The organism is Streptomyces sp. NPDC005925, assembly GCF_040638805.1.
Taxonomy (GTDB): domain Bacteria; phylum Actinomycetota; class Actinomycetes; order Streptomycetales; family Streptomycetaceae; genus Streptomyces.
The window spans coordinates 285,031-342,701 of the sequence record NZ_JBEXVL010000003.1 but is presented as its reverse complement, the minus strand read 5'-3'; the positions used below and the strand labels follow the sequence as shown (position 1 = coordinate 342,701).

Below are 57,671 nucleotides of genomic sequence, written 5' to 3'. Positions count from 1 at the left end.
TCGGCCGTACCCGCCGTCGTCGCCGCCCTGTCCAGGGCCGTCGTGAGCTCGTCGAGCCGGGCGCGCAGGGCGCGGATCTCGTCCACGTCGAAGCCGGTCGCCTCCACGATCCGGCGCGGCACCCGACCCGCCCGCTCGCGCAGCGCGGTGCCCTCGCCGGTCAGCCGTACCTCCACCGACCGCTCGTCGCGCACGCTGCGCTCCCGGGTCACCAGGCCGGCCGCCTCCAGCCGCTTGAGCAGCGGGGACAGCGTGCCCGAGTCCAGCCGCAGGTGTTCGCCGAGCTTCTTGACGGGCAGCTCGCCGCGCTCCCACAGCACCAGCATCACCAGGTACTGGGGATACGTCAGCCCGAGGTCCTTGAGGATCACGCGGTAGACGCCGTTGAAGGCGCGCGAGGCGGCGTGCAGGGAGAAGCAGATCTGCTGGTCCAGGCGGAGCCAGTCCGGGGCGAGCGCGCCGGTGCGGCCGGGACCGGAGGCGTGGGCGGACTCGGGCTCGTGTGTGGCGGGGGTGGGGGGCGGGGTCATGTCTCCAGAATAGCTCTGGCGGGCCATTTGATTGTGGGCAATTAAATTGTGTGCTCTACTCATGGTCGTGGGGCGGCCGGCAGGGCCGCCGGAACACGACCGACTCGAGAGGGATGGTTCATCCATGGACGCGCTCTACACCGCTGTCGCCACCGCCACCCACGGCCGCGAGGGCCGCGCCTACACCTCCGACGGCAAGCTCGACGTGCAGCTCGCCCCGCCGGTGGAGTTCGGCGGCAGCGGACAGGGCACCAACCCGGAGCAGCTGTTCGCCGCCGGGTACGCGGCCTGCTTCGCCAGCGCGCTCGGCATGGTCGGCCGCCAGGCCGGCGTGGACGTCACCGACGCCGCCGTCACGGGCGAGGTCGGCATCGGCAAGCAGGGCGCGGGCTTCGGCCTCGCGGTCACCCTCCGCGTCGAGCTGCCCGGGGGCGTGGACGAGGCGACCGGCCGCAAGCTGGTCGAGCAGGCCCACGAGGTCTGCCCCTACTCCCACGCGACCCGCGGCAACATTCCGGTGGACCTCGTCATCGAGTGACGGTCGGCGCGTAACCGTCATCGGCGCCTGATCGTCGTCTGCGCCTGAACGTCATCTGCGCGTGACCGTCATCCAGCGGCCCGCCCGGCAGCCGCGGGTACGGCGTGGGGCGCCGGGGCAGACCGCCGCGCGGCGCCGTCGCGGTGAGGGCGGGCCCGCCGTACGGGGAGCCCGGTGCTCATGCCGGCCGTCGGCCGGGACGCCCCGTCGGGCGCTGGGTGGGCGGTCGGCCGGGCGCGGGCCGCGAGGTACCGGGAGGCATACGTGACTCCAACGGGCGATCCAATGGTCGGTCGGCCCGGCAACGGCCGACGGGGCGACTTGGTTACGGGGCCCTACGGCATCCGGGGGACACCCGGGAGGGCCCACGTTTCCCTACCGCCCGGCCGCCCGCCCTCGCCATCACACCTCAGTCCGCCCGCCCGGCCGCCCGCCCCCCAGCAGGCACGCAAGCCCCCCTACTTGACCGCCCCCGCCATCACCCCCGACACGAACTGCCGCTGGAACGCGAAGAACACGGCCAGCGGGATCACCATCGAGATGAAGGCCCCCGGCGCCAGCACGTCGATGTTGTTGCCGAACTGCCGTACCTGCGTCTGCAGGGCGACCGTGATCGGCTGGCTCCCGGAGTCCGTGAAGATCAGCGCGACCAGCATGTCGTTCCACACCCACAGGAACTGGAAGATGCCGAGCGAGGCGATGGCCGGACCGCCCAACGGCATCACGACCCGGGTGAACAGCCGGAGTTCGCCCGCCCCGTCCAGCCGTGCCGCCTCCAGCAGTTCCCTGGGGATCTCCGCGAAGAAGTTCCGCAGCAGGAACACCGCGAACGGCAGGCCGAAGCCGACGTGGAAGAGGATCACCCCGATCAGGGAGCCGAAGATGCCGATCCTGCCGAAGAGTTCGGCGATCGGGATGAGCGCCACCTGCACCGGCACGACCAGCAGCCCCACGACCCCCAGGAACCACCAGTCCCGGCCGGGGAACTCCATCCACGCGAAGGCGTACCCGGCGAGCGAACCGATGACGACCACCAGCAGCGTCGCCGGCACCGTGATCAGCACGGTGTTCACGAGGGAGTCGGTGATGTCGCCGTTCTCCAGCAGCTTCCGGTAGCTGGTGAAGGTCAGCTCGGCCGGCTTGCTGAACACCGTCCACCAGCCGCTCGCGTTCATGGCCTGCGGGGTGCGCAGCGAGGACAGCAGCAGTCCGATCGTCGGCACCAGCCAGAACAGGCCGACGACGATCAGGAGCACCCGCAGCGCGCCCCCGCTCACGGCCCGGACGAGGCGCGTCCCCAGCCGACTGCGCCCGGCCGGGGAAGCCGGGGAACCGGGCCCGGTTCCAGTGACAGCCCGCGTACTCATCGCCGCACCTCCCGTCGCAGCCTGCGGATGTTGAACCACATCACCGGGACGACGAGCAGCAGCAGGAACACGGCGATGGCGCTCGCGATGCCCGGCTGGTCCTCGGAGAAGCCCTTGCGGTACAGCTCCAGCGCGAGGACGTTCGCGTCGTCCTGCGAGGAGCCCGGCGCGATGATGAAGACCAGGTCGAAGATCTTCAGCACGTTGATCATCAGGGTGACGGTGACGACCGCGAGGACCGGCGCCAGCAGCGGCACCGTGACCCGCCGGAACACCTGCCACTCGGTCGCCCCGTCGACCCGGGCCGCCTCCTGCAGCTCCCTCGGGATGCCCGCGAGCCCGGCCGCGATCAGCACCATCGCGAACCCGGCCCACATCCAGATGTACGCCGCGATGATCGCCGGGGTCACCAGCGACGGGCCGAGCCAGTTCAGCCCGGCGTACGCCTCCTTGAAGTTGTCCGCGGGCAGCCGCAGCAGTGCTCCGTCCGCCGACGCGGGCAGCGTGAACGTGCCGTCGTCGGCGGCCGTGGTCGACGCGACGACCCTGCCGCCCCTGACCGCCTCGATCCGCATGCCGCCGTAGCCGAGCTCGCCCGCGTCCACGCCGTTCAGCCGCCCCACACCCTTGCCGCGCGTGAAGTCCTGCCAGGCGGTGCCGGTGATGGCCCTGCCCGGCTCCGGTTTCGGGGGCGCCGCGTCCTTCGCGCCCTCGGGCATCAGATCGGGGGCGACCCCGACCAGCGGCAGGACGACGGCGTCACCGGCGTGCACCGGTTCCTTCGTGACGAACGCCCCGCCGCCCGCCGGCCGCAGCGGGGACCGGCGGCCCGGGTGCGCCTTCGGGAACGCCGACGACGCCGCGAACGTGTCGTGCACACCCACCCACATCGCGTTCGCGACGCCCTTGTCCGGGTCCTGGTCGTACACCAGGCGGAAGATGATGCCCGCCGCCAGCATCGAGATCGCCATCGGCATGAAGACGGCCAGCTTGAACGCCGTACCCCAGCGGACGCGTTCGGTCAGCACCGCGAAGACCAGACCGAGCGCGGTCGCCACCGTCGGCGCGAACACCACCCAGAGGATGTTGTTCTTCAGCGCGGTGCGGATGCCCCGGTCCGTGAACAGGGCCTGGTAGTTGTCGAGTCCGGCGAAGCCGTTGCCGGACTGGTCGGAGAAGCTGCGGACGACGGAGTACCCGATGGGGTAGAGCACGAGCGCGCCCAGCAGCAGGAGGGCGGGCAGCAGGAAGAGCGCCGCCACGCTCGGCCGGGTGCCGGTCACGCTCCTGCGCGGTCTGGGAGCGGCAGGGACCTTGCCGGACCCTGCCGTGTCCGACGCCATCGCCGGATCAGTCCCCGTACGCCTTGGCCGCTTCCGACTCCAGCTGGGCCTGCGTGCCCGCGACGTCCTTCGGGTTCTTCAGGAAGTCCTGGAGGATCTTCCACTCGCCCTTGCCGGGAGTCCCGCCGAAGGCCTGCGGGGCCTGGTCCGACATGTCGAAGCGGAAGTCGTCACCGGCCGCGATCAGCGCCTCGGCCATCTTCCGCTGCACGGCGTTCGGGTACGACGCCGCGTCGACGTTCCTGTTGGGGGAGAGGTAGCCGCCCAGCTTCGCCTGGATGCGCGCCGCGTCCGGAGACGCCAGGAACGTCGCCAGCGCCTGCGACGCCTTGGAGTCCTGCAGGATCACCGCCGCGTCGCCGCCGGACACCACGGGCGCGGTGTCGCCGACCTTCGGGAACGCGAACACCTTCGCGTCCGTGCCCACCTTCATGCCGGTCTCACCGATGTTGACCTGCACGAAGTCGCCCTCGAAGACCATGCCCGCCTTCGGCTGGTCGCCACCGGTGAACACCTGCGTCACCGACGCAGGGAACTCCGTCTGCAGCGCGCCGGCCGCCCCGCCCGCGATGTAGTTCTTCCTGCCCCAGATCTGCGCGAGTGTCGTCAGCGCGTCCTTCACGGACGGATCGGTCCATTTGATCTTGTGCTGGGCCAGCTGGTCGTACTTCTCCGGCCCCGCCTGCGACAGATACACGTTCTCGAACCAGTCCGTCAGCGTCCAGCCGTCGGCTCCGCCGACCGAGAACGGCGTGACACCCGAGTCGTAGACGGTCCGCGCGGTGGTCAGCAGCTCGTCCCACGTCTTCGGCTCGCGGGCGCCCGCGTTCTCGAAGACCTGCGCGTTGTACCAGATCAGCGACTTGTTGGCGGCCTTGTAGTACACGCCGTACGGCTTGCCGCCGACCGTGCCGACGGCCTGCCAGCCGCGCGAGTAGTTCTCGGCCAGCTGCGCCCGCGCCTCCTTGCCCAGCGGCTTGGCCCAGCCCTTGTCGACGGCCTGCCTGATCGCGCCCGGCTGCGGCAGCATCGCCACGTCCGGCGGCTGGCCCCCCGCGATCTTCGAACCGAGGAAGTTGATGATCGGGTCCTGAGCGGGTACGAACGTCACCTTCGCGCCCGTGCGCTTCTCGAACTCCGTCAGGACCTTCTTGAAGTTGGCCTGCTCGGCGCCGGTCCAGACGGCGGCGACCTCCAGGCTCTCGCCGTTCAGCCGGGGAAGCGCGACTGCGGCGCCGGTCTCCTTCCCGGCGCCGGTGCCACTGCTGCCGCTGTCCTTGCCGTCACCGCCGCCGCACGCCGTGAGCGAGAGCGCCAGCGCCCCCGCCACGACGAACGGGACCACCCGGAACGCACCCCTCGTGATCCTCGTGCAGGTCCTCGTGCTGCGCATCACTGCCTCGTTCTTCGTCCTCGTCGAACGTGTCGAAGCGCTGTCCCGTGCGCTCCGGCCCACGCCCGGAGGGTGCCGCGCAGGGACGCAGCCACGGTGATACGGGGCATCATGACCCCGTCGTGACCGGGTTGCGGGCATCGGCACACGCACTCGCCTCGCCGGGAGCGGGCGCCCCCGGACCCCCCTTATCGGCCTGAACGGCCTCGGCCTCAAATGCCACAGGGGTCCATTAGGCCCACGGTGTATCCCTGGGTCCCCCCGGGTCTCTCCCGGGCCCGGGTCAGAGAAGCGACGGCACCTCTGCCGCCGAGACCTGCCGCGCCGCCCGCTCCAGGGCGCTGGCCAGCAGGGCCAGGTCGGTGGGGCCGTTGCCGAGTTCGCGGACCGGGCGCCGGGTCGGAGGGTCGCCCATGCGGTGCCACTCCAGGGGCACCACCGTCGGCCGGAGGGTCGCCGTGCGCGGGATACGGCCCGTGACCCGGCCCCCCTGGAACGCGGTGCCCCGGCCGTCCGCCGAGGTCAGCCGTCCCCGGCCCGGTGCCGGTTCCTCGGGTCCCACGCCGGGCGCGTCGAGCTCGACGCGCAGACCGGCCCGCCGGACCGGTTCCGTCTCCGCCGTACGGCCGCCCGCCGCCGACGCCGCCACCAGGTGCACGCCGAGCCGCTCGCCGTCCCGCGCCACCGACTCCAGCGCCCGCATCACCGACCCGGCCGCCGGGCGCCCGGGGGAGCCGAGCGCGGGCGAGACCAGCGCGTCCAGGTCGTCCACGACCACCACCAGCCGCGGCAGCGGCGGCGCCACCTCCGTACGCCCGCGCGCCGCACCCGGCCGCAGCCGCAGCGTCGAACTGGGCGGGGCCTCGAGATCACCGCCGTGGTCCCCGGCACCCGCACCCGCCCCGGGTCCCGCACCGGATCCCGTGCCGGAGCCCGCACCGCCACCCGTGCCCGCCCCGCCGCCCCGCGTCGCAGCCGTGCGCTGTGCGACCATCCGGCCCGACAACGCGCGGCCCGTGTGCCACTCGGTGAAGTCGGAGCGGCCCAGCAGCTCCGCGCGCCGCTTCAGCTCCGCGCTCAGCGACTGCGCGAACTCCCGCATCCGCACCGGATCGTTGGCGGAGAGGTGGGTGGTGACATGCGGTACGTCCGTGGCGACGTGCAAACCCTCCCCCTGTCCGCCGCCCGTGCCCACGGTGCCCCGGCCGTCCACCAGCACGATGCCCAGCCGGTCCGGGCGCTCGGCCGCCGCCAGCGAGGCCACGACCGCCCGCAGCAACTCCGTACGGCCGCTGCCCGGCGGGCCCTCGACCAGCAGATGCGGACCCTCGGCGGCGAGATCCACGCCGACCGGGCCGCGCGGACCCGCGCCCAGTACGGCGCACGCGCGCCCGCCCAGCGCCTCGGGGTCGTCGGCCGCCGCGGCCCAGCGCGCCATCAGGGACGCCGGGGTCGCCCGGGCGAGCCCCAGTTCGTCGAGCAGCCGCGCGGCCTGCGGCAGCGGAGCGGACACCCGCGCGCGCTCCGCCGCACCGCAGTCCGTACGCAACGGCGCCAGCGCCCGCGCGAACCGCTCGGCCCAGGGCAGCGACACGGCGTCCACGGTGCCGACCGTGCCGTGCCCGACCGGCCCCGCGGGGTCGCCGGACGCACCCGCGCGGGCCACCCGCAGCAGCCGCAGCGCCGTCGCCACATCGCCGCTGAGCAGCGCGACCGCGCCGCACTCGCGGAACACCGGGGACACCGCGCAGGCCGCCTCGTACGTCTCCGTCACCGGCGACAGGGGCGACGCCGCCGCGGTCTCGGCGAGACACACCACGTGGATCCCGGCGCGCGGGCCCTCCAGCGCCAGCCGCGCCACGGCGTCGCGCACCTCGGAGCCGCCGGGATCACCGTCGACCACGAGCACGGTGTGCGGACCGTCACCGACGGGGTACGCGCCCCGCCGCGTGTCCGCCGAGTGGTCCAGGCGGTCCGCCATGTGGTCGTCCAGACGGCGGAGGAGTTCGTCGGCGCGGGCCGCGGCCTGCTCGTGGTCGTACGCGAGCAGCAGGCGGCAGTCCTGGCCGTGGCCCGGACGAAGATGGGGCAGCCAGCCCAGCCAGGACCACTCGGCCGTGCGGTCCGCCACGGAACGGGCACGGTCGGCCGAGATCAGCGTGATCTCCAGCGCGTCGGGGGAGTGCAGCGCGGCGAGCTGCGCCAGCACCGTACGGGCCAGTCCCGCGAGCCGCGTGCGCGGACCGGCGAGACCCAGCGCGCCGGCCTCGCGTAAACCGGCGGTGACCGGCACCGCGGGCAGCAGGCCGCCGTCGGGCGCCACCCGGTCGGCCGTGCCGAGCCGCACCGTGAGCGCCTCCGGGTGGCCGGGCCCGCGCTCCCACAGCCGGGGGCCGGGGCCCAGCGCCGTCAGCAGCAGCGCGGCCGGGTCGGGCCAGGCCTCCGGCACGCGCGGGGCGGCGGAACGCGCCCCCGCCGCCCTGCCGGCCGGACCCCCGGCGTCGTCACCGTCGTGGCCGCCCGAACGCTGCTCGGTCCGCCCCCCGGCCAGCCGCCGCGCCCACGCGGACAGCCCCCCGCGCCGCCGCACACCCTGCGGCACCTCCGTGCCGCGCACCGGGGTGCCCTTGCGGCCGGGGGTCGCGTTGACCTCGTACGCGTCCGCGCGGGCGTGGGAGGTGTGGTCGGCGGGGCCGGGCACGCCCGGGACACCCGCACCGGAGCCGGTGCCGTAGGTGGTCGGCGCTCCGGCGGCGGCGGGCCCGCAGGGAACCGAGGTGCTCGCGCTTCCGAGACCGTACGTGGTCGGTGCGCCCGTGCCGTCGGGGCCGTGACCGTCCGCCGCGCCCGGCCGCTCCGGCGCCCGTGCGCCCGCGGCCCCGGCCCGCCCGCCGTGCGTGTCGCCGCCGTCACCGCTTCCCGGCCCGGCGGCCGGGACATGCCCGCCCGCCCCGCCGTCACCCGCGGTCCTGCGGCTCTCCACACCGGGGGCCCGCCCCTGCCCGGGCACGACGTGCTGCTCGGCCCGGACACCGGGGCCGCCCGGCCCCGGCGCCCTCACCGCGTCGCCCGCCGATCCCGTCCCGTACGCATGGTGCGTAGGGCCCGCGGGCCCCGCCGTACCGTCCTCGTGGGCCGGGCCGGCGCCCCGCGCGCGGCCCGCGCCGCCGGGGGCCCCCTCCCCGGGCACGCGCACATGTCCCTCCCCGTCCGGGGTCGTCTCCACGCGGGCGCCCGGCCCGCCGGACGGAGCCAGCCGCAGGGTGGATTCACCGACCCGCAGCAGGGCGCCCGGGACGAACCGCACCGGGCGGCCCGTGACGGGCGTGCCGTCCAGCAGCGTGCCGTTGGTGGAGCCGAGGTCGGCGACCGCGACGGAGCCGTCGGCGGCGACGGTCACCACGCAGTGCAGCCGGGAGACGTCCGGGTCGTCCAGCGGGACGTCCGCGTCGACGGACCGGCCCACGCGGATCTCACCGCCGTGCAGCAGGTGGACCCCGCCCGCGTCGGGACCGGCGACCACGTGCAGCTGGGTCGGCGCGTCGTCCAGCTCGGGATGCGCCTCCGGCTCCAGGGGGGCGCCCACGGACAGCACGGCGCCGTCGATCAGCGGGGGCTCCCCGAGCGTGCAGCGCCGGCCGTCGAGCCGCTGCCCGGCGGCGTACAGCACCGCGGGGCCGTCGCCGCCGGAGACCGCCGAGGCGAGGGCCGAGGCAACGGCAGCCAGCGCCGTACCGGCGGGGGCCGTGACCAGCACGTCGCAGCTCGTGGCGCGGGCCCGCGCCACGGGGGAGGGCGGGCCCTGCGGGTCTACGACGGTCAGCCGGATCTGCATCGCCGTCAGCGGTCCCTTCTGCACGGGCACCCGCGCGGCAGGATCCGAAACCGCCCGCGGTCCCCCACCGCGGCCTTTCCCGCCCCGCCCCACGAGCACGTCGGCCAGTAACAAGAAGGCATCCTCGCACCTGCCACCGGGGACGCGCCCGTCCTCCGCCATTGAATGATCTTGAATGGTCGGCTCTGCCCGCAAAAGTGCCTGACTATTGCCGTACCGGTGACCGATTGACATCCGCTTGAGATCACTCTCGTCGGCCTCCGGCAACCAACGGATCGGGTGGAGCGTCTTTCCTTCGAACATGAACAGGCGGGTACCGGAGCACGGACACTCCGGAGCCGGACGCCTCGGCACTACAGTTGGGCCGAAGAGGTCCGAAGACCCCCTGGAGCACGCTGCGGAACAGGTGCCCGGGCCAGCCAGCAATCAGCAGGGAGCGCATGACGTGCGGCCGGTAGGCAGCAAGTACTTCCTCGAGGAGCCGCTCGGACGTGGCGCGACGGGGACCGTCTGGCGGGCCCGCCAGCGGGAGACGGCGGGCGCCGAGGCGGCCGTGCAGGGACAGCCCGGCGAGACCGTCGCGATCAAGGTCCTCAAGGAGGAGCTCGCGAACGACGCCGACGTCGTGACGCGGTTCCTGCGGGAGCGGTCCGTCCTGCTCCGCCTGACCCACCCGAACATCGTGCGGGTCCGCGACCTCGTCGTCGAAGGTGATCTGCTGGCCCTGGTGATGGACCTGGTCGACGGCCCCGACCTGCACCGCTATCTGCGCGAGAACGGCCCCTTCACGCCGGTCGGCGCGGCGCTGATCACCGCCCAGATCGCCGACGCGCTGGCCGCGAGCCACGCCGACGGCGTCGTGCACCGCGACCTGAAGCCGGCGAACGTCCTGCTCAAGCAGGACGGCGGCAGGCTGCACCCGCTGCTGACCGACTTCGGCATCGCCCGCCTCGCCGACTCCCCGGGCCTGACCCGCACCAGCGAGTTCGTCGGCACGCCCGCGTACGTGGCGCCGGAGTCCGCCGAGGGCCACCCGCAGACCTCCGCCGTCGACATCTACGGCGCCGGCATCCTGCTGTACGAGCTGGTCACCGGCCGCCCGCCGTTCGCCGGCAGCTCCGCCCTCGAAGTGCTGCACCAGCACCTCAGCGCCGAGCCGCGCCGCCCCTCCACCGTCCCCGACCCGCTGTGGACGGTCATCGAGCGCTGCCTGCGCAAGAACCCCGACCAGCGCCCCAGCGCCGAGAACCTCGCACGCGGCCTGCGCGTCGTCGCCGAGGGCATCGGCGTGCACGCCAACTCCGCGCAGATCGCCGCCGCCGACAACGTCGGCGCACTGCTCGCCCCCGACCCGGCCCCCGCCCCCGTGCCGGGCTCCCCGGGCACGGGCGGCGACGCCGACCCCACCCAGGTGCTCCCGCACGGCGCGGGCGCCTACGACCCCAACGCCGCGACCAGCGTCCTCCCGCATACCGGCGGCCCGGCCGGCGCCGCCGACCCCACCGCCGTCATGCCGCAGGGCGGGCACGGTCAGCAGGGCGGCCCCGAGGACCCGCACCCCTGGCAGAACCAGCTCCGCGCCGCCCGCGACCGCAACGAACAGACGCAGGTCCAGTACCTCGACCCGAACGAGGACCCGCTGCGCCGCCGCCCCCAGCGGCAGGTCGCCCGCCCCCAGCAGGGCCGGCCCCCGCAGCGCCAGCCCCAGCCCCAGCAGCCCCCGCAGGGCTACAGGCAGCAGCAGCCGCAGCGCTACGCGCCGCCCCCGCCCCAGCAGCCCCAGCCGCAGCGGTACGCCCCGCCGTCCCCTCCGCCGGAGCGGCAGCGGCCCGCGCGGGAGCCCCGGGGGCGCAGCTCCAGCCCGATGCGGATTCCCGGCCTCGGCTGCCTCAAGGGCTGCCTGTTCACGCTCGTCATCCTGTTCGTCGCGGGCTGGCTGATCTGGGAACTGAGCCCGCTGCAGGAGTGGATCGGCACCACCAAGGGCTACTGGGACCAGCTCACCGACTGGTTCTCCACGGTGACCGGCTGGATCGAGGACCTCGGCGGCAGCTCGGGCGGCGACACGGGCGGCACGGGCTGACACCGCCAGGCCCACGGCACGGGCCGGCACCCCCGCCCCGGCACGCGAGTCTGGAGATTTGTCGACACCCAGTGGGTGATTTCCGCCGCGACGGTGAAGGTTGGCTCCTCGGACGCGTAGTTTTTAGCGACAACACGCGTCTGTAGGAGCAGCCTTGGCACGGAAGATCGGCAGCCGGTACACCGCGAACCAGATCCTGGGCCGGGGCAGCGCCGGCACGGTGTGGCTGGGCGAAGGGCCGGAAGGCCCCGTCGCCGTCAAGCTGCTGCGCGAGGACCTCGCCTCCGACCAGGAGCTCGTCGGCCGCTTCGTGCAGGAGCGGACGGCACTGCTCGGCCTGGAGCACCCCAACATCGTCACCGTGCGCGACCTCGTCGTCGACGGCAACGACCTCGCGCTCGTCATGGACCTGGTCCGCGGCACCGACCTGCGCACCCGGGTCGAACGGGACCGGCGGCTCGCCCCCGAGGCCGCCGTGGCGATCGTCGCCGACGTCGCGGACGCGCTGGCCGCCGCGCACGCCGCGGGTGTCGTCCACCGCGACGTGAAACCCGAGAACGTCCTGCTCGACATGCAGGGCCCGCTCGGCCCCGGCGGATCGCACCGCGCGCTGCTCACCGACTTCGGTGTGGCCAAACTCATCGACACCCCGCGCCGCACCCGCGCCACGAAGATCATCGGCACGCCCGACTATCTGGCCCCCGAGATCGTCGAGGGCCTTCCGCCCCGCGCGGCCGTCGACATCTACGCCCTGGCCACGGTGCTCTACGAGCTGCTGGCCGGCTTCACCCCGTTCGGCGGCGGCCACCCGGGCGCGGTCCTGCGCCGGCACGTCACGGAGACGGTGGTGCCGCTGCCCGGCATCCCCGACGAGCTGTGGCAGCTGATGGTGCAGTGCCTCGCGAAGGCCCCGGCCTCCCGGCTGCGCGCCTCCGAGCTGGGCAGCCGGCTGCGGGAACTGCTGCCGATGCTGGCCGGCATGCCGCCGCTGGACGTGGACGAGCCGGACGTGGAGCAGGCGGAGGAGACCGCGGAGGAGCCCGCGGCGGGCGCCGCCACGGGCGGACAGCAGCAGCCGGCCGTACGGCGTCGCGGCGCGGTGCCGCTGGTGCCGGGCGCCCGGCCCGCGGACGCCAACCGCGACACCCACACCTCCATGCGGGTCCCTGCCCCCGACGAGCTGGCCGGCGGGGCCCGGGGCACGGCCCGGGCACCGCGCGCGGCGGGCACGCCCCGCCCCGGCTCGGCCCGCAACCGCGCGGTCGCCAGGCGACGCCGGATCGTGCTCGGCACGGGCGCCGCGGTCCTGACGGCGGCGATCGGGGTCGGCACCTGGCTGGCCACCTCGGGCGACGACGCGAAGACGCCCCCCGGGGACACCCGGAACTCGGCGCCGGTCATGCCGTAGGACCGAGTCCCGCGGCCACCGGCATGGCCGACGGGCGGAGCCGTTACGCTGGAGGCGTGGCAGTCGTCGACGTATCCGAAGAGCTCAAGTCCCTCTCCTCCACCATGGAGTCGATCGAGGCCGTTCTGGACCTCGACAGGATGAGGGCAGACATCGCCGTGCTCGAGGAGCAGGCGGCAGCGCCGTCCCTGTGGGACAACCCGGACGAGGCGCAGAAGATCACCAGCCGGCTCTCCCACCTCCAGGCCGAGGTCAGGAAGGCGGAGGCCCTGCGCGGCCGGATCGACGATCTCTCCGTGCTCTTCGAGATGGCCGAGGAGGAGGACGACCCGGACACCCGCGCCGAGGCCGACTCCGAGCTCGTCGCCGTCAGGAAGGCGCTGGACGAGATGGAGGTCCGCACCCTCCTCAGTGGCGAGTACGACGCCCGTGAGGCGCTCGTCAACATCCGCGCCGAGGCCGGTGGCGTCGACGCCGCCGACTTCGCCGAGAAGCTCCAGCGCATGTACCTGCGCTGGGCGGAGCAGCGCGGCTACAAGACCGAGATCTACGAGACGTCGTACGCGGAAGAGGCCGGCATCAAGTCGACCACCTTCGCCGTCCAGTCGCCGTACGCCTACGGGACGCTCTCCGTGGAGCAGGGCACTCACCGGCTGGTGCGCATCTCGCCCTTCGACAACCAGGGCCGCCGCCAGACGTCCTTCGCGGGCGTCGAGGTGCTGCCCGTCGTGGAGCAGTCCGACCACGTCGACATCGACGAGTCGGAGCTGCGCATCGACGTCTACCGCTCTTCGGGCCCCGGCGGCCAGGGCGTGAACACGACCGACTCCGCGGTGCGCATCACGCACCTCCCGACCGGCATCGTGGTCTCCTGCCAGAACGAGCGCTCCCAGATCCAGAACCGCGCCACCGCCATGAACGTGCTCCAGGCGAAGCTGCTCGAGCGGCGCCGCCAGGAGGAGCAGGCCCGGATGGACGCCCTCAAGGGCGACGGCGGCAACTCGTGGGGAAACCAGATGCGTTCCTACGTGCTGCACCCGTACCAGATGGTCAAGGACCTGCGGACGGACTTCGAGGTGGGCAACCCGGAGGCCGTGTTCAACGGCGAGATCGACGGCTTCCTCGAGGCCGGCATTCGCTGGCGCAAGCAGCAGGAGAAGTAACGCGCGGCGCCCCGGGGCGTCGTGGCCGGTCAGGCAACTGACGCCTTCGGGGCGGCAGTTGCCTTATGCGTACCGTGATGTCTGGGTTTTACGTCACAGTCACGCTTTTCATGGCCCGCAAAGTACCCACACCTGGACATCGTGTGCGCAACGGCCTTGACGTTGCTTTAAAAAGTGGGAAGGGTGAAGCGTGGCATGCGTATCTCTGGGGCGCATGTGAACCGGGGGCTTCACTTCAGCTACCTCCGTCGATCACGGCCCCCGAGCGCCGCCTCATTGACGATCAGCTACTGGGGGTAGCAATCACATGACGAAGAAGACGCGGATCCGCGTCGCGCGGATCGCGGCCGGCGCCGTGATCGCCGCCGGTGCCTCGCTGACCGCCGCGGGTGCCGCCTCGGCCCTCGACATCGGTGTCGGCCTCGGCGTGAGCGTCAACGACGACCCGCCGTCGTGCGACGTCGTCGTCGACCCTGAGTGCGACGACACCACCGGCGGCACGACCGGCGGTGACGAGAACGGCGGTGGCGACAACGGCGGTGGCACCGGCGGCGACGAGAACGGCGGCGGTGACAACGGCGGCGCCATCGGCGGCGTGATCGGCGGCGTCATCGGCGGTGACGACAACGGCGGCGGCGACAACGGCGGCGGCACCGGCGGCGACGAGAACGGCGGCGGTGACAACGGCGGCAACGGCGACAACGGCGGTTCCGGCGACAACGGCGGCGGGAACGGCGGCGGCACCGGCGGCGACGAGAACGGCGGCGGTGACAACGGCGGCTCCGGCGACAACGGCGGAGGCAACGGCGGCAACGGCGGCGGGAACGGCGGCAACGGCGGCGGCAACGGCGGTACGGACACCACCGGTGGCAGCACCGGCGGCGACCAGACCGACCCCGACGGGGGCCCGGAGCCGCAGGAAGAGGGCTCCTCGTCCCTGACCGACACCGGCGAGGCCACGGGTTCCGACACGTCGGCCCAGGGCAACGGCGGCGAGCTGGCCGAGACCGGTGCGGCCCAGACCACGTTCCTGCTGGTCGGAGCCGCGACGATGATCGCCGGCGGTATCGGCTTCCGTGTCCTGCCGCGCCTCATGGCGGGCCGCGGCGGCGCCACCGCCTGACGGCTCGCGCTCCGCGGCGGAGCGTGAGACAAGCGCACGGCGCGTGAGTGGGTGACGCGTGGGAGAGGGGCCCGGAGCGCAATGCTCCGGGCCCCTTCCTCACGATGCGTTACGTCACGGCCCCGGACGAGCTCCGGGGGCGGGCCTACACGGTCTGATGGGCAAGCAGCGCCACCGCGGCGACGAGCACCGCCAGCAGTGCGACCAGGGCCATCGGGTTCAGACCCGCGAAGAAGTTCTCGTGCTGCAGCCGCTCGCGGTTCGCCCGGCACACGGGGCAGCGGCCCTCGGCCACGGGCGCCGCACAGTTCGCGCACACCAACCGGTCGTACGTCATGCGCTTCGCCCTCCTTGCACCGGTTCCCACCCTGCATAACGCCCGCGGGCACGCGAACGTTCCCCTCCACTGTGCCAGGTCCCGCCGCAATCGGCCCATGCTCCCTTCGGCCTGTGCCGGCTTTCGGCCCGGGCCCCTTCGGTCGGTGCGGACCGTGCGTGACGTACCGCTCACCGGGCCGGGGTCAACCCGAGCCGGTGCAAATGCGTACAACCTTCCCGCAACCCCGGCCGGTGCCTGCACTCGGCTCCCCGGTTCGCGTATGGTCACGCTCATCTACCCCCGGCGACCCGTGGTGCATCCGTGATCCGATTCGACAACGTGTCCAAGGTCTACCCCAAGCAGACCCGTCCAGCCCTCAGGGATGTCTCCCTGGAGGTCGAGAAGGGCGAGTTCGTGTTCCTCGTGGGGTCCTCCGGCTCGGGAAAGTCCACCTTCCTGCGGCTGGTCCTGCGCGAGGAGCGGACCAGCCACGGCCAGGTGCACGTGCTGGGCAAGGACCTCGCGCGCGTCTCCAACTGGAAGGTGCCGCACATCCGGCGCCAGCTGGGGACCGTGTTCCAGGACTTCCGGCTGCTGCCGAGCAAGACGGTCGCCGAGAACGTCGCGTTCGCGCAGGAGGTCATCGGCAAGTCCCGGGGCGAGATCCGCAAGTCCGTGCCGCAGGTGCTCGACCTCGTCGGGCTCGGCGGCAAGGAGGACCGCATGCCCGGTGAGCTGTCCGGCGGTGAGCAGCAGCGCGTCGCCATCGCGCGGGCCTTCGTCAACCGGCCCAAACTGCTCATCTGCGACGAGCCCACCGGCAACCTCGACCCGCAGACCTCCGTCGGCATCATGAAGCTGCTCGACCGCATCAACCGGACGGGCACCACCGTCGTGATGGCCACGCACGACCAGAACATCGTGGACCAGATGCGCAAGCGCGTCATCGAGCTGGAGAAGGGCCGCCTGGTCCGGGACCAGGCCCGCGGCGTCTACGGCTACCAGCACTGACCGCCGTACCGGCCGCCCGATGACCGTCCACGGAAAGGCATAACGAGTCGCCATGCGCGCCCAGTTCGTCCTGTCGGAGATCGGTGTCGGTCTCCGCCGCAATCTGACGATGACGTTCGCCGTCATCGTGTCCGTCGCCCTGTCCCTGGCCCTGTTCGGCGGTTCGCTGCTGATGAGCGACCAGGTGAGCACCATGAAGGGCTACTGGTACGACAAGGTCAACGTCTCGGTGTTCCTCTGCAACAAGAGCGACGCCGAGTCGGACCCCAACTGCGCCAAGGGTGCGGTGACCAACGACCAGAAGGCGCTGATCGAGTCCGACCTGAAGAAGATGTCGGTCGTCGACAGCGTCGTCCACGAGTCGCAGGACGAGGCCTACAAGCACTACAAGGAGCAGTTCGGCGACTCCCCGCTGGCCAGCTCGCTCACGCCGGACCAGATGCAGGAGTCGTACCGCATCAAGCTGAAGGACCCGGAGAAGTACCAGGTCATCGCGACCGCCTTCGACGGGCGTGAGGGCGTGCAGTCCGTGCAGGACCAGAAGGGCATCCTGGACAATCTTTTCGGGCTGCTGAACGGCATGAACTGGGCGGCGCGCGCGGTGATGGCGCTGATGCTCGTCGTCGCGCTGATGCTGATCGTCAACACCGTGCGGGTCTCGGCGTTCAGCCGTCGGCGCGAGACCGGCATCATGCGGCTGGTGGGCGCCTCGGGCTTCTACATCCAGGCGCCGTTCATCATGGAGGCCGCGGTCGCCGGACTCATCGGCGGCGGTGTCGCCTGCGCCTTCCTGGTGGTCGGCCGGTACTTCATCATCGACAACGGGCTCGCCCTCTCCGAGAAGCTGAACCTGATCAACTTCATCGGGTGGGACGCCGTGTTGGCGAAACTGCCGCTCATCCTCGCGACCAGCTTCGTGATGCCCGCGATGGCCGCTTTCTTCGCTCTGCGCAAGTATCTGAAGGTGTGACGCATGCCAAAGGGGCCGTACGGTCAACCGGCCGTGCGGCCCTTCGCGTTGTCCTAGACTCACCGGCATGTCAGGTCGTGACCTGTTCTGTCAGCCCCGCCGCCCGCGCCGCGGGGCCACCCTGACCTTGGTGTTCACCAGCGTCCTCATCGCCGGCGCGGCCACCGGCTCACTGCCCGGCCCCGAGCGCCGCCCCGCACCCGACAGGGCCCGCGCCGCCGCCCCCGCCGGTCACCACGAGGACATCGCCAGGGCTGCCGAGGAGGCCGTGGCCGACGGCAAGTCCCCGGTGGAGGCCGCCGAGCGTGCCGTCAGCCGCAGTGGCGACCGCTGGGCCGCGATCTACTCCGAGGGCGAGTACGAGGAGTTCGAGGAGACCCTGGACGGCCGGTACACCGGCGTCGGGCTGTGGGCCCGGCGCGAGCGGGACGGCCGTGTCGAGGTGACGAAGGTGGTGGGCGGCTCGCCCGCCGCGCAGGCCGGGATCCGGGCGGGCGACCGACTGCGCGGCGTCGACGGTCACCGGGTCGACGGGCTGCCCGTCACCGAGGTCGTCTCTCTGCTGCGAGGCGACGCCACCGACGCCGACGCCGGCACCGCCGTCCGGCTGGGCCTGGAGCGCGGCACGCGGGCGTGGACCCAGACCCTGCGCCGCGCCCGGCTGACCACCGACTCGGTGAGCGTGCAGACCCTGCCCGGCGGCGCCACCGTGATCAAGGTCGTCGCGTTCACGAAGGGCACCGGCAGGCAGGTCCGCACCGCCGTACGGCAGGCCCCGGCCTCCGCCGGCATAGTCCTCGACCTGCGCGGCAACTCCGGCGGCCTGGTCACCGAGGCCGTGACCGCCGCGTCCGCCTTCCTCGACGGCGGCCTCGTCGCCACGTACGACGTCGACGGCTCGCAGCGCGCCCTGCACGCCGAGTCCGGCGGTGACACCGTCCGGCCACTGGTCGCCCTCGTCGACGGCGGCACCATGAGCGCGGCCGAACTGCTCACCGGTGCCCTCCAGGACCGCGGCCGCGCGGTCGTCGTCGGCTCCCGGACCTTCGGCAAGGGTTCCGTGCAGATGCCGAGCCGGCTGCCCGGCGGCTCCGTCGCCGAGCTGACCGTGGGCCACTACCGCACCCCCTGCGGCCGGGGCGTCGACGGGCGGGGCATCACCCCCGACCTGGAGGCGGACCGGGGAGCACTGGACCGCGCGGAGACGGTCCTCAGCGGCCTGGGCGAAACCAAGTAGCCGCCGGAACGGTTCCGGGCGGGACCGGGGGCCACCGGGGGCCGCGCCGTAAACGACTTCCCGGACACCCCCCTCGTAGTGCGAAAATGGGCGGCACTATGGCTAAGGAAAAAGGGCGCAAGCTGATCGCGCAGAACAAGAAGGCGCGGCACGACTACCTCATCATCGACACCTACGAGGCCGGTCTCGTCCTCACCGGCACCGAGGTGAAGTCGCTGCGCCAGGGCCGGGCGTCGCTGGTCGACGGCTTCGTGCAGCTCGACGGGCACGAGGCGTGGCTGTACAACGTGCACGTGCCGGAGTACACCCAGGGCACCTGGACCAATCACAGCGCCCGCCGCAAGCGGAAGCTGCTCCTGCACCGGGCCGAGATCGAGAAGCTGGAGTCGAAGTCCCAGGAGACCGGTCACACGATCGTGCCGCTCGCCCTGTACTTCAAGGACGGCCGCGCCAAGGTCGAGATCGCGCTGGCGAAGGGCAAGAAGGAGTACGACAAGCGGCAGACCCTGCGCGAGAAGCAGGACCGCCGTGAGGCCGACCGCGTGATCTCCGCGATCCGCCGCAAGCAGCGGGCCTGAGCGGTCCGGCCCCGGGCGGACCCGGCCGCGGACCGGCCGCGGGCCCGGCCCGCCGGGAATACGGTGGCATCGACGTGCGTCGGTCACGTACGATGGCATCTGCACCTCACAGCGGGTGCGCGGTTTGTCAAATCAACATGGGGATGATCGGTTTCGACAGCGGCTGTCGAAGCAGGGGAAGCGTGTCGAGGAAGCGGCCATGATCTCGTAAACCACAGGCCGAAAAAAATAATCGCCAACACCAAGCGCGATTCCTCCCAGCAGGCCTTCGCCCTCGCTGCCTGATCTCAGGTAGCAGAGCGAGCCTCCTACTACGGGAGTGTCAGCCCGGGGCTGTTCCCGACCCGGATCCTGGCATCAGCTAGGGGACTAAACCTTGATCCCGGTCACGGGGTGAAAAGGGAAACCACACAGTGACTGAGCCCGTCGGAGACTTGTCCGCGTGATCTCCGGGGCTGAGAAAAGCGCAGCGGACTGCACACGGAGAAGCCCTGATTCTGCACCGTTGGACGCGGGTTCGATTCCCGCCATCTCCACCATCCTGAAGACGAAGGCGACGTGAGCCCCGCAGTAGCGCGGGCCGCGTCGCCTTCGTCGTGGTGTCAAAGCCCATGACCCGTACGGCCGTTGTAGGGGGCCGCTCCATACCGGTGGGTGTTTCACGGTTCTACCGTCTCGGGGCATGACACAGACCAGAGCCGCGGCATCCCCCCGCCTTCTCCTGGCGACCCTGCTGGTCGCCCTGCTCACGGCCCTTCTGACCCCCACGACCGCCCGCGCGGCCTCCCTCCAGGAGGTCACCGGTTTCGGCACCAACCCGGGCGCACTGCGCATGTTCCGGTACGTGCCCGACGGCATGCCCGCCGGGCGGCCCGTCGTCGTCGCCCTGCACGGCTGCACGCAGAACGCGTCCGGATACGGCACCGGCACCGGCTGGCTGCAGCTCGCCGACCGCTGGGGCTTCTCCGTCGTGCTGCCGCAGCAGCAGAGCGCCAACAACGCCTCCTCCTGCCTGAACTGGTTCGAGACCGGCGACATCGAGCGCGGCCGGGGCGAGGCCGCGTCCATCGCGCAGATGGTGGACCGGCAGCTGGCCGACGTCTCCGGCGCCCCGTCCCGCGTCTACGTCACCGGCCTGTCCGCGGGCGGCGGCATGACCTCGGTGATGATGGCGACGTACCCGGAGAAGTTCGCCGCGGGCGGCGTCGTCGCCGGGCTGCCGTACGGCTGCGCGCAGGCCGCCGGATCGCCGTACGTGTGCATGTACGTCGGTGCCACGCAGACCCCGCAGCAGTGGGGCGACCGGGTGCGCGCCGCGCGGCCCGGATACACCGGGGCCTGGCCCACACTCACCGTGTTCCAGGGCACGGCCGACTACACCGTGAAGCCGGTCAACATGTCCGACCTCGTGGAGCAGTGGACCAACGTGCACGGCGCCGACCAGACCGCCGACGCCGGCGACACCGTGGCCGGTTACCCGCACAAGATCTACCGCGGGCCTCTCGGCAACGCCGTCGTCGAGACCTACGAGATCACCGGAATGGGGCACGGGCAGCCCGTCGATCCCGGGACCGGTGCCGAGCAGTGCGGGACGGCCGGGGCGTACATCCTCGACGTGAATCTCTGCGCCGCCTACCGGATGGGGAAGGCGTGGGGGCTCGGCTGAGCCGACCCCCCGCACCGGTCCGCCGCCCCGGGGCGGCGGACCGGTGCCGCTTTCCGGCCGTGCTCAGGTCATGGAGCGCCCGCGGCCCGGCAGAAGCCCGCTGATCAGCAGGGCCGTCGTCGCCGCCGCGACCGGGATGCCGTAGCCGGCGGGCGGCGACACGTGTTCCGCCGTCCAGCCGCCCGCCGCGCTGCCGCACGCGATGCCGCCCAGCAGGCCGGTCACCGCGAGGGTCATGCCCTCGTTGAGACGGCCCTCGGGGGTGTGGCGCTGGACCAGCGTCATCGTGGTGACCATGGTGGGCGCCGTCGCCATGCCGGCGAGCAGCAGCGTGCCCGCCAGCAGGGGCAGGGAGCCGGTGAGGTTCGCGGCGAGCAGCGGCAGCGTCAGCAGCGCCGCCATCGCTGCCACGCACCACGGCAGCCGGGTTTCGGCGGGCCCGGCCGGGCGGAGCGTGCCGTACACCAGTCCGGCCGCGCAGGAACCGGCCGCCTGGAGGGCCAGGGCCGCGCCCGCCGCCGTGCGGTGTCCCTGGGCGTCCGCGAAGGCGATCGTGACGACCTCCATCGCCCCGAACACCCCGCCCGTGGCCAGGCACACCGCCAGCAGGGACGGCATCCCGGGTGCGCGCAGCGGTGCCTTCGCGGTGCCGTGCCGGCCGGTGACCGGGGGCTCGGTGGAGCGCTGCGCGGTGAACAGCAGCACGCCGGTCAGCAGCAGGACGGCGCCGACGAGGGTGCCCGCCTCCGGGAAGAACGTCCCGCACAGGAAGGCCGCCAGGACCGGGCCCAGCATGAAGCACAGTTCGTCGGCGGCCTGCTCGAAGGAGTTCGCGGTGTGCCGTGCCTCGGTGTCGTCGCCGAGGAGGTGGGCCCAGCGGGCGCGGGACATGGCGCCGGTGTTGGGGGTCGTGGCGGTGGCGGCGTAGGCGGCGAACAGCGTCCAGCCGGGGGTGCCGTGGCGCACGCACAGCAGCAGGGCGAGCGAGCCGCACACGGCGGCGGCGGTGGCGGGCACGGCGACCCGGGCCTGCCCGTACCGGTCCACGAGCCGTGCGATCCAGGGCGCGACCAGCGCCGTCGCGGCGAGGCCGGTCGCGGTGACGGCACCGGCGAGGGCGTACGAGCCACGCGTCCCGGCGATCATGACGACGGCGCTGACGCTGAACATGCCCATCGGCAGGCGGGCCATCAGGTTCCCGAGGGTGAAGGCGCGGGCACCCGGGTGGCGGAAGAGGCGGCGGTAGGGGCCGAGGAGGCGGGGCACGCGGCGGGGGCCGGGCGGGCGGCGCCGAGAGCCGCGCCTCGGGCCGCCCCGGGGGGTGAAGTCGGCGGCGACGAGGGTGTCCGCGGTGACGGTGAGCAGGGGTGCCTGACGGGGTGTGGGCTGCGGCATGCCCCCACGGTCGCCCCGGCGGGATCGCACGGTCCAACACCTGGTCATGCCTCATTCACACGCCTGTGTGGTGAATCCGGGCCGGGCGGTAGATTCGGTGGATGCCCGCCCCCGCCCACGTCGACCCCCGCCTGCTGCGTGCCTTCCTCGCCGTCGCCGAGGAACTGCACTTCACGCGGGCCGCCGCCCGCCTCTACGTCGCCCAGCAGGCGCTCAGCCGGGACATCGGGCGGCTGGAGCGGGACCTGGGCGCCGACCTCTTCGTCCGCACCACGCGGCAGGTCACGCTGACGGCCGACGGTGAGCGCCTCGTGCCGTACGCGCGCAGCGTGCTCCAGACCCAGGACGAACTGCTCGCCGCCTTCGGGCACGCCCGCCCGCTGCTCGTCGACCTGAACTCGCCCGGCCTGGCCACCGGCCGCCGCGTCCTGCACCGGGCCCGCGAACTCGCCCCCGAGCACGAGCTGATGGCCCGCTACGAGAGCGGTCTGACGTACGCCGCGGGCGAGCTGATCGCGGGACGGCTCGACGCGTCGTTCGGCCGGTACGCCGGACTGGACCCGGCGCTGCGGGCCGGACTGGACCACCAGCCCGTGCGCCACGAGCGGATGGCCGTCGTCCTGCCCGAGGACCACCGGCTGGCCGGGCTCGCGGACGTCCCGCTGGCCGCCCTCGCGGGGGAGTCGGTGTACGCGGGCGCCGGCAATCCCCGTACGCCCGAGTGGACCGCTCTCGCGGGTCTGCTGTTCGAGGGGCGGGGGATACGCGTCGCGCCGCCCATGCCACTGGCGGTGGGGGAGGAGGAGTTCCAGCGGATCATGGCCAGGACCCGGAACCCGATCCTCGTCGTGCGGGGCTTCCCGGCCATGCCGGCGACGGTGGTGCGGCCCCTGGTCGACCCGGTGCCGCTGTCGCCCGTGTCGCTGGTGTGGCGAAAGCGACTGCGGCACCCCGCGCTCGACGCGCTACGCAGGGCCGCGGCCCAGGTCGGCGCGGGTGAGGGATGGTTGCACAGGCCCGCGGGGAGTTGGCTCCCGGCCGAGGACGAGGACGTCATGACCTCTGCTTGAGGCCGTCGAGCCGTCTCATGGCTGACACATGGGAGTCACACTTCCTCCGCATGCGCTACATTCATTGTCTGAGCACGGTGTGGTAAAGGGGCGCTCGATCCGGGTGGGGGCCCGGGGCGATCGACGGGTGCTCGGAGTCGTCAGCGCACCCAGAACTGTCCCGTGGGGGGAAGCGCGCGCGTGAACAACTGGAGAGAAGACGCCCAGCCGGAGTGGCCCGCGGCCGCCTTCGCGACGCGGGAACTCCCGACGGTGGCGGGCGAGACGGTGACGGAAGCGGCCGCGGCGACAGGAGCGGTCACGGCGGCAGGGCCGGCGGAAGACGGCGTTGACGGCGTGACCACGCGGGCCTTTCCCGCCCCGCCGGGCACCGGCGTCCGCCCGGACACCACCTGGCCCGGGAGCCCGCGCCGCGACGTCCGCCACCGGCTGACGCAGCCCGCCGAGCGGACGGAAGTCCTGCCGCGGACGGACCCCGCGCGGCAGTTCCCGGAACCGGACGCCTTCGGCGCGGGGCCGGGCCGCCCGCGCGATCCGTGGGGGCAGGACGGCTACGGCGCCGCCGGGAACCCCTGTGCGGACGCGCGCGTGGGCATGGCGGCGGACCCGCACGTGGGCCCGTCCGTGACCCCATACGTCGACGCGTCCGTGGATCCGCACGAGGTCACCGTGCAGCTCGACGCCGTGCAGCTGGGCGACGGGCTGATACGCCGGGCCGCGGGCAGGGACACGGACGGACGTCCCGCTCCCGGCGGGCGCGGCGGCCAGGACGTCTCGGACCGGCCGGTGTTCGTGGACGAGTCCGGGCGCCGCAGCCGCCTCTACCGGCGCATCGGCATGGCCGTGGCCGTGGCCTGCGCGGTGTACGCCGTCGTCATCGTCGCGACGCTGCTGTCCGGCAGCTCCGACGCGCCCTGGCTGCCCGTGCCGGGCCAGCCGGGCGGACAGCCCGCCGGCCGGGTCGACACCACCCCGCTGCCCGACGAGTCGACGCTGCCGGCCGGGACCGGCACGGGCAGCCCTGGACCGGGCGGCTCCGCGTCGCCCGGCGACCGCACGTCCCCGCTGCCCGGCACGAGCGCCGGCGCCTCCGGGCTTCCGGCCGGCCCCGACGGCGGGCCGGGCACGAGCGGCGACCCGCGGCCCGCCGAGACGCGGACGACCGCCGGGCCGGGCAACGGCGGCGCCGACCCGGCCCCGACGAAGCTCACGCCCCCGCCGGACACCGGGGCCCCGGAGCCCGGCCCGGAACCGACCGAGCCCACGGCCGAGCCCACGGAGACCACCGGCGACAGCGGCGCCCCCGCGCCCGCCGCCGGGATCCGCGCTGCCGGCCCGGCCGACACCGCACCCCCCGCCGCGAGCTCCCCCCAGGAGCAGGGCGCCCACCCCTCCCCGGAGTACGTCCTCTGATGGCAGCCAGCTCCCACCGCCGCAGGCCCGCGACCGGCGCCCGCGGCGGCCCCCGGCGCCGCCGTGTGCCCATGCGTTTCTTGCTTCCCGCGCTGCTGCTCGTCGCCCTGGTGGCGATGCTGATGCTGCGCGGCTACGTGCACAGCGAGATCCTCGCCGACCACCGCGTACGCCCGCCCGCCGGCACCGGCAAGGTGCCCGAGGAGATCCTCGACGGCGGCCCGGTCATCGACACCCGCGGCGGGCGCACCACGAGCCTGCGCGTGCCCGACCACCGGGTCGTCCTCACCTTCGACGACGGCCCCGACCCCACCTGGACGCCGAAAGTCCTGGACGTACTGAGGAAGCACGACGCGCACGCCGTCTTCTTCGTCACCGGCACCATGACGTCGCGTCATCCGGACCTCGTCAGGCGGATGGTCGCCGAGGGGCACGAGATCGGCCTGCACACCTTCAACCACCCCGACCTGTCCTACCAGTCCACGAGGCGCATCGACTGGGAGCTGTCGCAGAACCAGCTCGCCCTCACCGGCGCTGCCGGCATCCGCACCTCACTGTTCCGGCCGCCGTACTCCTCCTTCGCGGACGCCATGGACAACGCGACATGGCCGGTCACCCGGTACATCGGCTCGCGCGGCTACATCACCGTCCTCAACAACACCGACAGCGAGGACTGGCAGCGGCCGGGTGTGGACGAGATCGTCCGCCGTGCCACGCCCCGGGGCGGCAGGGGCGCGATCGTCCTGATGCACGACTCGGGTGGCAACCGGGCCCAGACGGTCGCGGCGCTCGACCGGATGCTGCCGGAACTGAAGGACGAGGGGTACGCGTTCGACAACCTCACCGAGGCCCTGGGGGCGCCCAGCGCGCACTCCACCGTCACGGGGGCCGACCTGTGGAAGGGCAGGGCGTGGGTCTTCCTGGTCCGGGCCTCCGAGAAGATCACCGACGGGCTGGTGGTCGGCCTGGCCGTCATCGGCTCGCTCGTCATCGGCCGGTTCGTGCTGATGCTGCTGCTGTCCGGGGTGCACTCCCGCCGGGTGCGGCGCCGCCGCTTCCGCTGGGGGCCGCCGGTGACCGAACCGGTGTCGGTGCTGGTCCCGGCGTACAACGAGGCCAAGTGCATCGAGAACACCGTGCGTTCCCTGATGGCGAGCGAGCACCCGGTCGAGATCATCGTCGTGGACGACGGCTCAACCGACGGCACGGCCCGCATCGTGGAGGCGCTGGGCCTGCCGAACGTCCGCGTGGTACGCCAGCTGAACGCGGGCAAACCGGCCGCCCTCAACCGGGGCCTGGCCAACGCCCGCTTCGACATCGTCGTGATGATGGACGGCGACACGGTCTTCGAGCCGTCCACCGTCCGTGAACTCGTCCAGCCCTTCGGCGACCGGCGCGTCGGCGCCGTCGCGGGCAACGCCAAGGTCGGCAACAAGGACAGCCTGATCGGCGCCTGGCAGCACATCGAGTACGTGATGGGCTTCAACCTCGACCGCCGCATGTACGACGTGCTGCGCTGCATGCCCACCATCCCCGGCGCGGTCGGCGCGTTCCGCCGCAGCGCCCTGGAGCGTGTCGGCGGCATGAGCGACGACACGCTCGCCGAGGACACCGACATCACGATGGCCCTGCACCGCGACGGCTGGCGCGTGGTCTACGCGGAGAACGCCCGCGCCTGGACCGAGGCCCCCGAGTCGGTCCAGCAACTGTGGTCCCAGCGCTACCGCTGGTCGTACGGCACGATGCAGGCCATCTGGAAACACCGCGGGGCGGTGGTCGAACGGGGTCCGTCGGGCCGCTTCGGCAGGGTCGGCCTCCCCCTGGTCGCCCTCTTCATGGTCCTGGCCCCGCTGCTGGCACCCCTGATCGACATCTTCCTCCTCTACGGCATCGTCTTCGGACCCACCCAGAAGACGGTGGTGGCCTGGCTGGGGGTGCTCGCGATCCAGGCGGTCTGCGCGGCCTACGCCTTCCGCCTCGACCGCGAACGCATGACCCACCTCATCTCCCTCCCGCTCCAGCAACTCCTCTACCGCCAGCTGATGTACGTGGTGCTGCTCCAGTCGTGGATCACGGCACTGACGGGAGGGCGGCTGCGGTGGCAGAAGCTGCGGCGGACCGGGGTCGTGGAGGCACCCGGCGGTTCCGTCCCGAGTCCCCGGACCAGCAGTGATCGGAGGCCCGTGGCATGACCCACGGCTACACCACGCGCCCGACCGTCCCGCAGGCCGTGCCCGGGCCGGCCGGCGCGGCCGCGCCGAAGCCGGGCAGGGACCGCTACCTGGACCTGCTGCGCTCCCTCGCCCTGCTCCGCGTGGTCGTGTACCACCTGTTCGGCTGGGCGTGGCTGACGGTGCTGTTCCCGTCGATGGGCGTGATGTTCGCGCTGGCGGGCTCCCTGATGGCGCGCTCCCTCGAGCGCCCCGCGTGGGGTGTCGTCAAGAGCCGCGTCCGCCGGCTGCTGCCGCCGCTGTGGGCGTTCAGCGCGGTCGTGCTGGCGCTGATGTTCGCGGGCGGCTGGAACCCGGCGGAGGAGTCGTCCGACGGCCCCGCCTGGAGTCTGGTCGAGCTGTTCGACTACGTCGTCCCGGTCGGGGCGCCCCCGTACCCCTGGCACCTGGGCTCCACATCGGGCCTGCTGGAGGACACCTGGGCGGTGCAGGCGGCAGGGCCGCTGTGGTACCTGCGCGCCTACCTGTGGTTCGTGGTGGCGTCCCCGCTGCTGCTGTGGGCGTTCCGCCGCGCCCCGTGGCCGACGCTGCTGGCCCCGCTCGGTCTGACGGCGGTCGTCGGCACGGGCCTGGTGACGATCCCGGGCGAGACCGGCAACGCCGTCTCGGACTTCGCGGTCTACGGCGGCTGCTGGGTCCTCGGCTTCGCCCACCACGAGGGCATGCTCACGCAGATCCCGCGCTACGTCGCCGTCTCCTGCGCGGCCCTGATGATGGCCTTCGGACTGTGGTGGGCGTCGGGTCATCTCGGCCCCGACGGCTGGGACCTGAACGACATTCCACTGGCCCAGGCGAGCTGGTCGTTCGGTTTCGTGGTGATCCTGCTCCAGTACTCCCCGTCGTGGCGGGAACTGCCGGGCCGGCTGGCGAAGTGGGACCGGCTGGTGACGCTGTCCAACAACCGGGCGGTCACGATCTACCTGTGGCACAACATGCTGATCATGGCCACGGTCCCGCTCCTCGACCGGCTCTACGAGCTGCCGTTCATGCAGAGCGAGCGAGCGGTGGGCGCACTGGACTCGACGTACATGCTCTGGATGTTCGCCCTGGTCTGGCCGCTGATCGCTCTGACGATCGTCGCGACCGGCTGGATCGAGGACGTGGCGGCCAGGCGCACGCCCCGGCTCTGGCCGAACGGCACGCGCAAGCCGGGCCGCGGCGAAGTCCGGCCGGCCCACGGCAGTGCAGCGCCGGGCGGCGGGGGAAGCGCGGGCGGCAGGGGAAAGCCGAAAGCCCGCCGGGGGCGGCGGGCCTGATGACGGGTGGGCCGCTTCGCAGGGGGGCGGAGCGGCCCGTGCGCCGGCTGCCCGGCCGAGTCAGCCGAGGTTCTTCACCGCCTGGTAGTACGTCCAGGCCAGGCTGTCGCAGGAGGTCTTGGTGCCACCGGAGTAGCCGTTGCACACCCGCTTGAGGTCCTCGTAGAGGGCACTGTCGACGTGGGCCTTGTTGGCGGAGAAGGTGCCCATCTCCTTGTAGTTGCGGTACCCGAAGTCGTGCCGCTGGCAGGCCTTCTTGAAGGGGAAGCCGAAGGGGTTGTCGGGGGAGGAGCTGCAGTAGTCCGTGGACCAGTTGAAGGCGTAGGCGGACCAGGCGGAGCGGTTGGCCTCGGCGGCGGCCCAGGCGTTGTAGCTCGACGCGCTGGTCTGGGTCCAGCTGGAGAGGACCTGCGCCTTGTCGGCCGGGACGGCCGTGGCGGACGAGGCGGTGGCGAAGAGGGTCGCAGCGGTGATGCCGGCGGCGACGAGACCCTTGAGAGCGGTGCGGGGCATGGGACTCCTCAAGTAGGTGCACCGGGTGGGGGGTGCACGGCCTGGAAAACAACTGCCGTGTCATGCGCGGAAGTTGGCTCCGGAGGGGAACGAACGCTATGCGCGTAGCGTGGTGCAGGAGGGACTTTCTCTTGACATGGACCTGGAAAACAAGGGGGCGTGCAGTTCCATGCAGGCCCCGTTAGGCACACCCGTCACAGGGCTCTCAGGGGTCTCACCAGCACCTTTGCCTCGGCGGGCGACGAGTTGTGTCGGCCTTGGAAAGATTCCGGATCCGGCGGTCCCTGAGCCCTGTCGGCCCCACTTGCCCCGCTGTGTCCCGTCACTCAGGGCGGCCCGCCGCACCCTGCCGCTCACCCGCCCTGCCCGGCCCGCGGTGCCCCGGCCTCGTCCGCCCTGCCCGGCCCGCGGTGCCCCTGCGTCGTCCGCCCTGCCCGGCCCGCGGTGCCCCTGCGTCGTCCGCCCTGCCCGGCCCGCTGTGTCCGTCGGCCCCGCCTGCCCATCCCCCCACGGGCCCGTCACCTCCCCACCCCGCCGGGCCGTCACCTCCCCGCCGTAGAGTTCCTCGGGCAGCGCAGAACCGCCCGCGGGTGTCCGCGGGCGCCCCGAAGGTGTCCGTAGGTGTCCGTGGGGACGAGCCAGGAGCAGACATGACCGACCCGGAGTCCATCGCCGTGCAGCAGGAGATCGCCCGGGATCTCCAGGTGAGCGAGTCCTTCGACGCGCGGAGCGAGATCGAGCGCCGCGTGGCCTTCCTCGCCGGGCGGCTGACCGGGACAGGGCTGCGCGCGCTCGTGCTCGGCATCAGCGGCGGGGTGGACTCCTCGACCGCGGGGCGGCTGTGCCAGCTGGCCGTGGAGCGGGTACGCGCCGAGGGGCGGGACGCGACGTTCTACGCGATGCGGCTGCCGTACGGCACGCAGGCCGACGAGCACGACGCCCAGCGCGCGCTGGAGTTCATCCGGCCCGACCGGGTCCTGACCGTCGACGTCAGGCCCGCCAGCGACGCCGCGCTCGAGGCCGCGGTGGCCGGCGGCACGGAGTTCCGCGACGCGCACCACCAGGACTTCGTGCACGGCAACATCAAGGCCAGGCAGCGCATGATCGCCCAGTACGCGGTGGCGGGCGCGCACGACGGGCTGGTCGTCGGCACCGACCACGCCGCCGAGGCGGTCTCCGGCTTCTTCACCAAGTTCGGCGACGGCGCCGCCGACGTCGTACCGCTCACCGGCCTCACCAAGCGGCGCGTACGGGCCCTGGCGCAGGAGCTGGGCGCGCCGGACTCCCTGGTGTGGAAGACGCCGACCGCGGACCTGGAGACCCTCGACCCGGGCAAGCCCGACGAGGACGCGCTCGGTGTCACCTACGACGACATCGACGACTTCCTCGAGGGCAAGCCGGTCGGCGAGGCCGCCCTCGAGGCCATCGTCCGCCGCTACCGCCTCACCGAGCACAAGCGGCAGCTCCCGATCGCTCCCTAGCGGGCCCGGGGGCCCCGTTCACACCGGTGTGGAAAACTGCCCGCGTCGCCCGGCGGACCGGGTGGCGCGGGCAGCGCGAGGAGTGGGTGGCGGATGAGCAGTCGGCAGATTCAGAAGATGCTGCGGCTGATGGCCGGCGGGGGGCCCGTCGAGCTCACCAGCGCCATGTCGTCCGTGAAGAAGCTCGCCAAGCTCGCCTTCGTCGCCCAGCAGTTCGGCTACGAGTACGCGGACGTGCGGCAGGGCGGGGCCAACAACAGCTCGCTGATCATGGCGATCGTGCCCGACCCCGGCCCGCACGCCAGGGCGCGGGCCGCGCAGAACTGGGCGCAGTACCCGAACGCGTCCGACGGGGTCTCTCTGCCGCCGTTCGTGCCGGACGCGCTGGAGCTGCTGAAGGCCCGGATCAACTTCGACCTCACCGGCAAGAACGCCGAGAAGCGGATGGGGCTCGGCGCGCTCGGCGTCACCGTGGGCTCTCTCGTGACCGCCCTCCAGACCGGCTTTCCGCCGTGGAGCCTCATCCTGTGGGTGGGGCTGATGGCGATTCTGGGCCTGGGGTTCTTCATCACCCGGCGGCGCAACGCCAAGTACGCCGCCCGTCTCCGGGCCGCCGGCTTCGCACCGGTCACGGACGAGACCGGCCGGACGCGCTACCTGCCCCCGGGCGCCCGACTCCCCGGCCACGGGAACCCCTTCGGCGGCCCGTACGGCGGCGCCGGACCCGCGGGCCCCGCGGGTCCGTACGGCACCCCGGCGGCCCCCGGTTACACCCAGCCGGCGCCCGTCTACGCGCAGCCGGCCCCCGGCACCCCCTACCCGCCGCAGCCGCAGCCGCAGCCGCAGCCGCACGCCCCCGCCCCCGGTCAGTACGGCGCCCCGGCCGCACCGGGCCCGTACGGTGCGCCCCAGCCGCAGCAGCAGCCGTACCCGGGTCCGCACATGCCGCAGCAACCCCAGCAGCCGCAGTACCCCCAGCAGAACCCGCACTGGCAGCCGCCCCGGCAGTGATCCCGAGCCGCGCCACGAGCCCCGCCCGTGACCTCTCACCCCCTCCACCTGCGGGGTGAGGGCAATGTTCCCTTCCGGTCACCGGGTGCCACAGTGCGGAAACGCGCCCTCCCTATCTTCGGGTCCCAGCCGCTCAGTACGAGTCCGAGCCCGGAGCACCGGAGGCGCCATGACAGCCCCGAACGACGCAGCGCCCGCACCCGACGAATCCGAACCGGCGCCGCCCCCCACGACGGGCCGGGGCCGCTGGATCCGGCACTGGGACCCCGAGGACGAGGTGTTCTGGAGGGAGACCGGGGAGCCCGTCGCCCGGCGCAACCTGCTCCTCTCCGTCCTCTGCGAGCACATCGGCTTCTCCGTCTGGACCATGTGGTCCGTGCTGGTGCTGTTCATGGGACCGGAGTACGGGCTGACCCCGGCGGACAAGTTCCTGCTGACCTCCGTGGTCACGCTGGTCGGCGCCGTCGTCCGCGTGCCGTACACCTTCGCGGTCGCCGTCTTCGGCGGCCGGAACTGGACGGTCGTGTCGGCCGGGCTGCTGCTGGTCCCGACCCTCGCCGCGTTCGTGGTGATGCAGCCCGGCACGTCCTTCTCCACGTTCCTGCTCGTCGGTCTGCTGGCCGGTGTCGGAGGAGGCAACTTCGCCTCGTCCATGACCAACATCAACGCCTTCTTCCCCCTCCGGAAGAAGGGCTGGGCCCTCGGGCTCAACGCGGGCGGCGGCAACATCGGCGTCCCCGCCATCCAGCTGGCCGCCCTCGCGGTCATCGGCGCGGGCGGCGGACCGCGCGTCCTGCTCGGGACCTACCTCCCGCTCATCCTCGTCGCCGCCGTCCTGGCCTGGCTCTTCATGGACAACATCGCGTCGGTGCGCAACGACACCGGCGCCGCCCGGGACGCCGCCCGCGACCCGCACACCTGGATCATGTCGTTCCTCTACGTCGGCACGTTCGGCTCCTTCATCGGCTACAGCTTCGCCTTCGGGCAGGTGCTCCAGAGCCAGTTCGGCCGTACGCCACTGGAAGCCGCGTACGTCACGTTCGCCGGGCCGCTGCTGGGGTCGCTGGCCAGGCCGCTGGGCGGCTCGCTCGCCGACCGGTTCGGCGGCGCCAGGATCACCCTCCACACCTTCGTGGCCATGGGCGCCGCCACCGCCCTCCTCGTCACCGCCGGCGTGCGGGAGTCACCTGCGCTGTTCACCGTGGCGTTCGTGGTGCTGTTCGTGCTGACCGGCCTCGGCAACGGCTCGGCGTTCAGGATGATCCCGGGCATCTTCCGGAACCAGGCCCTCGCCCAGGGGCTGACCGGGGAGGAAGCGGCCCGTTACGGGCGCCGGCTCTCCGGGGCCTCCATGGGCCTGATCGGCGCGGTGGGCGCGCTCGGCGGCGTCGGCATCAACCTCGCCTTCCGCCAGTCCTTCCTCTCCTACGGCTCCGGCACCGGCGCCTTCCTCGCCTTCCTGGCCTTCTACGCGGCATGCACCGTGGTCACCCGGGCCGTGTACCTCCGCCGCCCGGCGCCCGCCGTCCGGACCGCCGTGCCGGACCACACTCGCGCCGCCGACGAGGAGAAGCCGCAGCGCGGCCACGCCGAGGTGTGACGCGGCACGGGCGGTGGGGAAGGCGGTGGAGAAGTGACGTAACACTGGTGACACACGCCCGAACCGGGCCCGTCATGAGCCGTTGACAGGCTCGACCAGCACGTGGACGTGAACGCCCGAGGCGAACGCTTCCGGCCCGTGAGCGCGCACCACCAGAGCGGGACGAGAACCATGGACGACCGACAGCAGCACCCCGGCCATGCCGACGGCCCCGGCCACGGCCCCCTGGCCGGCTTCACCGTAGGAGTGACCGCCGCCCGCCGGGCCGACGAACTGGGGACACTCCTCCGGCGGCGCGGTGCCGCCGTCGTGCACGCCCCCGCCCTGCGGATCGTGCAGCTCGCCGACGACAGCGAACTGCTCGCGGCGACGCGGGAGATCATCGGCCGGGCGCCGGACATCGTCGTCGCGACGACCGCGATCGGTTTCCGCGGCTGGGTGGAGGCCGCCGACGGCTGGGGCCTCGGCGAGGCCCTGCTGACCCGGCTGCGCGGGGTGCGCCTCCTGGCCCGCGGGCCCAAGGTCAAGGGCGCGATCCGGGCCGCCGGACTGACGGAGGAGTGGTCGCCGTCGTCCGAGTCGATGGCGGAGGTGCTGGACCGGCTCCTGGAGGAGGGCGTCGAGGGCCGCCGGATCGCCGTACAACTGCACGGGGAACCGCTGCCCGGGTTCGTGGAGGCGCTGCGGGCCGGCGGGGCAGAGGTCCTCGGGGTCCCGGTGTACCGGTGGATGCCGCCGGAGGACCCCGGGCCCCTCGACCGCCTCCTGGACGCCGCCGTCTCGCGCGGCGTCGACGCCGTCACCTTCACCAGCGCGCCCGCCGCGGCGTCGCTGCTGTCCCGCGCCGAGCAGCGAGGTCTGCTGCCCGGGCTGCTGGAGGCCTTGCGCCACGACGTGCTGCCGGCCTGCGTCGGACCGGTGACGGCGGTGCCGTTGCAGGCCCGCGGCGTCGGCACCGTGCAGCCCGAACGCTTCCGGCTCGGCCCGCTCGTCCAGTTGCTGTGCCGGGAACTGCCCCGCCGGGCAGGGTCGTTGCCGGTCGCCGGGCACCGGGTGGAGATCCGCGGACACGCCGTGCTGGTCGACGGGGAGCTCAGGCCCGTACCGCCCGCCGGGATGTCCCTGCTGCGCGCGCTGGCCCGGCGGCCCGGCCGGGTCGTGGCCCGCGCCGACCTGCTGCGCGCCCTGCCCGGCACCGGACGCGACGAGCACGCCGTGGAGACGGCGATGGCCAGACTCCGTACCGCCCTGGGCGCTCCGAAGCTGATCCAGACCGTCGTCAAGCGCGGCTACCGCCTCGCCCTGGACCCGGCGGCGGACGCGAGGTACGCCGACGGGTGAGGCCACGGGGCAGCGGACGCGCCGGGGCGGACGTACGCCGACGGGCGCAGACCCCGTGGATCGCTGTCCGGGGGGTTTCCGGGCGCGGCAGCGGGCAGGCACTGTAGGGAAGGGAGCGGCGGGGAGGGAGTGGTCCCGCCGCCCTCGGCCCGGCCCCGTACCTTCCGTCCCGCACCCTTCCGCTCCCACCTCCGTCCTCCTCCCCTCGCATCCGACGGTCCCCGCGCGGGGACCCCAGGCGGTGACAGGCGCATGGCAACGGGTACGGCCACGGCACCCCACACGCTGCGGTTCGACGCCGGGCGGATCTGCCTGGACCTCCTCACCACCATCCATCCCGTCGAACGGCTCGACTCGGTCGAGGTGCTGCGCGCCTGGATCGCCGGATCCGGCCTCGTCCCGCCCGGCACACCCCTGGCACACGCCGGCCCCGCCTGGCTGCCGGCGTTCCGTGAACTGCGCGGCCACGTCGACCGGTTGGTGCGTGCCCGGCTCACCCCGGGGCCACGTCCGTACGACCTCGCCCCCGCCCTCGCCCGGGTCAACGACCTGGCCCGCACCGCGCCCCCGGCCCCGCGTGCGGTGGCCGACGCGGAAGGGGCGCTGACGCGGGAGCTGGACGGGCCGCCCGCCCGCGCCGCGCTGCTCGGGGCGATCGCCCGGGACGCCGTGGAACTGCTCACCGACCCGGCCGCGCGGGCGGGCCTGCGCGAGTGCGCGGGCGACGACTGCCCGATCGTCTACCTCGACACCTCCCACGGCCGCAGGCGCCGCTGGTGCTCCAGCGCGACGTGCGGCAACCGTGAACGCGTCGCCCGCCACCGCCGCCGAGCCGGCCCCGCACGAGCCTGACCCGGACCCGAGTCCCGGGAAACGTTCGAGCGGGGGTGGGACATCTGCTGTCATGTCCCACCCGATGCCCCGCCCGTCGCCCCTCCGAGGGGAAACCGCCCGCCCGCGTTGAACACTCCAAGCCCCCGCTGCGTACCGGTGCTTGAGCAACCGGTCGGGGGAAGCCCCGGACATCGGAGGTGGGCGTGCGCAAGGATTCCGTCGTGGCCAGGGAACGCGGACCGAGGGCCCGGCATCGCATGCCCCAAGCCTCGTCGGAACCCGACGAGGACCTGATGCGCGCCCTCTACCGCGAGCACGCCGGACCCCTGCTCGCCTACGTGCTGCGCCTCGTCGCCGGCGACCGCCAGCGCGCCGAGGACGTCGTGCAGGAGACGCTCATCCGTGCCTGGAAGAACGCCGGCCGGCTCCATCGGGCGACCGGATCGGTACGCCCCTGGCTGGTGACGGTCGCCCGGCGCATCGTCATCGACGGCCACCGCAGCCGGCAGGCCCGGCCTCAGGAGGTCGATCCGTCGCCTCTGGAGGTCATCCCCGCGGAGGACGAGATCGACAAGGCGCTGTGGCTGATGACCCTCTCCGACGCCCTCGACGACCTGACCCCGGCCCACCGCGAAGTGCTGGTCGAGACCTATTTCAGGGGGCGTACCGTCAATGAGGCGGCCGAGACGCTGGGCATACCCAGCGGCACCGTCCGCTCACGGGTGTTCTACGCCCTGCGTTCGATGAAGCTGGCACTGGAGGAGCGGGGGGTGACGGCGTGATGAGTGGTCACGGGGGCTACGAAGCAGGCGGTGCGGGTATGTCTGGCCCCATGCAGGGATCTCCGGCGCCGGACGAACACGAGACGGTCGGCGCCTACGCCCTCGGCCTCCTGGACGACGCCGAGGCCACCGCCTTCGAGGCGCATCTGGCGGCCTGCGAGTGGTGTGCCCAGCAGCTCGACGAACTCGCCGGCATGGAGCCCATGATGGCCGCGCTCGCGGATCTGCCCGGTGCCGGCACGCCCGCGGTCGCGGAGTCGCTGTCGGCCAGGCCGAGCCCGCGCCTGGTGGACGCGCTCGTGGACGAGGTCGCCCAGCGCCGCGCGTCCAAGCGGCGCCGCAACCTCTACCTGGTGGGCGCGGCGGCGGCACTGATCGTCGGCGGCCCGTTCGCCGCCGTGGCGACGACCGGCGGCGGAGACGACGGCAACCGGCCGCTCCGGGCGGACGTGAGCCCCGCGCAGGCGGCGTTCGACGAGATGGGCGAGAAGATCACGGCGACCGACCCGGCCACCAGGGTCACCGCGACGGTCGCCATGGAGGAGAAGGCCTGGGGCACCCACGCGGTCCTGCGGCTGAAGAACGTGACGGGCCCGCAGAGGTGCTCGCTCGTCGCCGTCGGCAAGAACGGCGAACGCGAGACCGTTACCTCGTGGTCCGTCCCGGGCTGGGGCTACGGCGTCCCGAGCGCCAAGACCGACCAGGCCAGGCAGCCGCTGTACGTGCACGGCGGCGCCGCCTTCGAACCCCACCAGATCGACCGCTTCGAGGTCATGACGTTCGACGGCGAGCGTCTCGTCGAGGTGGACGCCTGACAGATCGGGGCCGGACGCGCCCCGGTCGGGCCGGCGGGCCGCCCCAAGTGTCCCCTCGCTTTCCGGCGGGGCCCCCTTTCGCGTACGGTTGACGGCTGCCCAGCACGTCAGAAGGGGGCCCGGTGGCCGCTCAGGCTCAACAGGAAACCGCGGTTCAGGCTCAGCGGGAATCCGCGGTTCAGGCTCAGCGGGATTCCGCGGTCGACTCGGTCCGGGACCGGGAGATCGAGGTCGAACAGGAACACCTCGACCGGGTGTACCGCCGACTGGAGGAGAAGATCCACGAGGCGGAGTTCCTCATGCACGACGCCGCCCAGCGCGGCCACGTCGGCACGCCCGGCGCGCTCGCCGAGCGGGACGCCCAGGTGTTCCGCGCGGGCGTACACCTGAACCGCCTCAACAACGAGTTCGAGGACTTCCTCTTCGGGCGTATCGACCTGCTGCCCGGCAAGGACGGCAAGAAGGGACCCGACGGCGCGTACACCGCCGTGGAGCCGGCCGACGGCGCCGTCCGCGACGACGACACCGCCGACATCGCCGAAACCCTGCACATCGGCCGCATCGGCGTCCTCGACCAGGACTACGCCCCGCTGGTCATCGACTGGCGGGCGCCCGCCGCCGCGCCCTTCTACCGGTCGACGCCGGTCGACCCCGGCCGGGTCGTCCGCCGCCGCGTCATCCGCTCCAAGGGGCGGCGCGTGCTCGGCGTCGAGGACGACCTGATGCGCCCCGAACTGACCGCGTACCTCGACGGCCGGGAGCTGCCCGTCGTCGGCGACGGCGCCCTGATGGCCGCGCTCGGCCAGGCCCGCGGCCACACCATGCGGGACATCGTCGCGTCCATCCAGGCCGAGCAGGACCTGGTGATCCGCGCCCCCGCCGCGTCCGTGACGTACGTCGAGGGCGGCCCCGGCACCGGCAAGACCGCCGTCGCCCTGCACCGCGCCGCCTACCTCCTCTACCAGGACCGGCGCCGGTACGCGGGCGGCATCCTCATCGTCTCGCCCACCCCGCTGCTCGTGGCGTACACCGAGGGCGTGCTCCCCTCCCTCGGTGAGGAGGGGCAGGTCGCCATCCGCGCGATCGGCTCGCTCGCCACGGACATCGCCGGCGCCGAGGCGACGGTGTACGACTCCCCGGCCGTGGCCCGCGCCAAGGGCTCGTCCCGCATGCTCAAGGTGCTGCGGAAGGCGGCGCGCGGCGCCCTGGAGGCGAACACCTCGCCGGACCGGCTGCGGGTGGTCGCCTTCGGCCGCCGCCTGGAGCTGGAGGCGCCGGAACTGGACCGCATCCGGCAGATCGCCCTGGGGGGCACGGCCCCCGTCAACCTGCTGCGCCCGCGCGCCCGCAAGCTGCTGCTCGACGCCCTGTGGGAGCGCTCCGGCGCCGGGGCCCGGCACACCGACCCGGAGCTGGCCGCCGAACTGCGTTCCTCCTTCGACGAGGACGTCACCTCCGAGGACGCCTTCCTCGCCTTCCTCGACGCCTGGTGGCCGGAGCTGACCCCGAGGACGGTGCTCGCGGCGATGGCCGACGAGCGGCGACTGGGCCGCTGGTCCCGGCGCGTCCTCAACCCGGGTGAGGTCCGCAAGGTCGCCCGCTCCCTGAAGCGGGACGCCCTCTCGGTGCACGACGTCGCCCTGCTCGACGAGCTCCAGGCGATCCTCGGCACCCCGGCCCGCCCCCGCCGCAAGCGCGAGCTCGACCCGCTGGACCAGCTCACCGGCCTGGAGGAGCTGATGCCGGTGCGCGAGGAGACGCAGCGCGAGCGCGCCGAGCGGCTGGCCCAGGAGCGCACCGAGTACGCGCACGTCATCGTGGACGAGGCCCAGGACCTCACCCCCATGCAGTGGCGCATGGTCGGCCGCCGCGGACGGCACGCCACCTGGACGGTCGTCGGCGACCCCGCCCAGTCCTCCTGGTCCGACCCGGAGGAGGCGGCCCGGGCCCGCGACGAGGCCCTCGGCACCCGTCCCCGGCGCCGCTTCACCCTCACGGTGAACTACCGCAACCCCGCGGAGATCGCCCAGCTCGCCGCCCGGGTGCTGGCCCTGGCCATGCCGGGCGCCCAGTCCCCGGCGGCGGTGCGCTCCACGGGCGTCGAGCCGCGCTTCGCCGTCGTACGGGACTCCCTCGCGGACACCGTCCGGCAGGAGGCGCGGCGACTGCTGGACCGGGTCGACGGGACGGTCGGCGTGGTCGTCGCGATGAACCGGCGCGAGGAGGCCCGGCGCTGGCTCGCCGGACTCGGCGACCGCGTCGTCGCGCTCGGCAGCCTGGAGGCCAAGGGCCTGGAGTACGACGCGACGGCCGTCGTCTCCCCGGCCGAGATCGCCGACGAGTCCCCGGCCGGTCTGCGCGTCCTGTACGTCGCGCTGACCCGTGCCACCCAGCAGCTCACGGTGGTGTCGGCGGAGCGCGACGAGCCCGACGCGGCCGGGGTGCCGGACCTGATGAGGGAGTGACGGGCCGGGGACCCGGGGCCCGCTCCCGGGGTCCGCGAGGCGCCCGCTTCCGGGGTCCGCGAGGGGCCCGCTCCCTGGGCCCGGCCGGGTGGCGCGGAAAGGAAGCGCAAGGAAGTCGCGGCGCGGGAATGGCCTTACCGCGAGGGTTTGTTAGCCTGGGTGTGGCACCGGCTCGATCCAAGCCCCCGGGCCCAACCTTCGTCGCTTCGAGCGACCACTTGCCGCGAGGCGAGCATGGCGGGTCGGTGTCATGAACGTACGAGAGGCCCACGTCACCACGTGACGTGGGCCTCTCGCATGGCCGCCGTCGCCGCGCCGCTGTGAACAAAACAAACGCAATCCGGAGCGGTTACCACGTACTCGGTGGTAGGTGCGACCATCGGACAGCACAACTTCGCGACACGGTGAAAGCAGAGGAAGTCCGCCATGGCAACGGCGCCCAGCGTCTCCTACTCGATGACCATCCGGCTGGAGGTGCCCGCCAGCGGAACGGCCGTCTCGCAGCTCACCACCGCCGTGGAGTCCTCCGGAGGCTCGGTGACCGGCCTCGACGTCACCGCGTCCGGCCACGAGAAGCTCCGCATCGACGTCACCATCGCGGCCAGCTCGACCTCCCACGCCGACGAGATCGTGGAAAAGCTGCGCGGCATCGAGGGCGTCACGCTGGGCAAGGTCTCGGACCGTACGTTCCTCATGCACCTCGGCGGCAAGATCGAGATGGCGTCGAAGCACCCCATCCGCAACCGCGACGACCTGTCCATGGTCTACACGCCGGGTGTGGCCCGGGTCTGCATGGCCATCGCCGAGAACCCCGAGGACGCCCGCCGCCTCACCATCAAGCGCAACTCCGTCGCCGTCGTGACGGACGGCTCCGCCGTGCTGGGCCTCGGCAACATCGGCCCGAAGGCCGCGCTGCCCGTCATGGAGGGCAAGGCCGCCCTGTTCAAGCGGTTCGCCGGCATCGACGCCTGGCCGATCTGCCTCGACACCCAGGACACCGACGCGATCGTCCAGATCGTCAAGGCCATCGCCCCGGGCTTCGCCGGCATCAACCTGGAGGACATCTCCGCGCCGCGCTGCTTCGAGATCGAGGCCCGGCTGCGCGAGGCCCTCGACATCCCCGTCTTCCACGACGACCAGCACGGCACCGCGATCGTCGTCCTCGCCGCGCTCACCAACGCGCTGCGCGTCGTCGGCAAGGGCATCGAGAACGTCCGCGTCGTGATGTCCGGCGCCGGCGCGGCCGGTACGGCCATCCTCAAGCTGCTGCTCGCCGCCGGCCTGAAGAACGCCGTGGTCGCCGACATCCACGGCGTGGTGCACGCCGGGCGCACGGACCTGGTGGACGCCGCCGCGGACTCGCCGCTGCGCTGGATCGCCGACAACACCAACCCCGAGGGCCTGACCGGCACCCTCAAGGAGGCCGTGCGCGGCGCCGACGTCTTCATCGGCGTCTCCGCCCCGAACGTCATCGACGGCGACGACGTGGCCGCGATGGCCGACGGCGGGATCGTGTTCGCACTCGCGAACCCTGACCCGGAGGTCGACCCGGCCGTCGCCCGACAGAGCGCGGCGGTCGTGGCCACCGGCCGCTCGGACTTCCCGAACCAGATCAACAACGTGCTGGTCTTCCCGGGTGTGTTCCGCGGTTTGCTCGACGCGCAGTCGCGTACCGTCAATACGGACATGATGCTGGCCGCCGCCAAGGCCCTCGCCGACGTGGTGACCGAGGACGAGCTGAACCCGAACTACATCGTGCCCAGCGTCTTCAACGACAAGGTCGCGGGCGCGGTCGCCGGCGCGGTGCGCGACGCCGCGAAGGCGGTCGGAGCGGCTGCGTCGGGGTCGTAGGAACCCCTCGCCACGACTGTGAGGATCGCCACGGCGGTGTTTCGTACCGGCGCGTCGTGGAACGCGGAGGCCCCGGCTGCCCTCTAGGGTGGCGGCCATGTTCGGGGCCTCCACCCCCGTTTCATGGTGCCCGGGGACGTTCTCGCGGCACCCGCGGGTGCCGGATTGGCTTTCCCCCTGCTGGTGGAGGCAGGATGCGTCCCTGGGCGCGAGGGTCTGACGACGGACCCGGGTCCGGGGACTCACCGAGGACCCTGGCAGCATCGGCTTCGCTGGCCCAACATGCGGCTTGGCCGCGTGGCACGCCGCAACGGCAAGAAGAACACGGGAGTAACAACATGAACCGCAGTGAGCTGGTGGCCGCGCTGGCCGACCGCGCCGAGGTGACCCGCAAGGACGCCGACGCCGTGCTGGCCGCGTTCGCCGAGGTCGTCGGCGACGTCGTCTCCAAGGGCGACGAGAAGGTCACCATCCCCGGCTTCCTGACCTTCGAGCGCACCCACCGTGCCGCTCGCACCGCGCGCAACCCGCAGACCGGTGAGCCCATCCAGATCCCGGCCGGATACAGCGTGAAGGTCTCCGCGGGCTCCAAGCTCAAGGAAGCGGCCAAGGGCAAGTAGGGCGCCGTAGGCCGTGCGGGACCGCAGCCACCGACGGCTGCCGGCCCGTTCCGGCCGGTCGAGCGCGGTTCCCCGCGCCCCTTCGGGGGCGCCGCGCCACACGCCGATGGGGCGGTCACCCGAGTCCGGGTGACCGCCCCATTCGCCTGCCGGAGGTCCGCGGGGATCAGCCGAGCGCCTTGCCCGGCAGCTCCACCTTCGCCCCCAGTTGCACCAGCTTCTCCATGAAGTTCTCGTAGCCGCGGTTGATCAGGTCGATGCCGTGGACGCGGGACGTGCCCTGGGCCGCGAGGGCGGCGATCAGGTACGAGAAACCGCCGCGCAGGTCCGGGATGACCAGGTCGGAGCCCTGCAGGCGGGTCGGCCCCGACACCACGGCCGAGTGGAGGAAGTTCCGCTGGCCGAAGCGGCAGTGCGAGCCGCCGAGGCACTCGCGGTAGAGCTGGATGTGGGCACCCATCTGGTTCAGCGCGGACGTGAAGCCCAGCCGGGACTCGTACACCGTCTCGTGGATGATCGACAGGCCCGTGGCCTGCGTGAGCGCCACGACCAGCGGCTGCTGCCAGTCGGTCTGGAAGCCCGGGTGGACGTCCGTCTCCAGCGCGATCGACTTCAGCTGCCCGCCGGGGTGCCAGAAGCGGATGCCCTCGTCGTCGATCTCGAAGGCGCCGCCCACCTTCCGGTAGGTGTTCAGGAACGTCATCATCGAACGCTGCTGCGCGCCGTGGACGTAGATGTTGCCCTCGGTGGCGAGCGCCGCGGACGCCCAGGAGGCGGCCTCGAGGCGGTCCGGCAGGGCGCGGTGGGCGTAGCCGTCGAGCTTGTCCACACCGGTGATGCGGATGGTGCGGTCGGTGTCCATCGCGATGATGGCGCCCATCTTCTGCAGGACGCAGATGAGGTCCTCGATCTCCGGCTCGACCGCCGCGTTCGAGAGCTCGGTGACGCCCTCGGCGAGGACGGCCGTCAGCAGGACCTGCTCGGTCGTGCCGACGGACGGGTAGGGCAGCCGGATCTTCGTGCCGCGCAGCCGCTGCGGGGCCTCCAGGTACTGGCCGTCCGCGCGCTTCTCGATCGTCGCGCCGAACTGCCGCAGCACGTCGAAGTGGAAGTCGATGGGCCGGCCGCCGATGTCGCAGCCGCCCAGGCCCGGGATGAAGGCGTGGCCGAGACGGTGCAGCAGGGGGCCGCAGAACAGGATCGGGATGCGGCTGGAACCGGCGTGGGCATCGATGTCAGCGACGTTGGCGCTTTCGACGTGCGTCGGGTCGAGGACCAGCTCGCCGGGTTCGTCGCCCGGCCGGACGGACACGCCGTGCAGTTGCAGCAGACCGCGTACGACGCGCACGTCACGGATGTCCGGAACGTTGCGCAGCCGGCTCGGCGCACTGCCGAGGAGAGCGGCGACCATGGCCTTCGGTACGAGGTTCTTCGCACCGCGGACCCGGATCTCGCCCTCCAGCGGGGTGCCGCCGTGGACAAGCAGGACATCGTCGTTGACGGTCATGAATCTCGCGTTCCGTGGAAGTCGGACAGGGGCCGGACAGACAGACTAATGGGCCCACACCTCCCTCCAGTAAGCCTGTGGACAACAGGGTCCGGACCGAGCCACCCGCTGACACGAAAACGTTCCTTCGCGGGCACGCGCCGTCACTGTCGCGCGCGTGCGCATGGAATGCTCCCGTGCGCCCTGAGCTGCGTACCCTCTGGCGGCCCCCGCCGTCTCCCCACGGGACCGGGAGATGCGGGATCATGTCTGCCATGACCGAGGTGTCCTCGCTCACAGGGCGGCTGCTCGTGGCAACGCCCGCCCTGTCGGACCCGAACTTCGAGCGCGCGGTGGTGCTCCTTCTCGACCACGACGAGGAGGGCTCGCTCGGCGTGGTCCTCAACCGCCCCACCCCGGTCGACGTGGTCGACATCCTGGAGGACTGGGCCGGCCTGACCGGCGAGCCCGGCGTCGTCTTCCAGGGCGGCCCGGTGTCCCTGGACTCCGCGCTCGGGGTCGCCGTCGTCCCCGGCGACGCGTCGGGGGAGCGCGGCCCGCTGGGCTGGCGCCGGGTGCACGGCGCGATCGGCCTGATCGACCTGGAGGCCCCGCCCGAGCTGCTGGCCTCCGTCCTCGGTTCGCTGCGGATCTTCGCCGGGTACGCCGGCTGGGGCCCGGGCCAGCTGGAGGACGAGCTGGCGGAGGGCGCCTGGTACGTCGTCGAGTCCGAGCCCGGCGACGTCTCCTCGCCCGCGCCGGAGCGGCTGTGGCGCCAGGTGCTGCGCCGCCAGCGCGGCGATCTCGCCTTGGTGGCGACGTATCCGGACGACCCTTCGCTGAACTGATGTCCGTGAGCTTCAGTACCCTTGCTGGCATGAGCACTCTTGAGCCCGAGCGCGGGACTGGTACGGGGACCCTCGTCGAGCCGACGCCGCAGACCTCGCACGGTGACGGTGACCACGAGCGCTTCGCCCACTACGTCCAGAAGGACAAGATCATGGCGAGCGCGCTCGACGGCACCCCCGTCGTGGCGCTGTGCGGCAAGGTGTGGGTGCCGGGCCGGGACCCGAAGAAGTACCCGGTGTGCCCCATGTGCAAGGAGATCTACGAGTCCATGGGCGCCGGTGGCGACGACAAGGGCAAGGGCGGCGGCGACAAGTAGCCGACGCGACCAGCGGGGCCCCCGGGTGCGTTTTGCGCGCCCTGGGGGCCTTTGTGCTGTCCGGGCGCCGCTCGGTGGGCGTGGGCCGGTCACAGAGTGGTGGAGACCTCTTGCGGCCCTCTTGTGGCCCGGTTCGGACAGTCCTTAGCCTCCGACGTGTTGTGCACCGCGAAACCTGCATTGCGTATGTTGCAACGCCTACCGGAGGAACACCGCATGAAGCTGTCCGTCCGTTTCGCCGGGGCCGCCGCCGTCGCGGCCCTCCTGGCCACCGCCTGCGCCCCGGCAACCTCCGGCACCTCCGGCTCCGGCGAGGACGAGAGGACCGGCACCCTGCGCGTCTGGCTCTTCCAGGAGGTCAACAACAAACCCAAGGAAGAGGTCGTCGACCGCGTCCTCGCCGGCTTCGAGAAGGCGCACGAGGACACCGAGGTCAGCGTCGAGTACATCCCCGTCGAGACCCGCGCCCAGCGCATCAAGGCCGCCTTCAACGACCCGAAGAGCGCCCCCGACGTCGTCGAGTACGGCAACACCGACACCGCCGGATATGTGAAGGACGGCGGGCTCGCCGACGTCACCGCCGACTTCTCGGCCTGGGACGAGGCCGACGACACCGACCCGACCGCCCGCCGGTCGGTCACCGTCGACGGCAAGGTCTACGGCGTCCCCTACTTCGTCGGCGTGCGCGCCCTCTACTACCGCACCGACGTGTTCCGGGAACTCGGCCTCGACGTCCCGAAGACGCAGGACGAACTGATCGCCACGGCCAGGAAGATCCGCGCCGCCCGGCCCGGCATGTACGGCCTCGCGGTCGGCGGGGCCTACACCTACGGGGCGCTGCCCTTCGTGTGGGCGAACGGCGGCGAACTGGCCACCGGCAAGGGCGGTTCGTACGCCGCGGCGGTCGACAGCCCCGCCGCCCGCAAGGGCATCGCGGCGTACACGTCCCTGTTCGGCGACGACAACTGCCCCGCCGCCACGTGCGCGGGCATGGGCGGCAACGACACCGTCACCGCGTTCGCCTCCGGCAAGGCGGGCATGGCGATCGGCGGTGACTTCAGCCACCAGGCCGTCGAGGCGGGGAAGGTGAAGGGCTCGTACGCGGTCGTGCCGCTGCCCGGTGTCGAAGCGGGCGAGATCGCTCCGGCGTTCGCTGGCGGCAACAACATCGGTGTCCTGAAAAGCACCTCGCACCGCACTCTCGCCGTCGACCTGATGAAGCGGCTCGCCGCCAAGAAGGCGCAGGAAGAACTCTTCGGCGCGATGGGCTACCTGCCCACCTTCACCGACGTACGGCAGGACGTGGCGAAGAAGGAGCCCTTCGTGAAGCCGTTCGTCCGGACGCTCGCCGCCGGCACCAGGTTCGTGCCCGCCTCGCCCGCCTGGGCGCAGATCGACTCGTCACTGGTCCTGCCGACCATGTTCCAGGAGATCGTCAGCGGCAAGAAGGACGTGGCGGGAGCGTCCGCGGACGCGGCGCGGAAGATGAACGACGCGTTCGGCTCCGCCGGATGACGAGGAAGAGCCCGGCAGACGCGGACCGGTGGCAGCAGAGGGCGCGTCGTGACCGGTCGCGCCCCCGCGCCGGCAGCCGCCCGAGCGGCACGGCCCCGCGCACCCGGGCGGGCTCCGCCACGCCCTGGCTGTATCTCGCCCCCGCCCTCGTCGTCCTCGCCGGGCTGCTCGTCTATCCCGTCTACCAACTCGGCCTGATCTCGTTCCTGGAGTACACCCAGGCTCAGGTCAGTGGCGGGGAGCCGACCACGTTCAAGGGGTTCGGGAACTACGCCGAGTTGGTCCGGGACGGGCAGTTCCGGCAGGTGCTGCTGGCGACCGTGCTGTTCGCCGCCACATGTGTGGCCGCCACGCTCACGGTGGGCTGCGCGCTCGCCGTGCTCCTCACGCGCGTGCGCGCACTGCCGCGGCTCGCGCTGATGACGGCGGCACTGGGCGCGTGGGCCACCCCGGCGGTCACCGGGTCCACGGTGTGGCTGTTCCTCTTCGACCCGGATTTCGGGCCGGTCAACAGGGTTCTCGGCCTCGGCGACCACTCCTGGACGTACGGCCGGTTCAGCGCCTTCGCCCTCGTCCTGCTCGAAGTGGTCTGGTGCTCCTTCCCGTTCGTCATGATCACCGTGTACGCCGGGATCCGCACCGTGCCGGACGAGGTGCTGGAGGCCGCGGAGCTGGACGGCGCCTCGCAGTGGCGTGTCTGGCGCTCGGTGCTCGCGCCGATGCTCCGCCCGATCCTGATGATCGTCACCATCCAGTCGGTGATCTGGGACTTCAAGGTCTTCACCCAGATCTACGTCATGACGGGCGGCGGCGGCATCGCCGGCCAGAACCTGGTGCTGAACGTGTACGCGTACCAGAAGGCGTTCGCGTCCTCGCAGTACAGCCTCGGCTCCGCGATCGGTGTCGTGATGCTGCTGATCCTGCTCGCCGTGACGCTCGTGTACCTGCGGCTGCTGCGCCGCCGGGGGGAGGAACTGTGAGCCTCGTGAAACACACCTCCGGAAGACCGGTGAACGGCGTGCGCGGACGGGTCCGCAGGCCGGGCCGGCTCGCGGCCGAGGCGGCGGCGCTGCTCGTGGCGTCCGCGGTCGCCTTCCCCCTCTACTGGATGGTGCTCGGCGCGTTCAAACCGGCCGGCGAGATCGAGTCGTCCGAGCCGCGGCCGTGGACCCTGGCGCCTTCGCTGGATTCCTTCCGACGGGTCTTCGGACAGCAGGAATTCGGCCGGTACTTCGTCAACAGCCTTGTCGTCGCGGGCACCGTGGTGATCGTTTCGGCGCTGATCGCCTTTCTCGCCGCGACCGCCGTGACGCGATTCCGGTTCCGCTTCCGGACCACTTTGCTGATCATGTTCCTGGTGGCGCAGATGGTGCCGGTGGAGGCGCTCACGATCCCGTTGTTCTTCCTCATGCGGGACTTCGGCCAGTTGAACACGCTGGGCTCGCTGATCCTGCCGCACATCGCGTTCTCGCTGCCGTTCGCGATCTGGATGCTGCGGGGCTTTGTCAAAGCCGTACCGGAGGCCCTGGAAGAAGCCGCCCGCATCGACGGCGCGAGCCGCTCCCGATTCCTCTGGCAGATCCTTTTCCCCCTCGTCTTCCCGGGGCTCGTGGCGACCAGCGTGTTCTCGTTCATCTCCACCTGGAACGACTTCCTGTTCGCCAAGTCGTTCATCATCAGCGACACCTCCCAGTCGACGCTTCCGATGGCGCTGCTGGTGTTCTACAAACCCGACGAGCCGGACTGGGGCGGGGTGATGGCGGCATCGACGGTGATGACGATTCCGGTGCTGGTCTTCTTCGTCCTCGTACAGCGGCGGCTGGTGTCGGGACTCGGCGGAGCAGTGAAGGACTGACGTGATGGACATGACCCCCCTGAACCCCGTGGCCCCCCGGCTCCCCCTGATCCCCGGGCCCCGCGCCGCGACGGACGCCGGGCCGCGTTTCCTCGAACTCGGCCCCCGCACCGGGCTGGCCGCCGGGCCGGGAACCGAGCGCACCGAGCGCTGGCTGCGGGCCACCCTCACGGCGGCCACCGGCCTGCCCCTGCCCCCCGGGGACACGGCCGGTACGGAGCGGACCGGCACCATCCGCCTGCGCGTCGACCCGTCGGCGACGTGGGCGGCGGGAGCCACGGAAGGCGCGGCGGGCACCGCGGACGCCCGCGAGGAGAGTTACCGGCTCACCGTCTCGCCGGACGGCGTCGACCTCGTGGGCGGCGGCCCCGCCGGGCTGTTCTGGGGCGCCCAGACGCTCCGGCAACTGCTCGGCCCCGACGCCTTCCGCCGCGCCCCGCTGCCGGGCCGTACGTGGCGCCTGCCCCTGACGGACGTGCGGGACGCACCCCGGTTCGGCTGGCGCGGGCTGATGCTCGACGTGGCCCGGCACTTCATGCCCAAGGACGGCGTGCTGCGCTACCTGGACCTGATGGCCGCGCACAAACTCAACGTCCTGCACCTGCATCTGACGGACGATCAGGGCTGGCGTATCGAGATCCGGCGGTATCCGGGGCTGACCGGGACCGGTTCCTGGCGGGCTCGCACGAAATTCGGCCACCGGGCGTCCCCCCGGTGGGAGGACAAGCCGCACGGCGGTTACTACACGCGGGACGACATCCGCGAGATCGTCGCGTACGCGGCCGAGCGGCACATCACCGTGGTCCCCGAAATCGACGTACCCGGACACTCGCAGGCCGCCATCGCCGCGTACCCCGAACTCGGCAACACCGACGTCGTCGACACCGCCGCCCTCACCGTCTGGGACACCTGGGGCATCTGCCCCAACGTGCTCGCGCCGACCGACCACACCCTGCGGTTCTACGAAGGTGTCTTCGAGGAAGTCCTGGAACTGTTCCCGTCGGAGTTCATCCACGTCGGCGGCGACGAATGCCTCAAGGACCAGTGGCGCCGCTCGGCCGCCGCGCAGGCCCGCATGCGGGAACTCTCCCTGCCCGACGAGAACGCCCTCCAGGCGTGGTTCACCGGCCACTTCGACACCTGGCTCACCGCGCGAGGGCGCCGGCTCATCGGCTGGGACGAGATCCTGGAGGGCGGCCTCGCACCCGGCGCGGCGGTGTCGTCGTGGCGCGGCTACCGGGGCGGCATCGAGGCGGCGCGGGCCGGGCACGACGTCGTGATGTGCCCGGAACAGCAGGTGTACCTGGACCACCGGCAGGACCCGGGCGCGGACGAGCCGGTCCCCATCGGCTACGTCCGCACGCTGGAGGACGTGTACCGCTTCGACCCGGTTCCGCCGCAGCTGACCGCGGCCGAGGCGCGCCATGTGCTGGGCACCCAGGCCAACGTGTGGACGGAGGTGATGGAGGACCAGGGGCGCGTCGACTACCAGGTGTTTCCCCGGCTCGCGGCCTTCGCCGAGGTCGCCTGGAGCGCGCTGCCCGCACCCGCGGAACGGGACTTCGACGACTTCGAGCGCCGTATGGCCGTGCACTACCGGCGACTCGACGCTCTGGGCGTCGCATACCGGCCACCCGCCGGGCCGCATCCGTGGCAGCGCAGGCCCGGCGTACTCGGCCGCCCGATCGAGGGACCGCCGCCGGAGGCGTGACGGCCCGCCCCGGAGGCGCACGACCTGTCCCGTCCGAACAGGCGCGGAGAAAGTCCCGAACACACGAGAGACAAGTCCAGGGGCAAACATGTGCAAATATCACTGAAGCGTGCCAATTCGCGCGCTTGAGCGAAGCCCGCCCAAATCGGGTGATCTGCGACGCGAGGTGGGCGAACTCCTCCTAGCGGACCCCCGCGTTCTCGTCCTGCGAAGATGTGCCAGAGTTGCCACGTCCGCCCTGTCGGCACGTACCGTACGGCCAACAAAGGCGGGATCAGGGGCAGCGGGAAGGGGCAGCCGGTTTGACCACGCACGCACCGCAGACGGCGCAGGCCGTCACGCTGCCCTCGACACTGGACGAGGCCGTGGCGGCCCTCACCGCGATGCCCGCCGCCGTGCCCGTCGCGGGCGGCACCGATCTCATGGCCGCGGTGAACTCCGGGCAGCTCAGGCCCGCCGCGCTGGTCGGCCTCGGCCGCATCAGCGAGATCCGCGGCTGGCAGTACCAGGACGGTCACGCGCTGCTCGGCGCCGGCCTCACCCACGCGCGCATGGGCCGCCCCGACTTCGCCGCGCTCATCCCGGCGCTGGCCGCCGCCTCGCGCGCCGCGGGCCCGCCGCAGATCCGCAACGCGGGCACCCTCGGCGGCAACATCGCCTCGGCCGCCCCCACCGGCGACGCGCTGCCCGTGCTCGCCGCGCTGGAGGCGACGCTGGTCATCGCGGGTCCCGGCGGAGCCCGCCGAGAGCTCCCGGTGTCCCACCTCCTGGCCGGCATGGACATGTTGCGTTCCGGCGAACTCATCGGGTACGTGCGCGTGCCGCTGCTGCACGCCCCGCAGGTCTTCCTCAAGGCGACCGGCCGCACCGGCCCCGGGCGTGCCGTCGCGTCCGTCGCCCTCGTCCTCGACCCGGCCCGGCGCGGTGTGCGCTGCGCGGTCGGAGCCATCGCGCCCATGCCGCTGCGGCCCCTGGAGGCCGAGCAGTGGGTCGCCCAGCTCATCGACTGGGACAACAACCGCGCGATCGTGCCCGAGGCACTCGGAGCCTTCGGCGAATACGTCGCGGCGGCCTGCATCCCCGACCCGGGCCCCGCCGAGGACGGCTCCGTGCAGCAGCTGCCGCCCGCCGTACTGCACCTGCGGCGCACCGTCGCCGCGCTGGCCCGACGAGCACTGGGGAGGGCACTGTCGTGACCGACGACCAGCATCACGAGGGCACGCCCCGCGGCGGCAGCCGCTGGGACCCGCTGCCCCAGGGCGACTACGACGACGGCGCCACGGCGTTCGTGAACCTGCCCGAGGGCGGCATCGACGCCCTCCTGGACAGCCCGCTGGCCGCGCCCGGCCACGGCTATGTGCCGCCGCAGATCACGGTCGCACCGGCCGCCACGGGCACGGATCCCGGAGCCGCCTGGCCGGCCGCCGCCACGCCCGTCGACGGCGCCCAGTGGCACGATCCGCACGCGGGCCAGGACATGACCGGCGGCGACCGGTTCACCTACCAGTCCGGGGCGAGCGGGCCGTGGGAATACCAGGACGGCGGTGCCGCCGAGGCCGCGCCCCCCGGCATGCAGCAGCCGCCCGTTCCCGGCCACGACGTCACCGGCCAGTGGTCGATCCCCGTCGCCGGGGGAGATTTGCCGGACGAGTCGGGCGAGTTCACCTCCTCGTCGCTGGTCGAGCAGTGGGGTGGCACCCCGCCGCCGACCCTGCCCGGCGGCGCCGCCGCGCCGTGGGCCGCCACGCAGTCGGTCGGAGAGCCCTGGGGCCCGGGGACGGCCGAACAGCCCGCGGACTACGGCCAGGTCCCGGGCACCGCGCACGGCCCGGGCCACCCGGTGCCCGGACAGCCCTACGGCGAGCCGGACCCGGCCGGACAGCACCTGCCGCACCACGGGCCGGACGTGCCGCAGGACCAGCCGTACGCCGGCCAGGGCGAGCCCTACGGGCAGGGCCAGGACGGGCTCGGGGGGCAGCCGGCACCCGGGTACGAGCACGCGCCCGTGCAGCAGCACATCGCCGGCCCCACGGCCCAGCAGCACATGGCCGAGCAGCACACCGCCGACCAGGCCCTCAGCGGCCAGCACGCCGCCGAGCAGGCGCTCGCCGACCAGCACGCCGCCGAGCAGGGCCTCGCCGCCGAGCAGGCGCCGCCGCACCCGGCCGGCGTGTACGAGGCCGCGCCCGCCGCCGCCCTGCCCGAGCCGCAGCCCGAGGAGCACGCCCCGGTCGCCGCCGAGGTCCCCGAGGACGTGCCGACCGGCGCCGACGAGGCCGCGGAGAACCCCGCCGACGCCGCCGCGGAGCCCGTGGCGGCCGAAGAGACCGCCCCCGAGACCGCCCCCGAGACCGCCGACGACACCCCCGAGACCGCGGGGACCGCCGCGCCGGAGACGTCCGGCGAACCGGCGCCGCAGGACGGGGCCGGGGCCGACGCGGAGGCCGCGGGCGCCGCTGACGCCGCCGCGCAGCCCGTGACCGCGCTCCACGAGGACCATCCGCTCGCCTCCTACGTGTTGCGCGTCAACGGCACCGACCGGCCCGTCGCCGACGCCTGGATCGGCGAGTCCCTGCTGTACGTACTGCGTGAACGGCTCGGACTCGCGGGCGCCAAGGACGGCTGCTCGCAGGGCGAGTGCGGCGCCTGCAACGTCCAGGTCGACGGCCGGCTCGTCGCCTCCTGCCTGGTACCGGGCGTGACCGCGGCCGGCAGCGAGGTCCGTACGGTCGAGGGCCTGGCCTCCGACGGGCGGCCCTCGGACGTGCAGCGGGCGCTCGCCCGGTGCGGCGCCGTGCAGTGTGGGTTCTGCGTGCCGGGCATGGCGATGACCGTGCACGACCTGCTGGAGGGCAACCCCGCCCCGACCGAGCTCGAGACCCGCCAGGCGCTGTGCGGCAACCTGTGCCGCTGCTCCGGCTACCGGGGTGTCGTGAACGCCGTCAAGGAGGTCGTCGCCGAGCGCGAGGCGCACCGCGCGGCCGACGGCGCCGAGACGGACGCCGACGGCGTACGCATCCCGCACCAGGCGGGCCCGGGCGCGGGCGGCGTGAACAACACGGCGTTCGGCGGCCCGCAACCGCCGGGCCGCGGCGGACCGCACGACCAGTCCCATGGCCAGGACGGAGGCCCCGCGTGAGCAACGAGACCGCCACGGCGCAGGCCCCGGAGAAGACCCCCGAACCCGAACCGCTCCCACACGGCCTCGGTGTCTCGCTCCCCGCCGCGGACGCGCGCGCCAAGACCGAGGGCACCTTCCCGTACGCCGCCGACCTGTGGGCCGAGGGCCTGCTGTGGGGCGCGGTGCTCCGCTCGCCGCACGCGCACGCGCGCATCGTGTCCATCGACACCACGCACGCGCGGGAGATGCCCGGCGTCCGCGCCGTCATCACGCACGAGGACGTGCCCGGCGCCGCGCTGCACGGGCGCGGCAAGGCCGACCGCCCCGTGTTCGCCTCCGAGGTCGTACGCCATCACGGCGAGCCCATCGCGGCCGTCGCCGCCGACCACCCGGACACCGCCCGGATGGCCGCCGCGGCCGTCACCGTCGAGTACGAGCTGCTCGACCCGGTCACCGACCCCGAACAGGCCTTCGAGGCCGAGCCGCTGCACCCCGACGGCAACCTGATCCGGCACATCCCCCTGCGGCACGGCGACCCCGAGGCCGCCGGCGACATCGTCGTGGAGGGCCTGTACCGCATAGGCCGACAGGATCCCGCGCCCATCGGAGCCGAGGCGGGTCTGGCCGTACCGCGCCCCGACGGCGGCGTGGAGCTGTACCTCGCCTCCACCGACCCGCACACCGACCGCGACACGGCCGCCGCCGCGTTCGCCCTCGAACCGGATCGGGTGAAGGTCGTCGTCACCGGCGTGCCCGGCGCCACCTCCGACCGCGAGGACCAGGGCTTCCAGCTCGCCCTCGGCCTGCTCGCGCTGAAGACCAACTGCCCGGTGAAGCTCGCCGCCACGCGCGAGGAGTCCTTCCTCGGCCACGTCCACCGCCACCCCACGCTGCTGCGCTACCGCCACCACGCCGACGCGGAGGGCCGGCTGGTGAAGGTCGAGGCGCAGATCCTGCTCGACGCGGGCGCGTACGCCGACACCTCGTCGGAGGCGCTGGCCGCCGCCGTGGCCTTCGCCTGCGGCCCGTACGTCGTACCGAACGCCTTCATCGAGGGCTGGGCCGTCCGGACCAACAACCCCCCGTCGGGCCATGTGCGCGGCGAGGGCGCCATGCAGGTGTGCGCCGCCTACGAGGCGCAGATGGACAAGCTCGCCAAGAAACTCGCCGTCGACCCGGCGGAACTGCGTCTGCGCAACGTGCTGGCCACGGGCGACCTGCTGCCGACCGGTCAGACGGTGACGTGCCCGGCGCCGGTCGCGGAGCTCCTCCAGGCCGTACGGGACGAGCCGCTGCCGCCGCTGCCCCAGGACGACGCCGAGGACGGATGGCTGCTGCCCGGCGGCCCCGAGGGCGCGGGCGAACCGGGCGCGGTGCGCCGCGGCGTGGGCTACGGGCTCGGCATGGTGCACATGCTCGGCGCCGAGGGCGCCGACGAGGTGTCCACGGCGACCGTGAAGGTGCAGGACGGCGTGGCCACGGTGCTGTGCGCGGCGGTCGAGACCGGGCAGGGCTTCAGCACGCTCGCCCGGCAGATCGTGCAGGAGACGCTCGGCATCGACGAGGTCCACGTGGCGCCGGTCGACACCGACCAGCCGTCCGCGGGCGCGGGCTGCCGCGGCCGGCACACCTGGGTGTCGGGCGGCGCGGTGGAGCGCGCGGCGAAGATGGTCCGCACCCAGCTCCTGCAGCCCCTGGCCCACAAGTTCGGCATGTCCACGGAACTCCTCCAGATCACCGACGGCCGGATCACGTCGTACGACGGTGTCCTGTCGACGACGGTCACGGAGGCGATGGACGGCAAGGAACTGTGGGCGACGGCCCAGTGCCGCCCGCACCCGACCGAGCCGCTGGACGACTCCGGGCAGGGTGACGCGTTCGTCGGCATGGCGTTCTGCGCGATCCGCGCGGTCGTGGACGTCGACGTCGAGATCGGCTCGGTACGCGTCGTGGAACTGGCCGTCGCGCAGGACGTGGGGCGGGTGCTGAACCCGGCCCAGCTGGCCTCGCGCATCGAGGGCGGTGTCACGCAAGGGGTGGGCATCGCGCTCACCGAGAACCTGCGCACGCCGCGCGGCCTGCTGCGCCACCCCGACCTGACCGGGTACGCCCTGCCGACGGCCCTGGACGCGCCGGACATCCGGATCGTCAAGCTGGTGGAGGAGCGGGACGTGGTCGCGCCGTTCGGTGCGAAGGCGGTCAGCGCGGTGCCGGTGGTGACGTCCCCGGCGGCCGTGGCGTCGGCTGTGCGCGCGGCGACGGGCCGCCCCGTCAACCGCCTGCCGATCCGCCCGCAGGCGGCCGTGGTGACGGGTCAGTAGACCCAGCCGTCGTCCCTGTCCGGCCGTTGCCGCAGTTGCGGCGCTCCGGCCGGGCGGTATTCCGAGGCCGTTGTCAGTGGCGGCGGCTAATGTTCTGGGCAGTGGGACGGCCGCCCGTCGGGGGTGGGCGGCCGTCCCGTGACGGACGGGGGTTGCGGATGCGCGGGGGAGCGGTGAGCGGGGTGGCGATCACGACGGCGGTCACGGATCTGGGGCTCGGCGAGGGGCACGGTGCGGGGCAGGGCCGGATGCTGCGGCTTCCCGGGCTGCGCGGGGTCGCCCCGTCGCTGGTGACGCTGGTGCGTTTCGCGACGGCGACGGACCGGCCGGCGGACGGGCGGGGCCTGTTCCCCGCCCCTGCGTGCGGTGAGCGCGCGGACATACGCACGCTGGTGGAGCGGTCGCCGTACCGCCGGATGACGGCGCTGGTCCGGCTCCTGGCGCTGGCCGCCGGCACGGGCGCGGAGTCGGGGCTCGCCCTGGACCTGCCGAGCGGGCTGCTGGACCGGGAGTTCGGCCGCGGCCGTGTCGTCCACTTCGAGGACGTCGACCTTCCCGCCGTCCTCACCCACGCGCCGACGCGCCGCTTCCTGCGGGAGACGGGCCTGCCCGAGGAGGCGTACCCGCTCAGCCTGGGCACGGACGTGCCGCTGCCGATGCTGGCGGAGTACGCGGAGGACGACGCGCTGGACGTCCGCCCGGACCGGCTCCCGGTGGGCGCCGAGCGTTTGGTGCGGGTCGGGAGCCTCGCCGAGGAGGGCTGCAGCCTGGTCCTCGACGGTGCGACGGGCGCGCTCTGGAAGTGGACCGAGCCGGAGGCGGCCCTGCACCCGCTGGGCGCGGACGTCTCGACCATGGCCTTCACCCTGTGGCTGATGCACCGGGCACTGCTGGAGGCCGTGGCGGGATTCGAACCCGCGTCACTCGCTTTGCAGGCGAGCCCCTGAACCACTCGGGCACACGGCCGTGTCGATGTCCCGACCGTACGGGCAGGGCGCGGCGGGGCTCAAGACGTTCGGGAGTGCCGCAACGCGACTGCCACACGCCGTTCACGAACGGCCGGCGTGGGCGGTGGGCGTAGGCCCAAGGGCGTAGAGCCGTACCGTCTCCCGACAGGGGCCAAGGCGGCTCTTGGCCCTTACGCTGGCGCTCATGAGTGCCCTCGAACCGTGCGACAGCACTGTCGCCGACGCCCCTGACCCCGACCCGGCCGCCGGGCCGGCCGAGACCGTGCTGAGCCGCTCCTACCGGGCGCTGAGCATCGGCATCGTCTCCGTCGTGCTGCTGATCGCGTTCGAGGCCACGGCCGTCGGTACGGCGATGCCGGTCGCGGCGCGCGAACTGGACGGCGTGTCGCTGTACGCGTTCGCGTTCTCCGGGTACTTCACGACGAGTCTGTTCGGGATGGTGCTGTCCGGCCAGTGGTCGGACCGGCGCGGGCCGCTGGGGCCGCTGACCGCGGGCATCGGCGCGTTCGCCGCCGGGTTGCTGCTGTCCGGGACGGCGACGGCGATGTGGCTGTTCATCCTGGGCCGGGCGGTGCAGGGCCTGGGCGGCGGGCTGGTGATCGTCGCGCTGTACGTCGTGGTCGGCCGGGCCTACCCGGAGCGGCTGCGGCCCGCGATCATGGCGGCGTTCGCGGCGGGCTGGATCGTGCCGTCGATCGTCGGCCCGCTCGCGTCGGGCGCGGTGACCGAGCACCTCGGCTGGCGCTGGGTGTTCGTCGGCATCCCGGTGCTCGTGGTGTTCCCGCTGGCGCTGGCGCTGCCGCAGATACGACGCCGGGCCGCGGGGCCGGTGGAGGAACCGGGCACGGGCAGGGGCGGGGGAGGGGCCGGGCGGGCCTCCGTCGACCGGCGGCGCATCCGGCTCGCCCTCGGTATCTCGCTGGGCGCCGGACTGCTCCAGTACGCGGCGCAGGACCTGCGGTGGCTGTCGCTGCTGCCCGGTGCGGCGGGAGCCGCGCTGCTGGTCCCGGCGGTCTCCGGGCTGCTGCCGCGCGGCACGTACCGGGCGGCGCGCGGGCTGCCGTCCGTGGTGCTGCTGCGCGGGGTCGCCGCGGGCTCGTTCATCGCGGCCGAGTCGTTCGTGCCGCTGATGCTGGTCACGCAGCGCGGGCTCAGCCCGACGCTCGCCGGGTTCTCGCTGGCGGCGGGCGGCGCGGCCTGGGCGCTGGGCTCGTGGGTGCAGTCCCGCCCCCGGGTCGAGCCGCACCGGGAGCGGCTGATGACGCTCGGCATGCTGCTGGTGGCGGCGGCCATCGCGGCGGTGCCGAGCGTGCTGATCGCGGCGGTGCCCGTGTGGACGGTGGCGGTGGCCTGGGCGTTCGGCTGCTTCGGCATGGGCCTGGTGATCTCCTCCACCAGCGTGCTCCTGCTGCGCCTGTCCGCCCCGGAGGAGGCCGGCACCAACTCGGCCGCGCTCCAGATCTCCGACGCCCTGTCCAACATCGTCCTGCTGGCCATGGGCGGCGCCGCGTTCGCCGCGCTGGGCGGCGGCACCGTGTCGCACGCCACGACGGCGGCCACGGGAGCGGGCGCCTCCCACCCGGCGGCCTTCGCGGCGGTGTTCCTGCCGATGGCGGCGGTGGCGTCGGTGGGGGCCTGGGTGACGGTCCGGGTGCGGGCGGAAGCACGGTGAGACCGGGAACAAGCGCGTCTCCTGGTACGCGCGCCGGGTGTTTCTGTTCAGGAACGCGAGCCCGTCGGACCAGCGACGGGCAGGGGCGGCGCGGGGCCCGTGGGCGGCCACGAGGGCCCTGCGGCGGGCGCGGTGGCCCCGAGGTCGGCGTGGACGAGGCCGAGCGGTTCGCACGGGACGTCTCCCGGGGCGCGTCGGGCGCTGCCGGGATCGCGACCCGGTTGCCGCGTGCTTCGCGCGCTCGATGTGAACTCGGTCCCACTGCCGGCCACGGTGGCCCGGTACCCGCGTCGGGCGCTCCGGGCCGCCGGTAGGGTGGCCCGGTTGTCATACGCGCCCGAGCAGCCGACCCCTCCACGGAGACCGTGACTACCACCGCAAGTTCCAGTGCCGCCGCTCACTCGCACCACCTGTCACCGGCCTTTCCCGGCCGTGCCCCCTGGGGTACCGCCAGCAAGCTGCGTGCCTGGCAGCAGGGGGCGATGGAGAAGTACCTCCAGGAGCAGCCCCGCGACTTCCTCGCGGTCGCGACCCCCGGTGCCGGTAAGACGACCTTCGCGCTGACGCTCGCGTCCTGGCTGCTGCACCACCACGTCGTGCAGCAGGTGACCGTGG

General features: G+C 73.0%; 44 protein-coding genes, 1 tRNA gene, 1 other RNA gene and 1 pseudogene (2 of these 47 only partly in view). 37 read left to right on the top strand and 10 right to left on the bottom strand.

The window, feature by feature from the left end:
* Nucleotides 1-557, bottom strand: the 5' portion of a protein-coding gene (locus tag ABZ354_RS06780; protein ID WP_358653760.1) for a MarR family transcriptional regulator. 88 nt of this gene lie to the left of the window's left edge; only the first 557 of its 645 coding nucleotides appear in the window; its start codon is at nt 555-557; its stop codon lies off the left edge, out of view.
* A 97-nt stretch (nt 558-654) separates the two neighbouring features.
* Between ABZ354_RS06780 and ABZ354_RS06775 the strand changes: the two genes are divergently transcribed.
* A complete protein-coding gene (locus ABZ354_RS06775; RefSeq protein ID WP_358653678.1) occupies nt 655-1,068 on the top strand; it encodes an organic hydroperoxide resistance protein in 414 nt (137 codons plus the stop codon).
* A 458-nt stretch (nt 1,069-1,526) separates the two neighbouring features.
* Here the strand turns inward: ABZ354_RS06775 and ABZ354_RS06770 are convergent, their stop codons facing one another.
* The 4 genes from ABZ354_RS06770 to ABZ354_RS06755 all read right to left on the bottom strand — a co-directional run bounded on the left by ABZ354_RS06770 (nt 1,527) and on the right by ABZ354_RS06755 (nt 9,006).
* Nucleotides 1,527-2,474: a carbohydrate ABC transporter permease gene (locus tag ABZ354_RS06770; protein ID WP_358653676.1), complete on the bottom strand. Its 948-nt coding sequence runs from the start codon at nt 2,472-2,474 to the stop codon at nt 1,527-1,529.
* Nucleotides 2,432-3,778 (bottom strand): sugar ABC transporter permease, encoded by a 1,347-nt coding sequence (locus tag ABZ354_RS06765; RefSeq protein WP_358653675.1) that lies wholly within the window; start codon nt 3,776-3,778, stop codon nt 2,432-2,434. The genes ABZ354_RS06770 and ABZ354_RS06765 overlap by 43 nt, the downstream gene beginning before the upstream one ends.
* Before the next feature lie 7 nt (nt 3,779-3,785).
* Complete coding sequence (locus ABZ354_RS06760) at nt 3,786-5,171, bottom strand: ABC transporter substrate-binding protein (RefSeq protein ID WP_358653673.1); 1,386 nt, start codon at nt 5,169-5,171, stop codon at nt 3,786-3,788.
* A gap of 283 nt (nt 5,172-5,454) precedes the next feature.
* Nucleotides 5,455-9,006 (bottom strand): FHA domain-containing protein, encoded by a 3,552-nt coding sequence (locus tag ABZ354_RS06755; protein ID WP_358653758.1) that lies wholly within the window; start codon nt 9,004-9,006, stop codon nt 5,455-5,457.
* Between the two features lie 445 nt (nt 9,007-9,451).
* On the opposite strand from ABZ354_RS06755, the gene ABZ354_RS06750 reads away from it, so the two are divergent.
* From ABZ354_RS06750 to ABZ354_RS06735, 4 genes are all read left to right on the top strand, one after another.
* Complete coding sequence (locus ABZ354_RS06750) at nt 9,452-11,089, top strand: serine/threonine-protein kinase (RefSeq protein ID WP_358653671.1); 1,638 nt, start codon at nt 9,452-9,454, stop codon at nt 11,087-11,089.
* A 154-nt stretch (nt 11,090-11,243) separates the two neighbouring features.
* Nucleotides 11,244-12,497, top strand: coding sequence for a serine/threonine-protein kinase (locus ABZ354_RS06745; RefSeq protein ID WP_358653670.1), 1,254 nt, complete (start codon nt 11,244-11,246; stop codon nt 12,495-12,497).
* Nucleotides 12,498-12,553: 56 nt separating this feature from the next.
* Entirely contained in the window at nt 12,554-13,660 is a 1,107-nt protein-coding gene (prfB, locus tag ABZ354_RS06740; RefSeq protein ID WP_358653668.1) for a peptide chain release factor 2, read from the top strand.
* Nucleotides 13,661-13,967: 307 nt separating this feature from the next.
* Nucleotides 13,968-14,783, top strand: coding sequence for an LPXTG cell wall anchor domain-containing protein (locus ABZ354_RS06735; protein ID WP_358653666.1), 816 nt, complete (start codon nt 13,968-13,970; stop codon nt 14,781-14,783).
* A gap of 145 nt (nt 14,784-14,928) precedes the next feature.
* Here the strand turns inward: ABZ354_RS06735 and ABZ354_RS06730 are convergent, their stop codons facing one another.
* Nucleotides 14,929-15,120, bottom strand: a complete 192-nt coding sequence (locus ABZ354_RS06730; protein WP_358653664.1) for a hypothetical protein — start codon at nt 15,118-15,120, stop codon at nt 14,929-14,931.
* A 303-nt stretch (nt 15,121-15,423) separates the two neighbouring features.
* Between ABZ354_RS06730 and ftsE the strand changes: the two genes are divergently transcribed.
* The 6 genes from ftsE to ABZ354_RS06700 all read left to right on the top strand — a co-directional run bounded on the left by ftsE (nt 15,424) and on the right by ABZ354_RS06700 (nt 20,564).
* On the top strand, nt 15,424-16,113 hold the full coding sequence (ftsE, locus tag ABZ354_RS06725) for a cell division ATP-binding protein FtsE (RefSeq protein WP_358653662.1): 690 nt from the start codon (nt 15,424-15,426) through the stop codon (nt 16,111-16,113).
* A gap of 52 nt (nt 16,114-16,165) precedes the next feature.
* Nucleotides 16,166-17,083 (top strand): permease-like cell division protein FtsX, encoded by a 918-nt coding sequence (ftsX, locus tag ABZ354_RS06720; RefSeq protein WP_358653660.1) that lies wholly within the window; start codon nt 16,166-16,168, stop codon nt 17,081-17,083.
* A 67-nt stretch (nt 17,084-17,150) separates the two neighbouring features.
* On the top strand, nt 17,151-18,320 hold the full coding sequence (locus tag ABZ354_RS06715) for a S41 family peptidase (protein ID WP_358653658.1): 1,170 nt from the start codon (nt 17,151-17,153) through the stop codon (nt 18,318-18,320).
* 98 nt (nt 18,321-18,418) lie between these two features.
* Complete coding sequence (gene smpB, locus ABZ354_RS06710; RefSeq protein ID WP_358653656.1) at nt 18,419-18,898, top strand: SsrA-binding protein SmpB; 480 nt, start codon at nt 18,419-18,421, stop codon at nt 18,896-18,898.
* A gap of 139 nt (nt 18,899-19,037) precedes the next feature.
* Nucleotides 19,038-19,437, top strand: a transfer-messenger RNA (tmRNA) gene (gene ssrA / locus ABZ354_RS06705).
* A gap of 143 nt (nt 19,438-19,580) precedes the next feature.
* Nucleotides 19,581-20,564, top strand: coding sequence for a PHB depolymerase family esterase (locus ABZ354_RS06700; protein WP_358653654.1), 984 nt, complete (start codon nt 19,581-19,583; stop codon nt 20,562-20,564).
* Between the two features lie 63 nt (nt 20,565-20,627).
* On the opposite strand, the gene ABZ354_RS06695 is transcribed toward ABZ354_RS06700, so the two are convergent.
* Complete coding sequence (locus tag ABZ354_RS06695) at nt 20,628-21,959, bottom strand: MFS transporter (RefSeq protein ID WP_358653652.1); 1,332 nt, start codon at nt 21,957-21,959, stop codon at nt 20,628-20,630.
* Nucleotides 21,960-22,060: 101 nt separating this feature from the next.
* On the opposite strand from ABZ354_RS06695, the gene ABZ354_RS06690 reads away from it, so the two are divergent.
* From ABZ354_RS06690 to ABZ354_RS06675, 4 genes are all read left to right on the top strand, one after another.
* On the top strand, nt 22,061-23,029 hold the full coding sequence (locus ABZ354_RS06690) for a LysR family transcriptional regulator (protein ID WP_358653650.1): 969 nt from the start codon (nt 22,061-22,063) through the stop codon (nt 23,027-23,029).
* Between the two features lie 180 nt (nt 23,030-23,209).
* Nucleotides 23,210-24,442 carry a hypothetical protein gene (locus ABZ354_RS06685; protein WP_358653648.1) on the top strand — a complete coding sequence of 411 codons (1,233 nt, stop codon included), beginning with the start codon at nt 23,210-23,212 and terminating at the stop codon, nt 24,440-24,442.
* The gene (locus ABZ354_RS06680) at nt 24,442-26,634 is read left to right on the top strand and encodes a glycosyltransferase (RefSeq protein ID WP_358653646.1); all 2,193 of its coding nucleotides are present in this window, start codon (nt 24,442-24,444) and stop codon (nt 26,632-26,634) included. The genes ABZ354_RS06685 and ABZ354_RS06680 overlap by 1 nt, the downstream gene beginning before the upstream one ends.
* Nucleotides 26,631-27,929, top strand: coding sequence for an acyltransferase (locus ABZ354_RS06675; protein ID WP_358653644.1), 1,299 nt, complete (start codon nt 26,631-26,633; stop codon nt 27,927-27,929). Before ABZ354_RS06680 ends, ABZ354_RS06675 begins: the two co-directional genes overlap by 4 nt.
* Before the next feature lie 60 nt (nt 27,930-27,989).
* Here the strand turns inward: ABZ354_RS06675 and ABZ354_RS06670 are convergent, their stop codons facing one another.
* Nucleotides 27,990-28,442, bottom strand: a complete 453-nt coding sequence (locus ABZ354_RS06670; RefSeq protein ID WP_358653642.1) for a phospholipase — start codon at nt 28,440-28,442, stop codon at nt 27,990-27,992.
* A gap of 650 nt (nt 28,443-29,092) precedes the next feature.
* On the opposite strand from ABZ354_RS06670, the gene nadE reads away from it, so the two are divergent.
* The 10 genes from nadE (at nt 29,093) to ABZ354_RS06620 (ending at nt 41,242) form a co-directional block, all read left to right on the top strand.
* A complete protein-coding gene (gene nadE / locus ABZ354_RS06665; protein WP_358653640.1) occupies nt 29,093-29,923 on the top strand; it encodes an ammonia-dependent NAD(+) synthetase in 831 nt (276 codons plus the stop codon).
* A 93-nt stretch (nt 29,924-30,016) separates the two neighbouring features.
* The gene (locus ABZ354_RS06660) at nt 30,017-30,934 is read left to right on the top strand and encodes a hypothetical protein (protein ID WP_358653638.1); all 918 of its coding nucleotides are present in this window, start codon (nt 30,017-30,019) and stop codon (nt 30,932-30,934) included.
* A 169-nt stretch (nt 30,935-31,103) separates the two neighbouring features.
* Complete coding sequence (locus ABZ354_RS06655) at nt 31,104-32,534, top strand: nitrate/nitrite transporter (protein ID WP_358653636.1); 1,431 nt, start codon at nt 31,104-31,106, stop codon at nt 32,532-32,534.
* Between the two features lie 171 nt (nt 32,535-32,705).
* Nucleotides 32,706-33,875 (top strand): uroporphyrinogen-III synthase, encoded by a 1,170-nt coding sequence (locus tag ABZ354_RS06650; RefSeq protein ID WP_358653634.1) that lies wholly within the window; start codon nt 32,706-32,708, stop codon nt 33,873-33,875.
* A 252-nt stretch (nt 33,876-34,127) separates the two neighbouring features.
* Nucleotides 34,128-34,727: an ABATE domain-containing protein gene (locus ABZ354_RS06645; protein WP_358653632.1), complete on the top strand. Its 600-nt coding sequence runs from the start codon at nt 34,128-34,130 to the stop codon at nt 34,725-34,727.
* Between the two features lie 179 nt (nt 34,728-34,906).
* Nucleotides 34,907-35,491, top strand: a complete 585-nt coding sequence (locus ABZ354_RS06640; RefSeq protein ID WP_358653630.1) for a sigma-70 family RNA polymerase sigma factor — start codon at nt 34,907-34,909, stop codon at nt 35,489-35,491.
* 50 nt (nt 35,492-35,541) lie between these two features.
* Nucleotides 35,542-36,306, top strand: a complete 765-nt coding sequence (locus tag ABZ354_RS06635) for a zf-HC2 domain-containing protein (RefSeq protein WP_358653628.1) — start codon at nt 35,542-35,544, stop codon at nt 36,304-36,306.
* Nucleotides 36,307-36,428: 122 nt separating this feature from the next.
* A complete protein-coding gene (locus ABZ354_RS06630; protein ID WP_358653626.1) occupies nt 36,429-38,771 on the top strand; it encodes a UvrD-helicase domain-containing protein in 2,343 nt (780 codons plus the stop codon).
* 426 nt (nt 38,772-39,197) lie between these two features.
* Complete coding sequence (locus tag ABZ354_RS06625; protein WP_358653624.1) at nt 39,198-40,622, top strand: NAD-dependent malic enzyme; 1,425 nt, start codon at nt 39,198-39,200, stop codon at nt 40,620-40,622.
* 338 nt (nt 40,623-40,960) lie between these two features.
* Nucleotides 40,961-41,242 (top strand): HU family DNA-binding protein, encoded by a 282-nt coding sequence (locus ABZ354_RS06620; protein WP_358653622.1) that lies wholly within the window; start codon nt 40,961-40,963, stop codon nt 41,240-41,242.
* 166 nt (nt 41,243-41,408) lie between these two features.
* Here ABZ354_RS06620 and murA read toward each other — a convergent pair whose 3' ends face one another.
* Nucleotides 41,409-42,749, bottom strand: coding sequence for a UDP-N-acetylglucosamine 1-carboxyvinyltransferase (gene murA / locus ABZ354_RS06615; protein ID WP_358653620.1), 1,341 nt, complete (start codon nt 42,747-42,749; stop codon nt 41,409-41,411).
* 254 nt (nt 42,750-43,003) lie between these two features.
* Here murA and ABZ354_RS06610 point away from each other — a divergent pair, with 254 nt between their 5' ends.
* The 10 genes and pseudogenes from ABZ354_RS06610 to ABZ354_RS06565 form a co-directional block, all read left to right on the top strand.
* A complete protein-coding gene (locus ABZ354_RS06610; RefSeq protein ID WP_358653756.1) occupies nt 43,004-43,576 on the top strand; it encodes a YqgE/AlgH family protein in 573 nt (190 codons plus the stop codon).
* Between the two features lie 29 nt (nt 43,577-43,605).
* Nucleotides 43,606-43,893, top strand: coding sequence for a DUF3039 domain-containing protein (locus ABZ354_RS06605; RefSeq protein WP_358653618.1), 288 nt, complete (start codon nt 43,606-43,608; stop codon nt 43,891-43,893).
* A gap of 216 nt (nt 43,894-44,109) precedes the next feature.
* Nucleotides 44,110-45,408: an extracellular solute-binding protein gene (locus ABZ354_RS06600; RefSeq protein WP_358653616.1), complete on the top strand. Its 1,299-nt coding sequence runs from the start codon at nt 44,110-44,112 to the stop codon at nt 45,406-45,408.
* Nucleotides 45,405-46,388 (top strand): sugar ABC transporter permease, encoded by a 984-nt coding sequence (locus ABZ354_RS06595; RefSeq protein WP_358653614.1) that lies wholly within the window; start codon nt 45,405-45,407, stop codon nt 46,386-46,388. The genes ABZ354_RS06600 and ABZ354_RS06595 overlap by 4 nt, the downstream gene beginning before the upstream one ends.
* A 29-nt stretch (nt 46,389-46,417) precedes the next feature.
* Nucleotides 46,418-47,263, top strand: a complete 846-nt coding sequence (locus tag ABZ354_RS06590; RefSeq protein WP_358653612.1) for a carbohydrate ABC transporter permease — start codon at nt 46,418-46,420, stop codon at nt 47,261-47,263.
* Between the two features lie 4 nt (nt 47,264-47,267).
* Complete coding sequence (locus tag ABZ354_RS06585; protein ID WP_358653610.1) at nt 47,268-48,974, top strand: beta-N-acetylhexosaminidase; 1,707 nt, start codon at nt 47,268-47,270, stop codon at nt 48,972-48,974.
* Between the two features lie 302 nt (nt 48,975-49,276).
* Entirely contained in the window at nt 49,277-50,170 is an 894-nt protein-coding gene (locus ABZ354_RS06580; protein WP_358653608.1) for an FAD binding domain-containing protein, read from the top strand.
* Nucleotides 50,167-52,113 carry a (2Fe-2S)-binding protein gene (locus ABZ354_RS06575; protein WP_358653606.1) on the top strand — a complete coding sequence of 649 codons (1,947 nt, stop codon included), beginning with the start codon at nt 50,167-50,169 and terminating at the stop codon, nt 52,111-52,113. The genes ABZ354_RS06580 and ABZ354_RS06575 overlap by 4 nt, the downstream gene beginning before the upstream one ends.
* The gene (locus ABZ354_RS06570) at nt 52,110-54,416 is read left to right on the top strand and encodes a molybdopterin cofactor-binding domain-containing protein (protein ID WP_358653604.1); all 2,307 of its coding nucleotides are present in this window, start codon (nt 52,110-52,112) and stop codon (nt 54,414-54,416) included. The genes ABZ354_RS06575 and ABZ354_RS06570 overlap by 4 nt, the downstream gene beginning before the upstream one ends.
* A gap of 89 nt (nt 54,417-54,505) precedes the next feature.
* A pseudogene (locus tag ABZ354_RS06565) lies at nt 54,506-55,300 on the top strand (SUKH-4 family immunity protein); the annotation flags it as partial.
* Between the two features lie 7 nt (nt 55,301-55,307).
* Here ABZ354_RS06565 and ABZ354_RS06560 read toward each other — a convergent pair.
* Nucleotides 55,308-55,382 (bottom strand) — tRNA-Cys (locus ABZ354_RS06560).
* Nucleotides 55,383-55,568: 186 nt separating this feature from the next.
* Between ABZ354_RS06560 and ABZ354_RS06555 the strand changes: the two genes are divergently transcribed.
* A complete protein-coding gene (locus ABZ354_RS06555) occupies nt 55,569-57,056 on the top strand; it encodes an MFS transporter (RefSeq protein WP_358653602.1) in 1,488 nt (495 codons plus the stop codon).
* A gap of 365 nt (nt 57,057-57,421) precedes the next feature.
* Nucleotides 57,422-57,671 carry the 5' end (the start) of a DEAD/DEAH box helicase gene (locus tag ABZ354_RS06550; RefSeq protein WP_358653600.1) on the top strand. It continues 1,556 nt past the right edge of the window, so the window shows 250 of its 1,806 coding nt (coding positions 1-250); its start codon is at nt 57,422-57,424; the stop codon falls past the right edge of the window.

Excerpts from the sequence above, each read along its gene's own strand:
- ABZ354_RS06675 (WP_358653644.1), top strand. The coding sequence starts at position 26,631 with ATGACCCACGGCTACACCACGCGCCCGACCGTCCCGCAGGCCGTGCCC.
- ABZ354_RS06600 (WP_358653616.1), top strand. The coding sequence starts at position 44,110 with ATGAAGCTGTCCGTCCGTTTCGCCGGGGCCGCCGCCGTCGCGGCCCTC.
- ABZ354_RS06610 (WP_358653756.1), top strand. The coding sequence starts at position 43,004 with ATGACCGAGGTGTCCTCGCTCACAGGGCGGCTGCTCGTGGCAACGCCC.
- ABZ354_RS06700 (WP_358653654.1), top strand. The coding sequence starts at position 19,581 with ATGACACAGACCAGAGCCGCGGCATCCCCCCGCCTTCTCCTGGCGACC.
- ABZ354_RS06645 (WP_358653632.1), top strand. The coding sequence starts at position 34,128 with ATGGCAACGGGTACGGCCACGGCACCCCACACGCTGCGGTTCGACGCC.
- ABZ354_RS06620 (WP_358653622.1), top strand. The coding sequence starts at position 40,961 with ATGAACCGCAGTGAGCTGGTGGCCGCGCTGGCCGACCGCGCCGAGGTG.
- ABZ354_RS06605 (WP_358653618.1), top strand. The coding sequence starts at position 43,606 with ATGAGCACTCTTGAGCCCGAGCGCGGGACTGGTACGGGGACCCTCGTC.
- ABZ354_RS06650 (WP_358653634.1), top strand. The coding sequence starts at position 32,706 with ATGGACGACCGACAGCAGCACCCCGGCCATGCCGACGGCCCCGGCCAC.
- ABZ354_RS06625 (WP_358653624.1), top strand. The coding sequence starts at position 39,198 with ATGGCAACGGCGCCCAGCGTCTCCTACTCGATGACCATCCGGCTGGAG.
- smpB (WP_358653656.1), top strand. The coding sequence starts at position 18,419 with ATGGCTAAGGAAAAAGGGCGCAAGCTGATCGCGCAGAACAAGAAGGCG.
- ABZ354_RS06670 (WP_358653642.1), bottom strand. The coding sequence starts at position 28,442 with ATGCCCCGCACCGCTCTCAAGGGTCTCGTCGCCGCCGGCATCACCGCT.
- ABZ354_RS06695 (WP_358653652.1), bottom strand. The coding sequence starts at position 21,959 with ATGCCGCAGCCCACACCCCGTCAGGCACCCCTGCTCACCGTCACCGCG.
- ABZ354_RS06595 (WP_358653614.1), top strand. The coding sequence starts at position 45,405 with ATGACGAGGAAGAGCCCGGCAGACGCGGACCGGTGGCAGCAGAGGGCG.
- ftsX (WP_358653660.1), top strand. The coding sequence starts at position 16,166 with ATGCGCGCCCAGTTCGTCCTGTCGGAGATCGGTGTCGGTCTCCGCCGC.
- ABZ354_RS06585 (WP_358653610.1), top strand. The coding sequence starts at position 47,268 with ATGGACATGACCCCCCTGAACCCCGTGGCCCCCCGGCTCCCCCTGATC.
- murA (WP_358653620.1), bottom strand. The coding sequence starts at position 42,749 with ATGACCGTCAACGACGATGTCCTGCTTGTCCACGGCGGCACCCCGCTG.
- ABZ354_RS06635 (WP_358653628.1), top strand. The coding sequence starts at position 35,542 with ATGCAGGGATCTCCGGCGCCGGACGAACACGAGACGGTCGGCGCCTAC.
- ABZ354_RS06730 (WP_358653664.1), bottom strand. The coding sequence starts at position 15,120 with ATGACGTACGACCGGTTGGTGTGCGCGAACTGTGCGGCGCCCGTGGCC.
- ABZ354_RS06655 (WP_358653636.1), top strand. The coding sequence starts at position 31,104 with ATGACAGCCCCGAACGACGCAGCGCCCGCACCCGACGAATCCGAACCG.
- ABZ354_RS06775 (WP_358653678.1), top strand. The coding sequence starts at position 655 with ATGGACGCGCTCTACACCGCTGTCGCCACCGCCACCCACGGCCGCGAG.
- ABZ354_RS06660 (WP_358653638.1), top strand. The coding sequence starts at position 30,017 with ATGAGCAGTCGGCAGATTCAGAAGATGCTGCGGCTGATGGCCGGCGGG.
- ABZ354_RS06765 (WP_358653675.1), bottom strand. The coding sequence starts at position 3,778 with ATGGCGTCGGACACGGCAGGGTCCGGCAAGGTCCCTGCCGCTCCCAGA.
- ABZ354_RS06735 (WP_358653666.1), top strand. The coding sequence starts at position 13,968 with ATGACGAAGAAGACGCGGATCCGCGTCGCGCGGATCGCGGCCGGCGCC.
- ABZ354_RS06755 (WP_358653758.1), bottom strand. The coding sequence starts at position 9,006 with ATGCAGATCCGGCTGACCGTCGTAGACCCGCAGGGCCCGCCCTCCCCC.
- nadE (WP_358653640.1), top strand. The coding sequence starts at position 29,093 with ATGACCGACCCGGAGTCCATCGCCGTGCAGCAGGAGATCGCCCGGGAT.
- ABZ354_RS06715 (WP_358653658.1), top strand. The coding sequence starts at position 17,151 with ATGTCAGGTCGTGACCTGTTCTGTCAGCCCCGCCGCCCGCGCCGCGGG.
- ABZ354_RS06760 (WP_358653673.1), bottom strand. The coding sequence starts at position 5,171 with ATGCGCAGCACGAGGACCTGCACGAGGATCACGAGGGGTGCGTTCCGG.
- ABZ354_RS06680 (WP_358653646.1), top strand. The coding sequence starts at position 24,442 with ATGGCAGCCAGCTCCCACCGCCGCAGGCCCGCGACCGGCGCCCGCGGC.
- ABZ354_RS06690 (WP_358653650.1), top strand. The coding sequence starts at position 22,061 with ATGCCCGCCCCCGCCCACGTCGACCCCCGCCTGCTGCGTGCCTTCCTC.
- ABZ354_RS06555 (WP_358653602.1), top strand. The coding sequence starts at position 55,569 with ATGAGTGCCCTCGAACCGTGCGACAGCACTGTCGCCGACGCCCCTGAC.